General features: G+C 45.6%; 42 protein-coding genes (1 of these 42 cut by a window edge). 28 read left to right on the forward strand and 14 right to left on the reverse strand.

The genetic code is table 11. The features are described from left to right. Positions 1–48: 48 nt before the first annotated feature. The 3 genes from recC to recD all read left to right on the forward strand — a co-directional run bounded on the left by recC (position 49) and on the right by recD (position 9,591). A complete protein-coding gene (gene recC / locus APB76_RS19655) occupies positions 49–3,507 on the forward strand; it encodes an exodeoxyribonuclease V subunit gamma (RefSeq protein WP_054962369.1) in 3,459 nt (1,152 codons plus the stop codon). A gap of 307 nt (positions 3,508–3,814) precedes the next feature. Further along, complete coding sequence (recB, locus tag APB76_RS19660) at positions 3,815–7,447, forward strand: exodeoxyribonuclease V subunit beta (protein ID WP_054962368.1); 3,633 nt, start codon at positions 3,815–3,817, stop codon at positions 7,445–7,447. Between the two features lie 2 nt (positions 7,448–7,449). Further along, a complete protein-coding gene (gene recD, locus APB76_RS19665) occupies positions 7,450–9,591 on the forward strand; it encodes an exodeoxyribonuclease V subunit alpha (RefSeq protein ID WP_054962367.1) in 2,142 nt (713 codons plus the stop codon). A 26-nt stretch (positions 9,592–9,617) separates the two neighbouring features. On the opposite strand, the gene APB76_RS23170 is transcribed toward recD, so the two are convergent. Beyond that, the gene (locus tag APB76_RS23170; protein ID WP_004746266.1) at positions 9,618–9,794 is read right to left on the reverse strand and encodes a hypothetical protein; all 177 of its coding nucleotides are present in this window, start codon (positions 9,792–9,794) and stop codon (positions 9,618–9,620) included. Positions 9,795–10,000: 206 nt separating this feature from the next. Beyond that, positions 10,001–11,338 (reverse strand): amino-acid N-acetyltransferase, encoded by a 1,338-nt coding sequence (argA, locus tag APB76_RS19670; protein ID WP_054962366.1) that lies wholly within the window; start codon positions 11,336–11,338, stop codon positions 10,001–10,003. A gap of 235 nt (positions 11,339–11,573) precedes the next feature. Here argA and APB76_RS19675 point away from each other — a divergent pair, with 235 nt between their 5' ends. From APB76_RS19675 to APB76_RS19740, 14 genes are all read left to right on the forward strand, one after another. After that, complete coding sequence (locus APB76_RS19675) at positions 11,574–11,975, forward strand: DUF2850 domain-containing protein (protein WP_049846516.1); 402 nt, start codon at positions 11,574–11,576, stop codon at positions 11,973–11,975. A gap of 69 nt (positions 11,976–12,044) precedes the next feature. After that, entirely contained in the window at positions 12,045–13,148 is a 1,104-nt protein-coding gene (mltA, locus tag APB76_RS19680) for a murein transglycosylase A (protein ID WP_054962365.1), read from the forward strand. 72 nt (positions 13,149–13,220) lie between these two features. After that, complete coding sequence (gene tcdA / locus APB76_RS19685) at positions 13,221–14,030, forward strand: tRNA cyclic N6-threonylcarbamoyladenosine(37) synthase TcdA (RefSeq protein ID WP_054962364.1); 810 nt, start codon at positions 13,221–13,223, stop codon at positions 14,028–14,030. Between the two features lie 17 nt (positions 14,031–14,047). After that, complete coding sequence (gene csdE, locus APB76_RS19690) at positions 14,048–14,479, forward strand: cysteine desulfurase sulfur acceptor subunit CsdE (protein WP_054962363.1); 432 nt, start codon at positions 14,048–14,050, stop codon at positions 14,477–14,479. A gap of 271 nt (positions 14,480–14,750) precedes the next feature. Continuing rightward, positions 14,751–15,878, forward strand: coding sequence for a bifunctional tRNA (adenosine(37)-C2)-methyltransferase TrmG/ribosomal RNA large subunit methyltransferase RlmN (locus APB76_RS19695; RefSeq protein ID WP_054962362.1), 1,128 nt, complete (start codon positions 14,751–14,753; stop codon positions 15,876–15,878). Positions 15,879–16,202: 324 nt separating this feature from the next. Next, complete coding sequence (gene rodZ, locus APB76_RS19700; protein ID WP_049846520.1) at positions 16,203–17,186, forward strand: cytoskeleton protein RodZ; 984 nt, start codon at positions 16,203–16,205, stop codon at positions 17,184–17,186. An 8-nt stretch (positions 17,187–17,194) separates the two neighbouring features. Beyond that, the gene (gene ispG / locus APB76_RS19705; RefSeq protein ID WP_049846521.1) at positions 17,195–18,313 is read left to right on the forward strand and encodes a flavodoxin-dependent (E)-4-hydroxy-3-methylbut-2-enyl-diphosphate synthase; all 1,119 of its coding nucleotides are present in this window, start codon (positions 17,195–17,197) and stop codon (positions 18,311–18,313) included. A gap of 48 nt (positions 18,314–18,361) precedes the next feature. Continuing rightward, positions 18,362–19,630, forward strand: coding sequence for a histidine--tRNA ligase (gene hisS, locus APB76_RS19710; RefSeq protein ID WP_049846522.1), 1,269 nt, complete (start codon positions 18,362–18,364; stop codon positions 19,628–19,630). A gap of 58 nt (positions 19,631–19,688) precedes the next feature. Beyond that, positions 19,689–20,303: a YfgM family protein gene (locus APB76_RS19715; protein ID WP_049846994.1), complete on the forward strand. Its 615-nt coding sequence runs from the start codon at positions 19,689–19,691 to the stop codon at positions 20,301–20,303. A gap of 9 nt (positions 20,304–20,312) precedes the next feature. Then, on the forward strand, positions 20,313–21,473 hold the full coding sequence (gene bamB, locus APB76_RS19720) for an outer membrane protein assembly factor BamB (protein ID WP_054962361.1): 1,161 nt from the start codon (positions 20,313–20,315) through the stop codon (positions 21,471–21,473). 167 nt (positions 21,474–21,640) lie between these two features. Further along, entirely contained in the window at positions 21,641–23,128 is a 1,488-nt protein-coding gene (gene der, locus APB76_RS19725) for a ribosome biogenesis GTPase Der (RefSeq protein WP_049846524.1), read from the forward strand. Positions 23,129–23,214: 86 nt separating this feature from the next. After that, positions 23,215–24,081 carry an alanyl-tRNA editing protein gene (locus APB76_RS19730; protein WP_054962360.1) on the forward strand — a complete coding sequence of 289 codons (867 nt, stop codon included), beginning with the start codon at positions 23,215–23,217 and terminating at the stop codon, positions 24,079–24,081. A 316-nt stretch (positions 24,082–24,397) separates the two neighbouring features. Further along, positions 24,398–25,426, forward strand: coding sequence for a sensor domain-containing diguanylate cyclase (locus APB76_RS19735; protein WP_054962359.1), 1,029 nt, complete (start codon positions 24,398–24,400; stop codon positions 25,424–25,426). 37 nt (positions 25,427–25,463) lie between these two features. After that, positions 25,464–25,685, forward strand: a complete 222-nt coding sequence (locus APB76_RS19740) for a zinc ribbon domain-containing protein (RefSeq protein ID WP_049846527.1) — start codon at positions 25,464–25,466, stop codon at positions 25,683–25,685. Positions 25,686–25,689: 4 nt separating this feature from the next. Here the strand turns inward: APB76_RS19740 and xseA are convergent, their stop codons facing one another. Further along, positions 25,690–27,021 (reverse strand): exodeoxyribonuclease VII large subunit, encoded by a 1,332-nt coding sequence (gene xseA, locus APB76_RS19745; protein WP_054962358.1) that lies wholly within the window; start codon positions 27,019–27,021, stop codon positions 25,690–25,692. Positions 27,022–27,253: 232 nt separating this feature from the next. Between xseA and guaB the strand changes: the two genes are divergently transcribed. The 4 genes from guaB (at position 27,254) to APB76_RS19765 (ending at position 33,200) form a co-directional block, all read left to right on the forward strand. Next, on the forward strand, positions 27,254–28,717 hold the full coding sequence (guaB, locus tag APB76_RS19750; RefSeq protein ID WP_049846529.1) for an IMP dehydrogenase: 1,464 nt from the start codon (positions 27,254–27,256) through the stop codon (positions 28,715–28,717). Positions 28,718–28,833: 116 nt separating this feature from the next. Continuing rightward, positions 28,834–30,387 (forward strand): glutamine-hydrolyzing GMP synthase, encoded by a 1,554-nt coding sequence (gene guaA / locus APB76_RS19755; protein ID WP_049846530.1) that lies wholly within the window; start codon positions 28,834–28,836, stop codon positions 30,385–30,387. A 293-nt stretch (positions 30,388–30,680) separates the two neighbouring features. Beyond that, positions 30,681–32,363: a glycoside hydrolase family 19 protein gene (locus APB76_RS19760; protein WP_054962357.1), complete on the forward strand. Its 1,683-nt coding sequence runs from the start codon at positions 30,681–30,683 to the stop codon at positions 32,361–32,363. A 240-nt stretch (positions 32,364–32,603) separates the two neighbouring features. Further along, positions 32,604–33,200: an acetate uptake transporter gene (locus APB76_RS19765; RefSeq protein ID WP_054962356.1), complete on the forward strand. Its 597-nt coding sequence runs from the start codon at positions 32,604–32,606 to the stop codon at positions 33,198–33,200. A 159-nt stretch (positions 33,201–33,359) separates the two neighbouring features. Here APB76_RS19765 and APB76_RS19770 read toward each other — a convergent pair whose 3' ends face one another. Together APB76_RS19770 and APB76_RS19775 are read right to left on the reverse strand one after the other, a co-directional pair. Further along, positions 33,360–34,898 (reverse strand): alanine/glycine:cation symporter family protein, encoded by a 1,539-nt coding sequence (locus APB76_RS19770; RefSeq protein WP_054962355.1) that lies wholly within the window; start codon positions 34,896–34,898, stop codon positions 33,360–33,362. A 314-nt stretch (positions 34,899–35,212) separates the two neighbouring features. Next, positions 35,213–36,463 carry a D-amino acid dehydrogenase gene (locus APB76_RS19775; protein WP_054962354.1) on the reverse strand — a complete coding sequence of 417 codons (1,251 nt, stop codon included), beginning with the start codon at positions 36,461–36,463 and terminating at the stop codon, positions 35,213–35,215. A gap of 104 nt (positions 36,464–36,567) precedes the next feature. Between APB76_RS19775 and APB76_RS19780 the strand changes: the two genes are divergently transcribed. Both APB76_RS19780 and APB76_RS19785 read left to right on the forward strand, forming a co-directional pair. Then, the gene (locus APB76_RS19780) at positions 36,568–37,473 is read left to right on the forward strand and encodes a LysR substrate-binding domain-containing protein (protein ID WP_049846535.1); all 906 of its coding nucleotides are present in this window, start codon (positions 36,568–36,570) and stop codon (positions 37,471–37,473) included. A gap of 130 nt (positions 37,474–37,603) precedes the next feature. Next, positions 37,604–38,581 (forward strand): ion channel, encoded by a 978-nt coding sequence (locus APB76_RS19785; RefSeq protein ID WP_054962353.1) that lies wholly within the window; start codon positions 37,604–37,606, stop codon positions 38,579–38,581. Between the two features lie 9 nt (positions 38,582–38,590). Here APB76_RS19785 and APB76_RS19790 read toward each other — a convergent pair whose 3' ends face one another. Together APB76_RS19790 and APB76_RS19795 are read right to left on the reverse strand one after the other, a co-directional pair. Further along, positions 38,591–39,130, reverse strand: a complete 540-nt coding sequence (locus APB76_RS19790) for a hypothetical protein (protein WP_054962352.1) — start codon at positions 39,128–39,130, stop codon at positions 38,591–38,593. 148 nt (positions 39,131–39,278) lie between these two features. Beyond that, on the reverse strand, positions 39,279–40,004 hold the full coding sequence (locus tag APB76_RS19795; RefSeq protein WP_054962351.1) for a DUF3581 domain-containing protein: 726 nt from the start codon (positions 40,002–40,004) through the stop codon (positions 39,279–39,281). Positions 40,005–40,236: 232 nt separating this feature from the next. Here APB76_RS19795 and APB76_RS19800 point away from each other — a divergent pair, with 232 nt between their 5' ends. Next, a complete protein-coding gene (locus APB76_RS19800) occupies positions 40,237–41,505 on the forward strand; it encodes an O-acetylhomoserine aminocarboxypropyltransferase/cysteine synthase family protein (protein ID WP_054962350.1) in 1,269 nt (422 codons plus the stop codon). A gap of 147 nt (positions 41,506–41,652) precedes the next feature. Here the strand turns inward: APB76_RS19800 and APB76_RS19805 are convergent, their stop codons facing one another. The 4 genes from APB76_RS19805 to APB76_RS19820 all read right to left on the reverse strand — a co-directional run bounded on the left by APB76_RS19805 (position 41,653) and on the right by APB76_RS19820 (position 47,266). After that, positions 41,653–42,936 carry a hemolysin family protein gene (locus APB76_RS19805; RefSeq protein ID WP_054962349.1) on the reverse strand — a complete coding sequence of 428 codons (1,284 nt, stop codon included), beginning with the start codon at positions 42,934–42,936 and terminating at the stop codon, positions 41,653–41,655. Between the two features lie 111 nt (positions 42,937–43,047). Beyond that, positions 43,048–44,370 carry an MBL fold metallo-hydrolase RNA specificity domain-containing protein gene (locus APB76_RS19810; protein ID WP_054962348.1) on the reverse strand — a complete coding sequence of 441 codons (1,323 nt, stop codon included), beginning with the start codon at positions 44,368–44,370 and terminating at the stop codon, positions 43,048–43,050. Positions 44,371–44,505: 135 nt separating this feature from the next. Then, positions 44,506–45,276, reverse strand: coding sequence for a 1-acylglycerol-3-phosphate O-acyltransferase (locus APB76_RS19815; RefSeq protein ID WP_054962347.1), 771 nt, complete (start codon positions 45,274–45,276; stop codon positions 44,506–44,508). Between the two features lie 343 nt (positions 45,277–45,619). Beyond that, positions 45,620–47,266: a mechanosensitive ion channel family protein gene (locus tag APB76_RS19820; protein ID WP_054962432.1), complete on the reverse strand. Its 1,647-nt coding sequence runs from the start codon at positions 47,264–47,266 to the stop codon at positions 45,620–45,622. A gap of 448 nt (positions 47,267–47,714) precedes the next feature. On the opposite strand from APB76_RS19820, the gene APB76_RS19825 reads away from it, so the two are divergent. Both APB76_RS19825 and APB76_RS19830 read left to right on the forward strand, forming a co-directional pair. Continuing rightward, a complete protein-coding gene (locus APB76_RS19825) occupies positions 47,715–50,069 on the forward strand; it encodes a S8 family serine peptidase (RefSeq protein ID WP_054962346.1) in 2,355 nt (784 codons plus the stop codon). A gap of 9 nt (positions 50,070–50,078) precedes the next feature. Continuing rightward, complete coding sequence (locus APB76_RS19830; RefSeq protein WP_054962345.1) at positions 50,079–50,417, forward strand: hypothetical protein; 339 nt, start codon at positions 50,079–50,081, stop codon at positions 50,415–50,417. A 47-nt stretch (positions 50,418–50,464) separates the two neighbouring features. Here the strand turns inward: APB76_RS19830 and APB76_RS19835 are convergent, their stop codons facing one another. Further along, positions 50,465–51,424, reverse strand: a complete 960-nt coding sequence (locus APB76_RS19835) for an L-threonylcarbamoyladenylate synthase (RefSeq protein WP_054962344.1) — start codon at positions 51,422–51,424, stop codon at positions 50,465–50,467. A 198-nt stretch (positions 51,425–51,622) separates the two neighbouring features. Between APB76_RS19835 and lhgO the strand changes: the two genes are divergently transcribed. Both lhgO and APB76_RS19845 read left to right on the forward strand, forming a co-directional pair. Further along, a complete protein-coding gene (gene lhgO, locus APB76_RS19840) occupies positions 51,623–52,858 on the forward strand; it encodes an L-2-hydroxyglutarate oxidase (RefSeq protein ID WP_054962343.1) in 1,236 nt (411 codons plus the stop codon). A gap of 376 nt (positions 52,859–53,234) precedes the next feature. Then, the gene (locus APB76_RS19845; RefSeq protein ID WP_054962342.1) at positions 53,235–55,559 is read left to right on the forward strand and encodes a PKD domain-containing protein; all 2,325 of its coding nucleotides are present in this window, start codon (positions 53,235–53,237) and stop codon (positions 55,557–55,559) included. Positions 55,560–55,614: 55 nt separating this feature from the next. Here APB76_RS19845 and APB76_RS19850 read toward each other — a convergent pair whose 3' ends face one another. Next, positions 55,615–56,061, reverse strand: coding sequence for a VOC family protein (locus APB76_RS19850; RefSeq protein ID WP_054962341.1), 447 nt, complete (start codon positions 56,059–56,061; stop codon positions 55,615–55,617). 120 nt (positions 56,062–56,181) lie between these two features. Next, positions 56,182–57,671, reverse strand: the 3' portion of a protein-coding gene (locus tag APB76_RS19855; RefSeq protein ID WP_049846548.1) for a BCCT family transporter. 115 nt of this gene lie beyond the right edge of the window; only the last 1,490 of its 1,605 coding nucleotides appear in the window; its start codon lies beyond the right edge, outside the window; the stop codon is at positions 56,182–56,184.

Raw genomic sequence — 57,671 nt, forward strand, 5'->3', positions numbered from 1 at the left:
CTTATGCTAATCTGAGCGCAATAGCGGCAATATTAGTGTGAGTGCATTTTGTTTACTGTCTACCATTCCAACCAAGTCGATGTCTTAAAGTCACTTCTTGTTGAGCTCGTTCGTCTCAATCCATTAGAAAACCCTTTCGATAAAGAGCAGATCTTGGTGCAAAGCCCGGGGATGTCCCAGTGGTTGAAGATGGAGCTAGCTAAAGAGTTTGGTGTAGCGGCGAACATTGATTTTCCTCTGCCTGCGACATTTATCTGGAACATGTTTACAGAGGTGCTGCCAGATGTACCAAAACGCAGTGCCTTTAACAAAGAGTCGATGACATGGAAGCTGATGCACATCTTGCCTGGGCTTTTGAGTCAAGTTGAGTTCGAGCCACTTAAACGCTATCTAGAGCAAGACGAAGACGGTTCCAAGCTTTACCAACTCTCAGAGAAAATTGCCGACATCTTTGATGGTTATCTGGTTTATCGCCCAGAGTGGATTGCCAGTTGGGAAGCGGGGCAAACCGTGTTGGAGCTGGAAGATGAGCACCCTTGGCAGCCGATTTTATGGCAAGCGCTCTACGATCATACCATTGCCTTAGGTCAGTCACCTTATCATCGTGCTAACCTGTACGAACACTTTATCGATACCTTGGAAAACTTTCAGGGCAGTTTTGAACATTTGCCTCAGCGCTTGTTTGTGTTCGGAATTACCTCACTGCCGCCACGTTATATGGATGCGCTTAAAGCCATTGGTGAGCATATTGATGTCCACCTGATGTTTACCAACCCATGTCGTTACTACTGGGGCGAGGTACGAGACAGAAAGTTCTTAGCGCGTTTAGCAGCAAAACACCGTAAACATGTGGTGTGGAATCAAGACCACTCAGAGCAACAGGGCGAGAGTGAGCAACTTAAAGGCTCGATTGAAGACAACGTGCTTGATGAGCTGCATACCGATGCGGTGGGTAATAGCTTACTCGCTTCAATGGGTAAGCTGGGGCGCGACAACATGTATCTTCTCTCGCAGCTAGAGTCCCATGAGATTGAAGCCTTTGTTGATGTCGAGCGAGACTTATTGCTCCATCAACTTCAAGCAGACATTCTCAATCTTGAAGAGCATCAAGATGATCATCAGTTAGAAACCAGCTCGCATAAACAAGTGGTGCAACTAGGTGATAAATCACTCACGCTGCATGCATGCCATAGCCCAATGCGTGAAGTGGAAGTCTTACATGATCAGCTATTGGCGATGTTTGATGCGGATCCAAGCTTAAAGCCGCGTGATATCATTGTGATGGTGGCGGACATCAATGCCTACAGCCCCGCTATTCAAGCTGTGTTTGGCAACGCACCCGGTGAGCGATTTATCCCTTACTCCATTTCTGACCGTACCGCCGATCAAGAAAGCCCAATTCTTAATGCATTTATGCAACTGGTTAACCTGCCAAACACCCGTTGTTTAGCGTCTGAGTTACTCGAACTACTTGAAACTCCAGCGATCTTGGCTCGATTCGGCTTAACGGAAGATGAGTTTATTTTAGCCAAACAGTGGGTAGAGGAATCGGGTATTCGCTGGGGATTGAATGCGACCACAGGACAAGAGTTTGATTTACCTGAAACCGCACAAAATACTTGGCAGTTTGGTATTGAGCGTATGTTACTTGGTTACGCCATGCCAGAATCAGCAGGGTTGTTTGAATCAAGGTCAGGGGCGCTTTCACCTTACAATGAAGTGCAAGGAATGGGCGCGGAGTTAGCGGGCAAGCTGGCGCACTTTATTGAGGCGGTCAGCGATTACCGACATAAACTGGTACAAACTCAATCAATTGATAGTTGGCGCGAAATATTAACCTTGTTGCTAGATGATTTCTTTAGCGTCGAACTGGAAGGTGAGGCGGCGCTGAAGTCGATTCGTGACACCTTAGCCAATTTAAAAGAGCAACTGACTGACGCAGCCTTCGAGCAATCATTATCTCCGGCGATTATTACCACCTATTTGAACAACAAGCTGTCAGGGACGCGGATCAGCCAACGCTTCCTTGCTGGGCAAGTTAACTTCTGTACTTTGATGCCGATGCGTTCTATTCCATTCAGAACGGTTTGCTTACTGGGCATGAATGATGGTGTTTATCCACGTTCTATGCCGCCAGAGGGCTTCGATCTGATGAATGGGCGAACCAAACCAGGGGATCGCTCTCGCCGAGATGATGACAGGTACCTATTTCTAGAGGCCATGTTGTCTGCACAGCAAACGCTATACATCAGCTATGTTGGTCGCTCAATCCAAGACAATACTGAGCGTGTGCCATCGGTGCTGGTTTCTGAGCTAATGGAGTATTGTCACCAAAATTACTGCCTAGATGGAGATGAGGCGTTAGCGAGTGATGAGTCTGGAGAAAAGCTGTTAGCAGTACTCATTGCTCACCACTCTATGGTGCCGTTTAGCGCAGCAGCGTTTGTTGGTGAGCAGCCAAGTTATGCTAAAGAGTGGCTGCCTGCGGTGAATAGATTAGGCCAGGTAAGCGGTGAATTTAATCGACAACTGCAAGATTACTTACTCGATGCCACTTACCCATTAGAGCTGGATTTAGTTGAGCTGCAACGCTTCTGGCGTTTACCGGTGCAATACTTTTTTAATCGCCGCTTAAAAGTGATGTTTGAGCCACCGCTTCCGGTTATGGAAGATGACGAACCTTTTGTGCTTAATGGCTTAGAAAGCTATCAAATGCGCGACAGTTTATTGGATTGCTTACTCAAACAGCAGCTTTCTGGTGGTCAAGATAGCAAGGGTGTGATTGAAAGCTTTGTTAAGCAGCAACGTGCGCAAGGGAAATTACCGGTTGGCGCATTTGGGGATATTGAATTTGAAACTAACCGAGTTCAAGCGCAGGAGCTGGTGGAAAAGCTGACCTTCTTATGTGGCAGCGAAGATAATGACCTCGAAGTAAAACTGACATTTGATGTCTTAGGTGAGGATAAAAAGATCAACCTAACTGGCTGGCTGACACAGTATTATCAGTCGGGCTTGATTCGCTTTCGCAGCGGTAAGATTCGCTCACAAGACTATCTGTCCGCGTGGATAGACCACCTAGCTATGTCGGCGATGGGCATCAGTAAGCGCACCCATATGATTGGTTATGATCGCAAGGAAGGGGTTGTTCATCTTATCTACCCTGAAATTGCAGACCCTAGCTACGCTCATAGCTTGTTATCTGAGCTGATTCGTTTGTTCTACCAAGGCATGACCGAGCCGTTGTGCTATTTCCCGAGAACCGCATTAGCTGGTGTTGAAGCGGGATTCAGTCGTGGCAATTGGGCAGATGATGAAGAGAAATCACTCAAGAAAATGGCCGATACATTTAACGATAGCTTCATGGCCGCAGGTGAAGGCAATAACCCTTACATCTCGCGTATCTGGCCAAGTTGGAACGACAGTTTAGCAGCGCAGGCACGTACTATTACAGCATTGGTACTGCAAACCCCTCGACTTGAGGTAAAGACGAGTGAAGATGCGCAATAGATCAGCTTAGTGGAAGACAGGTTGAAGGAAAGTAGGTGGCCGCCAGTAAATCATTATAGTGTAGGGCGTTCGCTGTACGGCCACAGGTCAGAGGGACCATTATTCTGTCGGTTTGTTGCAACTTGGCAGCTTAGACAAGCTCAGAGTTGCTCAACACATGGCGCGCATAGTAGCGGTTAGGTAACGATCCTGCCGTGAGAAAGATCGCATAAAGTCTCAAGTTTTTAGGGATTTATATTAATAACAATCGTTTTTAAGTCTGGATCACATTTGGATCTCGGGTTTTCATACAAAGGGCAAATATTTTATGACAGCAACGTCAATGGTTACTCCGCTTAATGCCATGACTTTTCCCTTGCACGGTGCACGATTAATTGAGGCATCGGCGGGTACGGGGAAAACCTTTACCATCGCTGGCTTATACCTAAGATTGCTTCTCGGTCATGGTACATCCGAGACCAAGCATCAGGTGCCGTTGACGGTTGATCAGATTTTAGTGGTGACATTTACGGAAGCGGCAACAGCAGAACTTAGAGACCGAATCCGCGCTCGTATTCATGATGCTCGTCTTGCCTTTGCCCGAGGTAAAAGTAGCGATCCTGTGATTGAGCCTTTACTTGATGAGTTTAGTGACCACAAACAAGCCGCGGAGATCCTTTTGCAAGCGGAAAGGCAAATGGATGAAGCCGCAGTCTATACCATCCACGGCTTTTGCCAACGTATGTTGACTCAAAATGCATTTGAATCAGGCAGTCGCTTTAACAACGAATTTGTGACCGATGAGAGTCATCTTAAAGCGCAGATTGTTGCCGATTACTGGCGACGTAATTTCTATCCTTTGCCGCTTAATTTAGCAGGAGAAGTGCGCCGAATCTGGAATGCCCCCTCTGATTTACTGCGCGATGTGACTAACTATCTGACAGGTGCACCACTTAGCCTGTCTGTCGCGGCGATGAGTGGCAGTTTAGCGGACTTACACCAACAGAATCTAAAGCGTATCGATGAATTGAAATCGTTATGGCGAGAACATCAGGATGACTTTTTTGCCCTGATTAGCGACTCTGACGTCAACAAACGCAGTTACAGCAAAAAGTCTTTACCGACTTGGCTCGACGCGGTCAATGTGTGGGCATCAACGGAAACAACGGGTTATGACTATCCAGACAAACTGGAGAAGTTTGCGCAAAATACCTTGGTTGAGAAAACGCCGAAAGGCACCGCGCCGCAGCACCTTGTTTTTGAAGCAATTGATGCTTTCCTTGCTGCGCCAATTAGCCTCAAAGCACCAATGCTTGCCCATGCGATTGAACATTGTCGTGAGATGTTGGCAAAAGCCAAACAGCAGAAACAGTGGCTCTCTTTTGATGACTTGCTGACCAATCTTTCTGCCGCTATTGATGGTGATGAATCTGAGCTACTTGCAGAGCGGATTCGAACTCTCTATCCAGTAGCTATGATTGATGAGTTCCAAGATACCGATCCACTTCAATACAGCATTTTTAGCCGTATTTATTTGAACACTCCTGAATGTGGTTTGTTTATGATTGGCGATCCAAAGCAGGCGATTTACGGCTTCCGTGGCGCGGATATATTTACTTATATCAAAGCGCGTAATCAGGTTTCGTCGCACTTCACTCTAGGCACTAACTGGCGTTCTAGCGCGGATATGGTTAGTGCGGTAAACCAGATTTTTGACTTGCCTTCGAGCCCGTTTATTTACGATAAAGATATTCCATTCTTGCCTGTCGACTCTAGCCCCTACGCGGATAAACGTATTTGGACTATTGGTGGTCAAAAGCAACCCGCTCTCACTTACTGGCTGCAAGATGCGGAGGAAAAGCCTCTGCCTAAAGGCGAGTATCTTAAGGCAATGTCTAAGGCAACCGCAGATCAAATCCAAACGATTCTCACTGCTGCGCAAAATGAGCAAGCGTTCTTTATGGATGGTAAAGAAGCAGATGGCAAAGATGGTCATCCTATTCAGGCGGGTGATATTGCGGTATTGGTGCGAACCGGTAATGAAGGTCGTATGGTGAAAGAGGCACTAGCAAAGCAAGGTATTGCGAGTGTTTACCTATCAAACCGAGACAGCGTGTTTACCTCGCTTGTCGCCCAAGATATTCAGCGTCTATTGCAAGCGGTGCTGACACCTGAAAATGATCGTGCCTTACGAGCAAGCTTGGCTTCTGAGATGTTTGCTCTCGATGCGGGCGGTTTAGACAAGCTCAACAACGATGAAAATGAGTGGGAAAACGCAATCAATGAGTTTAAAGAGTATCGTAAACTCTGGACTCAGCGAGGTGTGCTACCCATGTTGCGCAGTGTTATGAGCAAGAGACATATTGCGGAGCGTTTACTAGAGGAAGAAGGTGGAGAGCGTGCACTGACCGATTTGATGCATATCGGTGAGCTGCTACAGCAAGCAAGTCAAGAGCTAGACAGTGACCATGGTTTACTGCGTTGGTTGGCTCAAGCAATCAGTGATGCGCAAAACGGCTTAGGTGGCAGCGAAGACCAAATCCAGCGCTTAGAATCAGAGCGTAATTTGGTGCAAATCGTAACGATCCACAAATCAAAAGGTCTGGAATATGATCTGGTGTTGTTGCCTTTCGTTCTCAGCTATCGCGAGGCTAGCGAAGCAAAATACTATGATGAGCAACAAGACAAAACCATTTTAGATATTACTGGGCAAGATGCTTCTTTGGCGCAAGCTGATAAAGAGCGTCTTGCTGAAGATTTACGTCTAATCTACGTAGCGCTCACCCGCGCCGTTTATGGCTGTTTTGTCGGGGCTGCGCCACTGAGAAACGGTCGCTCTACTAAAGAGCCAACCGGTGTTCATCATAGTGCGATGGGATATTTGCTACAAGATGGTAAAGAAGGGGGGATCAATGATCTCACTCAGGCAATCCAACAGCATGTGGATGGACTTGAAAGTGTGCGATTAAGTGACCTACCAGAGCTACAACAAGAGGTCTTCGTGGCCCAAAGTTCGCAGCAACAAGATTTAACGGCAAGCGAGCTGAAAAGTGTTATTGATCGAGATTGGCGAATCACTAGTTACTCTGGATTGGTAAAACAAGGCTCTCATCATAGCTCAGATGCCTTTACCGACTTAATGCATCTCGATATTGATTCTTCTGATGAGCATGATGAAGAGGAGTTAGTTGAACCAGAGCAAACCATCTTCACCTTCCCGCGCGGCGCTAGACCCGGTACTTTCCTGCATACGATATTCGAAGAAGTCGAATTTACCGAGCCAAGTACTAGCGAAGCGAATAGTGAGGTTATCACTCATCTTCTCGATAGTGAGCAGTTAGACGCAAGTTGGCTACCGATATTACAACAGTTGATTGACACCGTACTAGCCACACCACTGGATGGAAAATCTCTGCTGCTCAACCAGAAAGGTCCAAGCCAACGTTTAGTTGAGATGGAGTTCTTACTACCAATTGAGGTACTGGCGGCGCCCGCATTAAATCGTGTAATCCAACGTCATGATCCTTTATCCGCTAAGGCTGGCGACCTAGGATTCTATACCGTTCAAGGTATGTTGAAAGGCTTTATCGACTTAGTGTTTGAGCATCAAGGCAAATACTATGTCCTTGACTGGAAATCGAATCATCTTGGTGACGAAGTCAGTTTCTATCACGGAGAAGCGCTAAAATCTGCCATGGCAGATCATCGTTATGACCTGCAATATCAAATCTATGCCATAGCGCTACATCGTTTCTTACGCAGTCGAATCGTAGATTATGACTACGATCAGCACTTTGGCGGTGTCTACTACCTATTCCTTAGGGGGATGGACGGAGAAAGCGAGCATGGCATTTTCTCTGCCAAACCAAGCCTAGAGTTTCTTACCGATATGGACAGACTTATCGATGGGCAAAGTGTCGACGGGAAAACGAATCAAGCTGGCCAGATGGAGTTACTTTAATCATGACCACACTTATTTCTGTGCTTAAACAACTGGCAAATAAATCCAGCATCAGACAACTTGATTATCAGTTTGCCCGCTTTATCGCTAGCCAGTCTCAGGATGATCAGATCGCTTTTATTGCAGGTGTGGTTAGCCACGAACTTGGCAAAGGCCATATTTGCTTACCTCTGTTTGACGCAGAAGGGCAGCCTACCGATCTCGCTGCGAAGCTGGGTTTGTTTGGCGAAGCAGCATTAGAGTTGAATCAAACGCTGGTTGCGATTGACTGGGTATCCTTGCTCCATGGCTCTTGTTTGGTGGCTAAAAACTTGGCTGAAGAGGGCGAAGCTCTACCGCTGATATTTGATGGTGAGCGACTCTATTTACACCGCTATTGGTACTATGAAGTGACGTTAGCTGAGCGTTTGAATAGCTTTGGGTCACCCATGATCCTAAAGCCTACTGAAATCCAAAAACTATCAAAGCTTCTTGATCATCTTTTTGCTCGCAACTATCGATATCTATTTGAAGTAATTAATAAATCTCAGCAGCAAGGTGATTCTACACCTGTGATGCGACAGCGTATGGTTTGTGACCATCTAGACGTCGTGGCAGAGGATAAGTTGGATTGGCCTACCATAGACCAAAAGCTCTTAGCAGCAAAAAACATTGACCAGCTCACTGTGCTCGATCAGCTAGTGCCATTGGCCGCTTGTGTAAACTGGCAGAAAGTCGCAGCGGCGGTTGCATTGAGTAAAAGGTTTGCTGTGATCTCTGGTGGTCCGGGAACCGGTAAAACGACTACTGTAACCAAATTGCTCGCCGCCTTGATCGAACAAGCACAAAGTTCGGATGCGCAAAGTGGCAAAGGTGAGCCACCAACGATCAAACTAGTGGCTCCCACCGGCAAAGCCGCCGCTCGATTAACGGAATCTATTGGCAAAGCCGTGGCAGAGTTACCTGTAGCGCCTGAACTAAAACAAGCCATACCAACCGATACCAGTACATTACATCGATTGCTCGGTGCATTGCCTAACAGCTCAGAGTTCCGACACAACAGAGATAACCCACTCCACTTAGATATGCTGGTGGTCGATGAAGCCTCAATGGTCGATTTACCAATGATGTACAAATTGATCGATGCGTTACCTAAGCATGCCAGATTGATTCTACTGGGTGATAAAGATCAGTTGGCATCAGTAGAAGCGGGGGCGGTACTGGGGGACATTTGTTCTTTCAGCCAGCTAGGTTTTAGTCATGGTCAAGCGGCTCAAATTGCTCGCTTAACCGGTTTTGAAACACTGGCTCATACGACGAATACGCAGCCCTCTATTGCTGATAGCTTGTGTATGCTGAAGAAGAGCTATCGATTTGATGCCCGCTCTGGTATCGGTCAACTGGCGCAAGCGATCAATCTTGGTTCAGCTCAGAAGGTCGATTGGGTATGGCAAAAAGATTTCGCGGATATTGCTCAGTTTCCAATTGATAGCCAGCACTACAATCAAATGATCCAGATGTTAGTTGCCGAATATAGCCACTATCTTAAACGTATTGATACACCGCAATTAGACTCAGTAACAGGCGAAGTTGAAACCATGCCGCAACGAGCCAAAGCGGTATTAGATCATTTTGCTCGCTGCCGCTTGCTATGTGCTATTCGTGAAGGTGACTTCGGTGTTGCTGGACTCAATCAGCGTATCGAAAGGGCGCTGGCAGCGAGAAAGCTTATTCAGACCCAAGATGAGCTTTGGTATCACGGTAGACCAGTGATGGTCGCGAGAAATGATTATGCATTAGGTTTGTATAACGGCGATATTGGCATTTGTATGCTTGATGACTCAGAAAGCCAGCCAAGATTAAAGGTCTTTTTTGAGTTACCGGATGGCAGTGTTAAATCTGTTTTGCCGAGCAGAGTGCCTGAGCATGAAACTGCATACGCGATGACTATTCATAAATCTCAAGGCAGTGAATTCGAGCACACACTAATGGTCTTACCGCCTGATTATACACCTATACTGACCCGAGAGCTGATCTACACAGGAATTACACGCGCGAAGAAGCGCTTGAGCTTATATATTGATCAACGGGTAATGAAGCGCGGAATCAAGGTTCGCACTCAGAGAGCTAGTGGATTGGTACAAAGGCTGCAGCGAAAGGGATAACCATCCGTGGCTACCGTGTTAAACGATTAAAGTGCTTTCGAGAAAGAAATACTGCGGATGCGGTACTTCTTTTGATAGTTCAAGATGAACGCTTTTAAGCCTTCTGTTACTGGGAAGACACAATGAACGTCTAGATCTTCTAGTAGTTCATTGTCTGCCATGTCCCAAAAACTCTGTACAGAGTTACAGATAATTTTCTTCATCGATAGTTTGCTCTTAGTGACGTAGTCAGTAACCTCAAGCAATCCTTGCGACTCAACTTAGGTAAAAGTTAAGTAGAGAAGTGAATCCTATCTAGCTCCCCACAGAGGGTGGGGAGCCGAAATATTAACCAATTAAAAATATGAAATAAAGCTAATAATGTAAGAAAAATTAGCAACAAAGTAGCAAGTATAAGAATTACAGTCAGTTAGAGAGTTAACGACAAAATCTTCGATTTTCTTTGATAGTTGTATAAGTTTTGTTTCTGCGAAGGTAAGAAGTCGACGTTCATCTCATGAAAACCTTGTTCCCTAAACCAGTGCAGGCTGTGGGTAGTCAAAACAAAAATATGTTCAATGCCCTGTGCCTTAGATTGCAGGCGCATATGATTAAGCAACAGTAATCCTCTGTCACCATCTCGGTATTCGGGGTGAATTGCCACACAAGCCATCTCTGCCATTTTCTCTTCTGGGTATGGGTAAAGAGCTGCGCAGCCAATTATCAGTCCATCTTTCTCAATGATGGTGAACTGATGTAGCTCTTGCTCTAGTTGTTCGCGCGAGCGTCTGACCAGAACTCCTTGCTCCTCTAGCGGTTGAATTAAATCTAGAATACCGCCGATATCATCAATGTTGGCAACGCGAACCTGCTCCGCACTTGCTTTCACCACTTGAGTTCCTATACCATCAAGTGAAAACAGCTCTTGAATTAGAGCGCCATCCACCTTGTAACTGACTAGATGGCTACGGGGAACACCAGCTCGACATGCTGCTGTCGCGGCACGTAAAAACCTTAGAGTGCCAGAGGAATTATCAACGCCTTCTACGCGGTCGGTTTCTAGTCGAGATAAGATTCTTTCTGCATCTTTAGGGAACAGTTCAGCGACGACTTCACCGTTCTCGTCAATGATGCCCTGTTCGGAACAAAAACCTATCAACTTGTCGGCATTCAATTTGATCGCGACTTGAGTAGCGACCTCTTCAGAGAGTAAGTTAAATGACTCTCCAGTCACTGAGCTTGCAATGGGACCTAGAAGAACAATTGATCCTTGATCCAACATGCGATTAATCCCCTCTACATCAATGCGTCGAATCCTGCCGCTGTGGCAATAGTCGATACCATCATCAACGCCAAGAGGTTGAGAAGTAATAAAGTTGCCACTGACAACATTAAGTTGAGTACCGGCCATCGGCGTATTACTCAGGCTCATTGAGAGCTGAGCAGTGATGGTTAACTGTAGCTGACCAGCTGCTTGCATGACATAATTGAGCAAAATCTCATCAGTAACTCGAATTCCTTTATGGTATGGGCTATCATGCTGATTTTGCTGAAGAAGGTGGTTAATTTGGGGGCGAGCTCCATGAACAAGAACAATTTTAACCCCTAAGCTATGCAACAGTGCAAGATCACTGATAATATTCGAAAAATTGCCGTCAGCCACGGCTTCTCCGCCAAGCATGACGACCATGGTCTTATCCCGGTGAGCATTGACGTAAGGGGCGGACTGTCTGAACCCTTTTACTAAAGCAGTGCTTCGAATCTTCACAATATCTTCCGTGAATTGAATTTATATACACTGATATTGCAATTTTATTCTGTGCGCGGCAAGGGTTTTTTCTGTGTGATTTGTGGGTTTCATTTAGTTGCTGGTTTGGTGAGTTCATTTTGCATATGAGATTTATGCGTCGCTATACATTTCTAAATGAGTTTGGAACTCGCAGTTAACACAATTTTGGTTAACACTTAATAGTAAAATTGTTATTACATTGGTGACAAAGAAAGTGAATGGTGTGAGCGGTAAGAAAAAAATATTTGAGCGGGTGATAGTGTTGGGGGCGCTCATTGCTGCAGTTATGGCCATCATGATGGCGAGCAGCCTGTATCAGCTTTACTTAGAGAAAACCTACCCCAAATCGAATGTGTATGGCACTTGGGTTGAGCAAAACGTTGCCTCTTATGCGGCAGAGGAGTTTGTGCTTAGTCCGTCTGGTGTGGCGATTAATGGTGGTATTGTTGATACTCAGTACAGCTGGGATGGATCTCACCTTAAGTACCGCCTTGGTAATAAGGTGCGTAAGTTTAAGGCTCTTAACGAAGAGTTCACCGAGCTTCAGTTAGTTTCTGAGCCTAATTATCAACCTGTCTATCGTTTGTCAGAAAAAGTTAAAAATAACATTCATTAACGATGACTCGATTGCGAATTCCTATCAAGTTTGTCATGCTCATGGCATCGCTTGAAAGGGATCAAATCAGTGTTCAAAAAATATCTTCCTCTTGCAGCCGTCAGCTTACTGTTCGGCTGTGCTCAACCTACTGACCGTGCTCAGCAATATGTCGATGATGAATTCAATGCCATTTTGAATAAAACTGCAGTTGTAGAGTCGAATAAGCCACGAGACTTTACCGAGTTTCACCGTCAGGCTGATCAAGTCGTGGTCAACTCGCCTTCGATGGCAAAGATTTATCAGCCGTTGTATGACCAGTTGAATGAATGGGTGCTGCAAAGTGGAGAGCCTACTGATTTAGCTAATTTCGGCATTCAAGCTGCTCAATTGGGTGGTGGTGATAAGCAAGGCAATGTGCTTTTTACGGGTTACTTTTCTCCGGTGATGGAACTGCGTCACGAATCGAACGAGAAGTTTAAGTATCCAGTATATGCAAAACCACAGTGTGAGAGTGATTGTCCCACTCGAGCGCAAATCTATGCTGGTGCATTAGAAGGTCAAGGACTAGAGCTGGGTTATGCAGCCAATAGGATTGATCCATTTTTGATGGAAGTGCAGGGTAGCGGTTTTGTTCATTTTGAAGATGATGACACCTTGGAGTATTTTGCCTACGGTGGTAAGAACAACAAAGCTTATGTCAGCATAGGTAAGGTTTTAATTGAAAGAGATTTAGTGTCGCGTGCCAAAATGTCGATGAAAGCCATCAAGCAGTGGGTGATGGAAAATGACGAAGCAACGGTGCGCGAGTTGCTTGAACAGAACCCTTCTTTTGTCTTCTTTGAGCCTCGCGCAGATGCACCAGTCACTGGCTCAGCAGGTATTCCGTTACTACCTATGGCTTCTGTCGCTGGTGATCGCGCTATCTTGCCAATGGGCACCCCGATCTTAGCTGAGGTGCCATTACTTAATCCTGACGGCTCTTGGAGTGGAGCTCATCAACTGCGCTTGTTAATCGTGTTAGATACCGGTGGTGCGGTGAAACAAAATCATCTCGATCTTTACCATGGTATGGGGCCGCGCGCAGGCACAGAAGCGGGCCACTACAAACACTTTGGTCGAGTGTGGAAGCTTGGTCTTGAAGGAAGCGCAACACAAGCACCTTGGGCATTACCGCCAGAAAAGCTACAATAGCTTCATCTAGACTTTTTAATTAAGAGTGCGTATAAATCGCACTCTTTGTTTTTGTACCCAGCGGAAAACCATATGCGTGAACTCGACACTCCAGCTTCTGATAATTACAACCAACGTTTTGGTGGCACACGCCGTCTTTACGGTAATAGTGAAGTTGAGATTTTGCGCGCTGCGCATGTGTGTGTGATTGGTATTGGTGGTGTTGGCTCGTGGGCTGCCGAAGCCTTAGCAAGAACCGGGGTTGGTGAGCTAACGTTGATCGATATGGATGACGTGTGTGTGACCAACATTAACCGTCAGATTCATGCAATGAGTGGAACGGTTGGTCAAAGCAAGATCGAAGTGATGGCGGAAAGGGTTAAGCTCATTAACCCAGAGTGTAAAGTTAATCTGATTGATGATTTTATTACGCCGGATAACCAACACGAGTACTTAACTAAAGAGTGCGACTACGTGCTGGATGCCATTGATAGTGTCAAAGCAAAAGCGTCATTGCTTGCTTACTGTCGCAGCAACAAAATCAAAGTCATTACGACGGGTGGTGCTGGTGGACAGGTTGATCCAACACAAATTAAAGTGGCGGATTTAACCAAAACAATCCAAGATCCATTGGCAAAAAAAATCAAAGATACATTGCGTCGTCATCATAACTTTCCAACTAACCCTGCACGCAAGTTCGGTATAGAGTGTGTATTCTCTACAGAGCAGCTGAAATACCCACAACCAGATGGAAGCGTATGTGGTGTCAAATCGACAGCCGAAGGGCCAAAACGCATGGACTGTGCTAGTGGCTTTGGTGCCGCGACGGTGGTAACGGCTACATTTGGTTTTGTCGCAGTATCGCGCATCGTAGAAAAATTAATTCAAAAATACAGTAAGTAAATTAGGTTAGAGAAAGAATGTCACCGTATCCTCAATCGCCGTTCGGCACTGAAATTACAGCCGATGATATCGCCCAAACCATGCAAGACTTTAAAAGCTGGGAAGATCGCTACCGTCAGGTGATTCAGTGGGGCAAGAAGCTTCCTGCCATGCCAGAAGAATTTAAGTCTGAGCAGGTAACCGTGTCTGGCTGTGAAAGCACGGTGTGGCTTGTGAGCAAGAACTTGGATGGCAAATGGTACTTTTGCGCAGATTCTGATGCACGTATCGTCCGCGGCCTAATTGCTTTGGTACTGGCGGCATTTGACGGTAAATCTTCGCAGGAAATCCAATCGTTCGACATTGATGCTTATTTTGCACAGCTCGGTCTTGTTAAACATCTGAGTCCTTCCCGAGGCAATGGTTTGAATGCCATTGTCGAACAGATTAAGCAAATCACAACTAACTAATTTAACCATCTCCAACTCGGTGGTTCCTTTCTATCAGAAGTGACGATTTGTATCTTGGCTAGCGTGTATATCCAGTCACTCCCGATAGCAAAGAACGTCCGTAACCGGCAATCTATTCAGCGTTTATATCGCTTATGTTTGTGTTGTTTAATAAATAACCGCTTTGATATTAACGCCATAGTAAATACAGGGCTTTACAGGTCTTGTTGTCACTGCGTAAAGGCTGTACAATTCGCGCCCTTAATTAATGTTCCGTCGCTTGAGAGGCCACATGACCACTGAAAAAATCAATCTACTCGACTTTGATCGTCAAGGTTTGCGTAAATTTTTTGCCGATGAACTAGGTGAAAAAGCATTCCGTGCAGATCAGGTAATGAAGTGGATCTATCATTTCGGTGTCGATAACTTCGATAATATGACCAACATTAATAAGAAGTTACGTGAAAAATTACAGCATCGCTGCGAAATCAAAGCTCCTACAGTCGCTGAAGCTCAGCACTCGTCGGACGGTACGATTAAGTGGGCTATGAAGGTTGGTGACCAAGACGTTGAAACGGTATACATCCCAGAAGATGACCGTGCTACCTTGTGTGTATCTTCGCAAGTTGGTTGTGCGCTTGAGTGCAAATTTTGCTCAACCGCTCAACAGGGTTTCAACCGCAATCTGAAAGTGTCTGAAATTATTGGTCAGGTATGGCGTGCCGCGCGCGAAATTGGCTTAGAAAAAGAAACAGGTCGTCGCCCTATTACCAACGTCGTAATGATGGGTATGGGTGAACCACTGCTCAACATGAAGAACCTCATCCCTGCACTTGAGTTAATGCTTGATGATTTAGGCTTTGGTTTATCTAAGCGTCGAGTAACGGTATCAACATCTGGTGTTGTTTCTGGTCTTGATCAAATGACAGGTAAGATTGATGTGGCACTGGCTATTTCGCTACATGCTCCGAATGATAAGCTGCGTAGTGAAATTATGCCGATCAACGATCGTTGGGATATCGAAGATTTCTTAGCCTCTGTACGTCGTTACATTCAGTCTTCCAATGCTAACCGCGGTAAAGTAACGGTCGAGTATGTTCTACTAGACCATGTGAACGATGATATGGACCACGCTCGCGAACTGGCTGAGCTCATGAAAGACACACCTTGTAAGATTAACTTGATTCCGTTTAACCCGTATCCAGGTTCGCCGTATAAAAAACCAAGTAATTCACGTATCGATCGTTTCCAAAAAACCTTAATGCAATACGAACACACAGTGACGGTTCGTAAAACACGTGGTGACGATATCGACGCAGCATGTGGTCAGCTAGTCGGCGATGTTATCGATCGCACAAAACGAACTGCGACAATAAAAGCTGCCAAAGGTGAAACAATCCAAGTTAAAGCTGTTTCATAAAGAGAGCTATTTTCACCAAAGCCAGAGCCCAGCTCTGGCTTTTTTGTTACATCTGGTAGCGATCTCATGGTCAAAATAACGAAAAACCTTGAGCTGCTTGTAAATTATGCGTTTTGTTTGTGTTGTTTCATCTATGATATCTATTAGAATTGAAGGTTAACGCTTTCGAGGTATTTTTCCTCTGTTTATTGAGTGGAGCGTTAAATTAGATTAATTGAGGGTCATCCTCGACAAATTCAGAGTTTGGTTATTTTTCACGCAACAAAAATAAATAAATAAGCGATGAAGTGACGAAGCTTTAACAAGAAGAGAATTTTTACAATCATGACAGATGAACAACAACACCTAGCGAGTGACGAAAACGTAGAAAAAGTACAAGCAGGGACTTTGCTTAAGAACAAACGTGAATCGCTTGGTCTGAGCCAAAAGCAAATCGCCGACCGTTTGCGCTTGCGCCTTTCAATCATCGAGAACATTGAAAGCAACAATTTTGCCTCTGATCAAGTTGCTACTTTTACCCGAGGTTATTTACGCTCTTATGCAAGAGCTGTAGGGCTTGCTGAGTCAGAAGTGTTGTGTGCGATTGATGGTTGTGAAGAAACTCAACCCGAAGAGCAAGAAATGAAAAGTTTTTCGCGTAAAACTAAGCGCGAAGCTCATGATAGTCGCATCATGACCTTAACTTGGGGAATTATCATTGTTGTATTGGGGATTTCATCAGTTTGGTGGTGGCAGAACCAAGAAAAAAGCATGGAATCACTAACTTCTGACGCGGAACTTGAGCAACAGTTAGAGCAACAAGCTGAAAATCAACCGCTTGACTTTACGACACTTTCTGAGACCGACGTCGAACCTATGGCGAGAGAAGACGAAACTCAAAGCCTAGATTCAACCACGATGCCTACAACTGAAAACGTAGCGGTTCCTGACGCAGTAGAGACAGAAATCGTCGTCGAACCTCAACAAGCACCAGAGAGTAAGCCAGAACCTCAACCGCAAAGCACAAGTGAAGATAAAGCGGAACAGACTCCTGTCGTTGATGAACCTAAAACTGAACAATCTACCGCCGCCGCGAATTTGTTGTCTATGTCATTTGATGATGATTGTTGGATTCAAGTTAAAGATGCGACGGGTAAAACCTTATCTACCGGGGTTAAGAAAGCAGGTCAAAGCCTGAATTTAAGTGGCGATTTACCTTACAGTGTCATTTTAGGTGCTCCTGAAAACGTTTCAATGACATTAGCGAGTGAACCTGTCGACCTTTCTGGGTATACTTCAGGCAAAGTAGCACGATTCAACTTACCTTAAATACTATTATGCAATACGAATCTCCTATCAAACGTCGCCCATCGACTCGTATCTATGTGGGCGATGTACCTATTGGTGACGGTGCACCGATTGCTGTGCAGTCGATGACCAACACCAGAACAACAGACGTAGAAGCGACTGTTGCACAAATTAAATCACTGGAAAATGTCGGTGCTGATATTGTTCGCGTATCGGTTCCCACTATGGATGCTGCGGAAGCATTCAAGCAAATCAAGCAACAAGTGAATGTTCCTCTCGTAGCGGATATTCACTTCGACTATCGTATCGCATTAAAAGTTGCGGAGTACGGCGTTGACTGTTTGCGTATCAATCCAGGTAACATCGGTAACGAAGAGCGTATTCGTTCGGTAGTTGATTGTGCGCGTGACAAAAACATACCGATTCGCATTGGTGTGAATGGCGGCTCATTAGAAAAAGACATTCAAATGAAGTACGGCGAACCAACCCCTGCGGCGCTGGTTGAGTCTGCGATGCGCCATGTGGATATTCTGGATCGCCTTAATTTTGACCAGTTCAAAGTGAGTGTCAAAGCTTCGGATGTATTCCTCGCGGTTGATTCATACCGATTGCTGGCACAAAAGATCGATCAGCCACTTCACTTAGGTATTACAGAAGCGGGTGGTGCTCGCGCTGGTGCAGTGAAATCGTCGGTGGGTCTTGGGATGCTTCTCGCAGAAGGTATTGGTGATACGCTGCGTATCTCTCTTGCTGCCGATCCGATAGAAGAGATAAAAGTCGGTTTTGATATTCTAAAATCTCTGCGTATTCGCTCACGTGGTATTAACTTTATTGCTTGTCCAAGTTGCTCTCGTCAAGAGTTCGATGTGATTGGTACGGTGAACGCGCTTGAGCAGCGTCTAGAAGACGTGATTACGCCAATGGATGTTTCTATCATCGGCTGTGTGGTAAACGGTCCGGGTGAGGCCGAAGTATCTCACTTAGGTCTGGCGGGGAGTAACAAGAAGAGTGCATTCTATGAAGACGGCAAACGTCAGAAAGAGCGCTTCGACAACAACGACCTCGTTGACCAGCTAGAAGCTAAGATTCGTGCCAAAGCTTCAACACTAGATGAAGCCAACCGCATCGACGTTAAAGTACAAGATTAATCTCAACGTAACCCAAATTACGGTAACCATTTTTACGGTAAAAAAACTGTGGCAAAGAAAATCCAAGCAATTCGAGGCATGAACGACTGCCTTCCAACTCAATCACCACTGTGGCAGAAACTTGAAAACACAGTGAAGAACGTAATCAGCGCCTACGGTTACAACGAAGTGCGCATGCCAATCGTTGAGATGACTCATCTGTTCAGCCGTGCTATCGGTGAAGTGACCGATGTGGTTGAAAAAGAGATGTACACATTTGAAGACCGTAACGGCGATAGCCTAACGCTACGCCCTGAAGGTACGGCAGGCTGTGTACGTTCTTGTATTGAGAATAGTCTCATTGATCGTTCTGAACAGCGCCTATGGTATATGGGCCCGATGTTCCGTCACGAGCGTCCGCAAAAAGGTCGTTACCGTCAATTCCACCAATGTGGTGTGGAAGTGTTTGGTCTAAATGGTCCAGACGTTGACGCTGAGCTAATTATGATGACGGCGCGTCTATGGCGTGAACTAGGCATCGACAAGCATGTGCGCCTAGAGTTGAACTCCATCGGCTCTCTTGACGATCGTGCTAACTACCGTACCGCCCTCATTGCTTATCTTGAACGACACATTGATGTACTTGATGACGACTGTAAGCGTCGCATGCACACTAACCCGTTGCGTGTTCTGGATACTAAGAACCCAGATGTACAAGCTATTCTTGGTGATGCTCCGCGTCTATCTGATTATCTTGGGGAAGAGTCAAAACAACATTTTGCTGGTCTTTGTGAACTTCTTGACGCTGCAGGTATCGAATACACAGTTAACGAGCGTTTAGTTCGTGGTCTGGATTACTATAATCGTACGGTATTTGAGTGGATTACCGAAAGCTTAGGAGCTCAGGGCACTGTATGTGGTGGTGGTCGTTACGATGGTCTGGTTGAACAGCTAGGCGGTAAGGCAACACCAGCTGTAGGCTTTGCAATGGGCCTCGAGCGTCTAGTTCTTATGCTAGAAACGCTAGAGCTAACAGAAGTACGTCGCAGCGTTGATGTTTACATGGTCACAGCAGGCGAAGGTACAATGATGGCTGGTATGAAGCTAGCAGAATCACTGCGCGAGCAAGTATCAGGTCTACGTGTTATGAGCCACTTCGGTGGAGGCAACTTCAAGAAGCAGTTCAAACGTGCAGATAAAGTGGGCGCGGCTGTTGCGCTAGTGCTTGGTGAAAATGAAGTCGCTGACAACACAGTCGTATTGAAAGATCTGATTGGAGGCACTCAAGAAACCTTGAGCCAAGCAGATGTTATTACTAAGCTAGCAGAACTCGTTTAATATTAATGATTTATGAGTGGCAGTCTCGGCTGCCATTTTTGATGTAAGAGGACAGGAAGTGGAACTCTACGATACTGAAGAACAACAAGTAGAAGCGATCAAAGATTGGTGGAAAGAGAACGGCAAAGCAGTGATTTTAGGTGCTGTCGTTGGTCTAGGCGGCCTGTTTGGCTGGCGTTATTACCAAGATTCAGTAACAGCGGCTCAAGAAGCTGCGTCAGAAAGCTATACCAAAGCAGTTCAAGCTTTGGCTGAACAAGGTGCTTCAGCTGAAGGTGATATTCAAGCTTTCATCGATGCAAACAAAGAAACGGAATACTCAGTTTTAGCTGCGTTGCAACTGGCAAAAGTTCAAGTTGAAGCGGGTAATCTTGATGAAGCGCTAGCTCAACTTGAGTGGGCTAAGTCTGCGACTAAAGATGCGGCAGTTGCTGCGGTACTTGATTACCGTTTGGCTCGTGTTAAAACCGAGCAAGGTGAGTTTGATGCGGCTATCGCGCAATTGGCTAATATCAGTGACGAAAGCTGGGCTGGTCGTGTGGCAGAGCTGAAAGGTGACATCTTGCTACGTAAAGGTGATGCACAAGCGGCTTACGCTGCATACACTGAAGCACAGCAGTCAGGCGATGCGAGCCAGACGCTACAGATGAAACTGGATGATCTAGCCAAGTAAGGGCGTCGCATGAAGAATATGCTGAAAAAAGCACTCACAACAGCGATGTTTGTTGGCGTTCTGGCTGGCTGTGCTGGTGAAGAAGACACCATCATTATGTCACCAGTGCCTCAAGTCGACAGTGAATTTACCCCCTCTAGTCAATGGAGTACTTCTGTTGGTAACGGCGTTGATCAGTATTACTCAAAGCTGACGCCAGAGTATGCTTACGGCAAAATCTTTGTCGCTAGTCGCGATGGTGTGGTTAAAGCCCTTGATCCTGAAAACGGCAAAACCTTATGGGAAACAGAGATTGAAGCCGATGTTTCAGCGCGTTTATCCGGTGGGATTACAGCTGGCTACAGTCAAATCTTTATTGGTAGCGAAAACGGCCAAGTACTGGCATTCGATGAAGAAACGGGTGAAGTAAACTGGCAAGTTGAGGTGGATGGCGAAGTGTTAACGGCGCCAGCAACCGACAACAACTTTGTGATCGTTCATACCAATAGCGGTATGTTAGTCGCGCTCAATCAAGAAACGGGCGAAACTAAGTGGACCATCAGTACTGAAGTGCCGAACTTGACTCTGCGTGGTAACAGTACTCCAGTGACCGCATCTGGCGGTGTTTTCTGGGGAACAGCGAATGGTCGCTTGGCGGCGGCAATTGTTGAACGTGGTCAGCTAATTTGGCAACAGCCAATCGGTATGCCACAAGGAGCGACAGAAATCGATCGTTTGGTTGATGTCGATGCTGCGCCACTGATTTTGGGTAGCTCTTTATACATCGTTGGTTACAACGGACAGCTAACAGCAATTGACCTGCGTTCTGGCAAACCAGCGTGGAAACGCAGCTACTCTTCAGCAACCGATCTTGCTAGCGACGGCAGTCGCCTCTATCTCGTTACTGACAAAGATCATCTGGTCGCTGTTGATGCACGTAGCGGTACTGAACTGTGGACTAATGACCAGTTGGAGCATCGACTTTTAACTGCTCCGACTATGATCGATGACTATGTTGTTGTCGGTGATAGTGAAGGCTTTTTGTACTGGATTGATCGCAGCAGCGGTGAATTTGTATCAATGCAGGAAGTGAACAGTGCTGGATTTGCGGTTGCACCCATAGCTGTATCGGGTGGTTATGTCCTAGTGACGCGCAATGGCGATGTAAAGAAACTTACGATCAACGAGTAATCGTGTGATATAATTCACATTCGGCTCCTAGCTGGTAACAGTTGGGAGCCGTTTGTTTGTTTTAGAACCCATAGTTGTGTGTGGTTATAGGTAAAGTGCTCATAGTGTGAACTCTGCGGAGTTGTTACCTATAACTACATAAAGAAAAGAATATTGTAGAGGTTATTATGGTACCTGTTGTTGCTCTGGTAGGGCGTCCAAACGTTGGTAAATCGACGTTGTTTAACCGACTGACTCGTACTCGCGACGCATTGGTTGCGGATTTCCCTGGCTTAACTCGTGACCGTAAATATGGCCAAGCTAAGCTTGGTGAACATGAATTTATCGTGATTGATACCGGCGGTATCGATGGCACGGAAGAAGGTGTAGAAACCAAGATGGCAGAGCAGTCGCTAGCGGCGATTGATGAAGCCGATGTGGTATTATTTATGGTCGATGGCCGAGCAGGTCTGACACCATCTGACATTGCCATTTCTAACCACTTGCGCAAAATTGAAAAGCCTTCAATGCTTGTAGTAAACAAGGTTGATGGTATTGATGCCGACGCAGCGTCAGCTGATTTTTGGCAGTTAGGTGTGGAAAACATGTACCAGATTGCTGCTGCTCATGGCCGCGGCGTTGGTGCGCTTATCGACCGTGCACTTAACCCATTTGCAGAAAAAATGGCTGAAGAAGCGCTAGGTGAAATCGAAGACTTAACTGAATTCGTTGACGAAGAAGAAGAGAAACTAGACTACACCGAAGAAGAAGCGGAAGAAGAGTTCAAGCGTCTACAAGATCAGCCAATCAAACTGGCGATTATTGGTCGTCCTAACGTAGGTAAATCAACCCTGACTAACCGTATTCTCGGTGAAGAGCGCGTGGTGGTTTACGATATGCCTGGCACGACTCGTGACTCTATCTACATTCCTATGGAACGTGATGGTCGCGAATATGTTCTTATTGATACTGCGGGTGTACGTCGTCGTAAGCGTATCAACGAAACCGTTGAGAAGTTCTCAGTGGTTAAAACATTGAAAGCAGTTGAAGATGCTAACGTTGTTCTGCTGGTTATCGACGCTCGTGAAAACATCTCAGACCAAGATCTAAGCCTACTTGGCTTTGCGCTTAACGCTGGCCGCTCAATTGTGCTTGCAGTGAACAAGTGGGATGGTCTGGATATGGACGTGAAAGAGCACGTTAAGAAAGAACTTGATCGTCGCTTAGGTTTTGTTGATTTTGCTCGAATTCACTTTATCTCTGCGCTTCACGGTACAGGCGTTGGCCATTTGTTCGAATCTGTGCAAGAGGCATACAAGTCAGCGACAACTCGTGTAGGGACTTCTGTGCTGACGCGTATCATGAAAATGGCAACGGACGATCACCAGCCACCATTGGTACGAGGCCGTCGTGTTAAACTCAAATACGCGCATGCAGGTGGCTACAACCCACCAATCGTTGTGATTCACGGTAACCAAGTCAACGAATTGCCAGATTCGTATAAACGTTATCTGATGAACTACTACCGTAAATCATTGGAAATCATGGGTACACCAATTCGTATCCAATTCCAAAGCAGCGATAACCCATTTGAGGGTAAATCGAACAAGATGACGATGTCTCAGGAGCGTAAACGTAAACGCTTGATGAGCATGATGAAAAATCGTAAGAAGTAATCTGCCTAACATCAAATAGGAAAGATCGATTTCGATAAAAGCGCCTAGTTCTCTTGGCGCTTTTTTTATATTGGAAGAATAAATAGATGCAAATTACACCAACCATTACCCAATTTTGTCACCAAACTTGGCAGTTAGAAGCCAGTATTCAACTAATCAAGCAGGGGGAAGGGCATCTGTATGTGGTGACAGATGTTAGTCCTTTTCATCCCGTAAGCCATATTTGGCCAGATCATCCGGCGGACAAAGGCCGTATTAACGATATCCCTGTGCTGGATTGCCAAGTCGGCGCGGTTGAGCTGAACAGTGGCGAACTATACGTTGGCAAAGCTATTCCTGTGAAACGTGATGAGCCTGGTTGGGCATTTGTGGTTGTTCACTGCATTGCAGCGGCTGGTTCTGACTTCAAAGTAGGGCAAAGCGTGCATTTAACTGTTGATAAAGAGTTTCAGTTAGCACTAAGTCGAGGACATAGTGCAGGTCATTTGGCCTATCTTGCCCTTAATAAGGTCCTGACTGAACAAGGCTATTGGCGTAAAGATGCTGATCGCAAAGACCCTCACGGAAACTATGATTTTAACAGTTATGCGCAAATGACCAGTTTTGTCACCCCAGATAAGTGCTTAGATACTTATCGTTTAGGGAAAACACTGCGCAAACGAGGTTTAAATAGCGCTGATGTGCTTGCAGATTTAAGTCATATTGAGCAGCTAGTTAACATGCAGATGATCAAGTGGTTAGAGTTGAAATCTGATATCAAAGTTGAGTGTCATGGTGATGCTTTGACAGATTCTCGCTATTGGCAATGTGACTTAGAAGAGGCGCAAACCGCAGTAATTCCATGTGGTGGCACGCATGCGAGTTCGTTAAGCGATTACCGTACTATTGAAGTGCTTTTGCGGCTTGTAGATGAACAAAATATTGAAATGCATACTGATGTAATATCAATATAGTGAATCCTGATCTTTTTATTAAATTCTGAATATTGTTTTTTTAAGTCGAATATTGAAATTTTGCTCTGGTATAAATCCAAATGCAGCATATGTAACTTATGCTTTCGGTGTGTGGTTATATAAATGTTCTTTTTATGGCAGATCGCTGATCAAATTGGATTTTGCCGACGATCAGACTTGGATCTTTTATCATGTTAACGGTTTTTATTGGGTATATTAATCAACCGCAGCTATTAATGAGGTTACGATCGGGTTAAAAGCAATTTCTTTATGCTACTTTGTGAAGTGCAAATAAAACAAATAAAGAATCAGCCTTATGAGTCACCTTGAACTTCTCAATGCTCACAGAGAAGTAAATAAGTTGCTTGCTAAATTAGCTTTGGGAATGGGTAAAGAAGAACTAAACAGAAGAGTAGTTAACCTATCTGAGACCTGGTTTGGTGAGCGCAGAACTTCTATTCTTCGCTTAGAGCCGAAAACAAAAACGCTATATTTGGAGTACGCACCAAGCTTACCTCAGGTATATAACGATGCGGTAGAAGGCATCGAGATTGGTCCAAATGTAGGATCTTGTGGCGCGGCCGCTTTTCATAAGAAAACGGTTGTTGTAGAGGATATTAATCAGCATTCTAACTGGTTGCCTTTCACCGACTTAGCGCATCAAGCAAACCTACGTGCTTGTTGGTCTGTCCCTATTTTGTCAAGCGAACAGACTGCAATGGGAACCTTTGCTATTTATAGCTCGGAACCTTCTGCTCCCGCCGAGCATGAGCTGGAAGTGTTAGAAATGCTTGCAGCCCTATATGCTGTTGCTTGGGAAAAGTACCAACTAGAAGATAAGCTCTACTACCAGGCACGTTATGATCCATTGACCAAGTGCTTAAATCGTTTTGCCCTACTGCAGCAAGCTCAAGACTGTCTAAATACTGACTTGAAGTACATTTCTTGCTTTTTCGCGGATATCGATCAATTTAAGTTGATCAATGATCGTTATGGACATGAAGTAGGAGACAAGGTTCTATCGGCTGTAGGTGATCTGCTTAACCGAACTTTCAAAGGTTGTAGTTTAAAAGGGCGCTACGGTGGAGACGAGTTTGTCGTCTTTTCTTTCTCTGATAGTAAAGAAGTTTTCGCCAAACTCGAGGAGACGTTTAATCGACAGTTGAAAAGTCTTTCTCTATTTGAAGGTTTAACAATTAGTGTCAGTGTTGGTAGATCAGTCTGCGAGGTGAACCGACTTACCTCATTGCAGATTTTGATTAAACAAGCGGATCAGCAGATGTATCGAGTAAAACACAGTCGTAGGCATGATAGAGATCAAGGCAAGCTGATAGCAGAATATTAGAGTGACGGTTAGCGCTTAACTACTATCGAGTACCTTTATGAAAGAAAATGTCTGCCCAGTGTGTGAGGATGAACTAGAGTGGATGGGTAAGTATCATTGCCCGGCTTGTGATGAGAACTACATCAAAGTTGGATTTTGCCCAGACTGTGAAGCTGAGTTAGAAAAGCTACAAGCGTGCGGTGCGGCGAACTACTTTTGTAATAACTGCAATGAGCTAAAATCCAAGTCTCGCATCCGGTTTGAGTTTCAGCCGAGCTAATTATCTAATTGGCTATCGAGCGAATCTCACCATCAGATAAACGGGTGACCAAAGTGTCGCCCGATTTTATTTGTGACGTTTGAGTCACGACGTTGCCTTGCGCTGTTTGAGTGATCGAATAGCCACGCTTGAGTGTCGCTAGCGGGCTAACGGTATCGAGTTTTTCTGCAGCGATGGCCAACTGATGACGGACGTTGAGCAGTTTTCTATCCATAGCATCCAGCAACTTCTGTTCAACTCTTTGCAAAGAGCCTTTCTGCTCTGCGAGTCGCTTGGTGGGAGAATTGAGCTGAATTTTGTGCTGTTGACGTTCAACCTTCTGATTACGCACCGCAATATATTGCCCCATAGCGCGATGTAGTCTAGCTTCGAGTTCATCGAGCTGCTGACTTTGGCGCTGAAGCTGATAGCTAGGGTGTTGCCGCTCTAGACGGTGAAGCAAAGAAGCGGTGGTTTTTTTCTGCTCAGCCAAAAAGTAACGCATAGAGCTGCTTAGTTTGTGTTGGCGTGCTAGAAGCGCTTGGTCTTTATGGCTATTGTCTCTACTAACCAGTTCGGCTGCAGCCGACGGAGTAGGGGCACGCATATCCGCCACAAAATCGGCGATAGTGACATCGACTTCATGACCAACCGCGCTGATAATAGGAATCTGACTAGAAGCAATAGTGCGCGCAAGGATCTCGTTGTTAAAACACCACAAATCTTCCAGTGAGCCACCGCCACGGCCAACAATCAAAACATCACATTCATTGCGGCTATTGGCACATCCAATCGCTTGTGCAATTTGAATCGCAGCTTGTTCACCCTGGACCATAGTTGGGTAGATAACCACAGGAAGAGAAGGATCACGACGTTTGAGGACATCGAGAATGTCGAAAAGAGCCGCCCCGGTTTTAGAGGTGATAACCCCCACACATTTTGGATGCTCAGGTAATGGTTTTTTGCTGGTTTGGGCAAATAACCCTTCACCAGCCAATTTCATCTTTAGTTCTTCAAATTGCTGTTGAAGTCTGCCGTCACCCTCTGGCTGCATGCTTTCAATTATTAGTTGATAGTCGCCACGAGGTTCATAAAGCGATAAACGAGCTTTAACCAAAACTTGATTGCCGTTTTGTGGCTTGAAAGTAACGCGACGATTGTTACCACGGAACATGGCACACTTTACTTGAGCGCGTGAGTCTTTAAGGGTGAGATACCAGTGACCTGAAACAGGCTCAGAAAAGTTAGAGATTTCTCCCACTAACCAAACAATGCCCATTTCATTTTCTAACAACAAGCGGACTTCAGCATTAAGACGAGATACGGTGAAGATGTTTTGATTGGTCAGAGAAGACACAGCTAATTCCGTAGGCGTGGGTATGGAAGTTAGCGGCAATATAATACATAGCAAGGGGGTAAATGCAAGAAAAAAATTAAAAAAACTAGTGGTCAAGCGATTGCGTTAGCCGTATAATCCGTCCGCAATATCTAATCCAAATGCAGCCTAGCATCTCTGCTTACTGCCCTCATTATGCGAAACGATGAGATTGGATTGTTCTTTTTACTCCTCTAATTGTGAGATATTGCAAATGCTAAGAATTGCCAAAGAAGCGCTGACATTCGATGACGTACTACTTGTGCCAGCACACTCCACTGTTCTCCCAAACACAGCTGATCTTCGCACTCAGCTAACTAAGAACATCACCCTAAACATCCCAATGATTTCGGCGTCTATGGACACCGTTACTGAAGCGCGCCTAGCAATTGCACTAGCGCAAGAGGGTGGCATTGGCTTTATCCACAAGAACATGTCGATTGAGCAGCAAGCAGAAATGGTTCATCAGGTTAAGATTTACGAAGCAGGTGTGGTTTCTCACCCTGTGACAGTTAGCCCTGATGCCACAATTGCTGATGTGGTTGCTCTTACTGAAAAGCATGGTTTTGCAGGTTTCCCTGTAGTGACAGATAACAACGAACTGGTTGGTATCATCACTGGTCGTGACGTTCGTTTCGTAACGGACCTTTCTAAGAAAGTAGAAGTTGTGATGACGCCTAAAGAGCGTCTAGCGGCTGTTAAAGAAGGTGCAACTCGTGAAGAAGTTCAAGAGAAAATGCACGAAGCGCGCGTAGAGAAAGTACTGGTTGTGAATGATGAGTTCCAACTAACCGGTATGATCACAGCAAAAGACTTCCATAAAGCAGAGCGTAAACCAAACGCATGTAAAGACGAGCAAGGTCGCCTACGTGTAGGTGCAGCCGTTGGCGCAGGCGCGGGTAACGAAGAACGCGTTAAAGCTCTAGTAGAAGCAGGCGTAGACGTTCTACTTATCGACTCTTCACACGGTCACTCTGAAGGTGTTCTAAACCGTATTCGCGAAACTCGCGCGGCATACCCAGATCTAGACATCATTGGCGGTAACGTAGCAACAGGTGCAGGCGCGAAGGCTCTGATCGAAGCTGGCGTAAGCGCAGTGAAAGTGGGTATTGGCCCTGGTTCTATCTGTACAACTCGTATCGTTACTGGTGTTGGTGTACCTCAAGTTACCGCTATTGCAGACGCAGCAGAAGTTGCTGGCGAGTACGGCATTCCTGTTATCGCTGACGGCGGTATTCGTTTCTCTGGTGATATCTGTAAAGCAATTGTAGCGGGCGCATCTGTTGTGATGGTTGGTTCAATGTTCGCGGGTACTGAAGAAGCTCCGGGTGAAGTGATTCTATACAACGGTCGTTCATACAAAGCATACCGTGGTATGGGTTCACTAGGCGCTATGTCTCAAGGCTCTTCTGACCGTTACTTCCAGTCAGATAACGCAGCAGACAAGCTAGTACCAGAAGGTATCGAAGGTCGTATCGCATACAAAGGCCGCCTAAAAGAGATCGTTCACCAACAGATGGGTGGTCTACGTTCAAGCATGGGTCTTACAGGCAGTGCAACGGTTGAAGATATGCGTACTAAAGCTGAATTCGTACGTATTTCAGGCGCTGGCATGAAAGAGTCTCATGTACACGACGTTCAAATTACGAAAGAGGCTCCAAACTACCGTCTAGGCTAATCCTAATTCGATTAGTATAAACCTGACGGAAACGTTTGCTTTTTTCCTTGAAGCATTAATAAGAGGCGAGTAAACTCGCCTCCGTTTTAATAACCTAGCTTATAAGACTGCTCAAAATGACTAAAAATATCCATGACCAACGTATTCTGATCTTGGACTTCGGTTCTCAGTACACTCAACTTGTCGCGCGCCGCGTCCGTGAAATCGGCGTTTACTGTGAACTTTGGAGCTGGGATGTAGAAGAAGCGGATATTCGTGAATTCAACCCAGATGGCATCATCCTATCTGGTGGCCCTGAAAGTGTTACCGAGGACAACTCTCCTCGCGCTCCTCAATATGTATTTGACTCAGGTGTTCCAGTATTTGGTGTATGTTACGGCATGCAAACAATGGCTGAGCAGCTAGGTGGCAAAGTTGCCGGCTCTACTGAGCGTGAGTTTGGATACGCTCAAGTTAAAGTTTCTGGTGAATCGGCACTATTTAAAGATCTTGAAGCGACTCAAGACGTTTGGATGAGCCACGGTGACAAAGTAGTAGAAATTCCAGCAGATTTTGTCAAAGTTGGTGAGACCGAGACTTGTCCTTACGCTGCAATGGCGAATGAAGAAAAGAAATACTACGGTGTTCAGTTTCACCCAGAAGTAACGCACACTAAACAAGGACTGCAGATGCTAGAGAACTTTGTTCTTGGCGTATGTGGCTGTGAGCGTCTATGGACTTCTGAATCAATCATCGAAGATGCGGTTGCACGTATCAAAGAGCAGGTTGGTGATGATGAAGTTATCCTAGGTCTATCTGGCGGTGTTGATTCATCAGTAGTAGCGATGCTAGTTCACCGTGCAATCGGTGACAGATTAACCTGTGTATTTGTTGATAATGGTCTACTTCGCCTTAACGAAGGTCAGCAAGTTATGGATATGTTTGGTGATCAGTTTGGTCTTAACATTATCAAAGTTGACGCTGAAGAACGTTTCTTAGCTGCGCTTGAAGGCAAGTCTGATCCAGAAGAGAAGCGTAAGACTATCGGTCACGTATTTGTTGACGTATTCGACGAAGAGTCTAAGAAGCTTAAGAACGCTAAATGGTTAGCGCAGGGTACTATCTACCCAGACGTAATCGAATCTGCAGCATCTAAGACGGGTAAAGCGCACGTAATCAAATCACACCACAATGTGGGCGGTCTTCCAGATGATATGGAAATGGGCCTTGTTGAGCCATTACGTGAGCTGTTTAAAGACGAAGTACGTAAGATTGGCCTAGAGCTTGGCTTACCTTACAATATGCTTTACCGCCACCCGTTCCCTGGCCCTGGTCTTGGTGTTCGCGTACTTGGCGAAATCAAGAAAGAATACTGTGACTTACTACGCCGTGCTGATGCTATCTTTATTGAAGAGTTACATACTGCTGACCTATACAACAAAGTATCTCAAGCGTTCACGGTATTCCTACCTGTACGCTCTGTAGGTGTAATGGGCGATGGCCGCAAGTACGACTGGGTTGTATCGCTACGTGCGGTAGAAACTATCGACTTTATGACGGCGCATTGGGCACACTTACCATATGACTTCCTAGGCAAGGTTTCTAACCGCATTATCAACGAAGTAGATGGCATTTCTCGCGTGGTATACGACATTTCAGGTAAACCACCAGCAACAATTGAGTGGGAATAATTTTCCTGTTTGAATAGATTAACTAAGCCAGTCATCGGACTGGCTTTTTTTATACCACAAGATAATTAACGTTATTTTCTGTGTTTTTACCAAACGATGTTTCTATTAATTAAGACGTTTCTAGAACATTCGTTTTTTGAACCTACTAGACAGTTTTTATTAGTACGATAGTTTCAGATTCCGTTGCAACTTAAGAGTGACTCGCAACTTGACCTTAACGCAACATACTAGCCGTGAAGTTAGTGGCTGAGTTTTCTAGTCTTTGTTCAGAAATTCACTTAAGGACTTGTCTGATGAAGAAAACAAGCTACCTCGCAGCACTAGCCATGCTATCTGCGGCACCTACATCTTGGGCGACGATGAACATCCAGCCCGATCCTCAAAACCCTACTGGTTATGTCGTTTCACGTGCTGATATCCAAGCAGCAGAGAGTCAGCAGACGGCGGATCCTATGTATCACATATGGTCTCAAGCGTTACGAACGGCGCCAAACGCAGTGGTTGAAGCGATTGATTCGGGGTTAGCAACCAACCCAGGTAACGTAAAAAGAGCAGAGCGAGTATTTCCAAGAGCAGAGTGGGACTTTCTTACCCATATGGCTGCTCCAGAATACACCTATACGCGTTTCTTACGTGCTATTGGTAAGTTCCCGGCATTTTGTGCAGAGTACACCGATGGGCGTGATTCTGATGCCATCTGTAAACGTTCGATCGTGACCGCTTTTGCTCATTTTGCTCAAGAAACTGGTGGGCATATAGCGAAAGATAATCTCTCTGACAACCCACTAGCTTTAGAAGAGTGGCAACAAGCACTAGTGCATGTACGCGAAATGGGCTGGTCTGAAGGTCAGGAAGGCTATACCACAGGTTGTGGGCAGAATGATTGGCAAAACAAAAAGTGGCCTTGTGCTACTGGGCAGGGCTATTTTGGCCGAGGTGCCAAGCAGCTTTCTTACCACTTTAACTATGGCGCATTCTCTGAAGCCATGTTTGATGGTGATGCGTCAGTGCTGCTCAACAATCCAGGTTTAGTGGCAGACTCTTGGTTAAACCTAGCTTCTGCTATTTGGTTCTTCCTCACACCACAAGCACCCAAGCCGGCAATGCTGCATGTCATTGATAAAACATGGTCGCCTTCTCAGCGTGAAGTTGACGCAGGAATTGGTTACGGTTTTGGTACCACGATTAACATCATCAACGGTGGGATTGAATGTGGTGAGCAAAACAAAAACAAAGGGCAGCCAGTTAACCGTATTCGCTACTGGGAAGGTTTGTCGGCTCACTATCAGCTTCCTATTGAAGCCGATGAAAAGAACACCTGCTGGCAGCAAACGCCTTACGGCAGCCTGAATCTTAATGGCGCAACGGATGTGCTTTACACCAACTGGGATGGGAACTGGAAATACTATGCAGACAGACCGGGGGGGTACTCCTTCGAGTGTGAGCTGGTTGGCTTCCAAACCGCTTATTCAGCACTTGTTTCGGGTGATTACGAGAAGTGTGTAACCAATCTCTACGGCTCACACGCTAGTTGGCCTGAAGTCCGTGTGGTTGAGAAGTTAGACCCCGTCGATCCTAATCCAGACAATGGAACAGGCTGGAGCGCAACGAAGGTGTACAACGCTGGTGATCAAGTTACCTATAAAGGGGCCACTTACAAAGCGAAATGGTGGACGCAAGGTGATGATCCAAGCTTAGGTGGTCCATGGGAGTTAGTGGCTGGTACACCAGAGCCGACGCCTGATCCTACTCCAGACCCAACCCCAACGCCTGATCCGCAGCCGACACCAACTCCAGACCCACAACCAACACCGGATCCAAATACGTTTATTCAGTGGCAACCGGGTGTTTCTCAGGTCGCGAATGGCGATAAAGTGACCTACAACGGTAAGTGTTTTATTGCCAAAAATGGTCCAGGAACGTGGGATACACCAACTCAAGCAAACTGGTTCTGGGACGAAATTTCTTGCCAGTAAGTCTTTAAAACAAGATAAATCGATTGAATAGGCCCTGAATTTATTTCAGGGCCTATTTTTTCTTACTCGATGTTGTACGGATTTCACGTGTTTTGCATCCCTTATCGGCTCAAATACGGTCAAAGTTCTCATTTAATGATTTGCGCAACCTTAGATTGCGATTCCGAACACTATCTTTTTTATTGAACGTCACTAAAATTTGCGCGTAAATTTTATTAACTTTTTTTAAAGGTGCGCAAAATGTCAACAAAACTGGCGAACCCGGCTCCATTGGGCCTAATGGGTTTCGGTATGACAACCATCCTGCTAAACATCCACAATGCAGGTTTTTTCCCTATTGATTCAATGATCCTAGCAATGGGTATTTTCTATGGTGGTCTGAGCCAAGTTTTTGTCGGCATGATGTGTTTCAAGCGTGGTGATACTTTTGGTACTACGGCGTTTACTTCTTACGGCCTGTTCTGGCTAACATTGGTTGGAATTCTTGTTATGCCATACATGGGGCTACCAGCAAGCCCAGCAAGCTTTATGGGTTGGTACTTAGCGTTATGGGGTATTTTCACAGGCTTTATGTTTATTGGCTCACTATGCTACCCAGTAGCAAAGCAAGTAGTATTTGGCTCACTAACAATCCTATTCTTCTTACTAGCAGCGCGTGATTTCACAGGTAGTCAGTTCATCGGTACTATTGCGGGTATTGAAGGTATCTTCTGCGGCGCGAGCGCGATCTACTTCGCTATGGCACAAGTACTGAACAACGAATATGGCCGTACTATCTTGCCAATTGGTGAGAAAAAGCCAGCAGTAGAAATGCCTCTAGAGCAGGTAGCGGCATAATTAAAAGAATTTAGTTGATGATGTGCCTGAAGCAACATTGACTAAACCTAAGTTATCTAACTTAGTAAATTTTTGGGAACAATAAGATGAAAGGGGTTAGCCATTGGCTAACCCCTTTTTTTACCACTGCATTTTCTTATTTTTTATAGCGTGTCGCTATTAGGTTGAAGGTTGTTCAACCGGTTTGGACTCTGGTTCAGCCGTTGGCTGCTTGCCAGTTTTACGGCGGTACTTGTCTTCCCAGTAATCAGCACCTTTGATGCCTAGTTTTACTGGGTTGAACGTGTACTCTGTAACACCTTGTTTTTGTTGCTCTTCATAATCATTCAGAGCTTTCAAAGCAGGCTTAGACATGAAGAAGATGATCAAGATACCAACGATGTTTAGCCACGCCATTAGACCTACACCTACGTCACCCATTGCCCATGCAAGGTTTGCTGTCTTAACTGTACCGTAGAACACGACTGCGATTAGTGCCACTTTTAGTAGGAACATCAGTCCATTAACTTTGATGTGGCGACGGATGTAAGCCACGTTAGTTTCTGCGATGTAGTAGTAAGCAAGAATCGTAGTAAACGCGAAGAAGAACAGTGCGATTGCGATGAATGGTTTACCAATGCCTGGTAGTGCACTTTCAATTGCCATCTGAGTGAATACCGGGCCGTTTGCAGCAATATCAGCAGCAACGTTCTGTACTAGGAAGCCTTCAGCGCCATGAACGTTGTATGCACCAGTGATGATGATCATAAATGCAGTTGCAGAACATACTAGTAGTGTATCGATGTAGATAGAGAACGATTGTACTAGACCTTGTTGCGCAGGGTGATCAACGCTCGCTGCTGCCGCTGCGTGAGGACCAGTACCTTGGCCTGCTTCGTTTGAGTAAACACCACGTTTAACACCCCAACCGATAGCTGCACCAACACCTGCCATAGGTGTGAATGCATCGCCAATGATCATAGAGAATACGCGTGGTACTTCACCGATGTTGAGAAGGATGATGATGAAGGCTGTCACAATGTAAGCAAGCGCCATGAAAGGAACAACAATCTGCGTGAAGTTAGCAATACGTTTAACGCCACCGAAGATGATAAACGCTAGGATGACTGAAATCAGCGTACCTGTGAAGATCTTCGCAAAGCTGAATGTACCGATAGCTGTTTCAATCATTTCACCAGAACCGAATGCTGCTTCAACCGCATTACCGATACTGTTTGACTGAACGCCAGGTAGTAGGAAACCACAAGCAAAGATAGTCGCGATTGCGAAGATCCATGCGTACCAAGTTTGACCCATTGCTTTTTCAATGTAGTAAGCCGGACCACCACGGAACTGGCCTTCGTCTTCTTCCTTGTAGATCTGTGCCAGTGTTGACTCTGCGTACGCTGTTGCTGCGCCAAAGAAGGCCACAACCCACATCCAGAATACTGCACCTGGACCACCAAAACCGATAGCCGCCGCAACACCTGCAATGTTACCTGTACCCACACGACCAGATAGCGAAACCGCTAGTGCTTGGAATGATGAGATACCCTTAGTAGAACTTTTCCCTGAAAGAAGTAAACGCCACATTTCACTAAAGTGACGAACTTGAACAAATCGAGTCATGATCGAATAGAACAAACCAGCGCCAAGGCAAAGGTAAATCAATACCGGGCTCCAGATAATTCCATTCAGAAAATCAACTAATGACTGCATAAGTATTTTCCCTGTTTTGTTTTATAGTGGTTGTTTTCTGAACAGGATATTACCCTTTCTGTAATGTAATTGTTAATTTATTTATTTGTTAGTGTTAATTAGCGTGACCCAAAACACAAAGTGCTAAAAAATTGTTAAATAGTAGCGATTGATTACTTACTGAGCTTCAATTGGAACGCTATATGGTCGATTGGGGAGGTTTGGTGGTGGATTATACGTACGACAAATAACCCAAATACGTTGCTATATATTTTGTTAATAGAACGTAAATGAGTTAATTGTGTTGATGTGAAGAGTACGGTTTAGCTTAGCTTTTAGGCATACCTCTCCATACTGAGCTCTGAAAGAGGCTTCTGACCGTTTGATGCCATCAACTCGGCTAAGATATCGGCTGAACCACACGCCATCGTCCAGCCCAATGTTCCATGCCCAGTGTTGGTGAACAAATTGCTGAACTTTGTTTGGCCTATGATTGGCGTTCCATCCGGTGTCATGGGGCGAAACCCTGTCCAGTATTCAGCCTGAGAGAAATCAACGCCTTGTGGGAACAAGTCACTGACGACGTGGTTTAGTGTTGCGAGACGCTTGTCGGGTAAAGCAGGATCAAACCCGGCCAACTCTGCGGTGCCTGCGACACGGATCCTTTGGTCAAAGCGGGTGAGTGCCACTTTATAGGTTTCATCCATAATGGTGGACGAAGGGGCTTGCCGTTCGTTAGTGACTGGCAGGGTCAATGAGTAGCCCTTAACCGGATAAACCGGAATATCGATACCGATCGGGTTAAGTAGAGCTTTCGAGTAACTGCCTAATGCGACCACAAAGTAATCAGCACTTAACGTCCCTAGAGAGGTTTTAACACCCACCACCTTAGTGCCTTCCGTCAGCAGAGCCTCAACATCTGTGTTAAACATAAACTCAACCCCAGCTTGCTCTGCCATCTTATGCAGCTGTTGGCAAAACAGATAGCAATCTCCGGTTTCGTCATCAGGCAGGTAAAGCCCGCCAACCAACTCACCTTGCATATTGGCCAGCCCTGGTTCTTGATTGAGACATTGCTTGGCATCGAGTAATTTGAACTGGGTGCCACTCTCTTCTAGCAGCGCCATATCTTTTTCTACGGCTTTAAGCTGGGCAGAAGTGCGGAATATTTGCAGCGTGCCTTGAGTACGTCCTTGGTAATCGAGCTCAAACTGTTGGTTTAATGCGGCTAAACACTCACGGCTACGATTGGCGATGGTAAGCATACGAGATTTGTTGACACGGTACTTATCCAACTGGCAATTGCCGAGCATTTGACTCGCCCAGTGGAGCAAATCAGGGCTGAGGGAGGGCTTAATTTTCAGCGGGGCATGTTGTTCAAATAGCCACTTAATGGCTTTAGTGGGAATGCCAGGCGCAGCCCAAGGCGAAGAGTAGCCATATGAGATTTGGCCTGCATTGGCAAAGCTAGTTTCTTCTCCCGCTTTAGCTTGTCTGTCTATCACAGTGACATCGAATCCAGCTTGATTTAAGTACCAAGCACTGGTTAATCCGATGACCCCACTCCCTAAAACAATCACCTTCACGAACGTTACTCACAGTTTGAAATTTTGCTAAGGATGAATAATTTACATCTGCTTAACAATCGATAAGAATTGATATTGGGTTTTAGTTTTTCTAAAGGCTTAATATGAAATCGACCTTGCTGCATGGGGTGAATTTGATCTGCATTGTTGCTCGGCACCAGAGCTTAACGAGCGCAGCTAAAGAGCTGAACCTTACACTCGGGGCTGTCAGCCAACAACTTCAGCAAATTGAACAACGGTTAGGGTTTAGTGTATTTGAACGTCATGCTCGTGGAATACGTCTAACAGATCAGGGTAAGAAACTGGTTGATGCTACGAGTCACCACTTTGCTGCTATTGAAGAGAACGTTTTTCAATTAACACAAGTTTCTGAGCGCAAGCAGATTCGCCTCAAACTAACGCCTTCTTTTGCCTTTAAATGGCTGGTTCCAAGGCTAGAAAACTTCCACAAACTATATCCTGATATACAGATCCACACTTTTGCCGAGGGAGCCTTGGTCGATAGTGATAAGCGTAATTTCGATATTGCAATTGATTACGGGTCTTTGCCTTATAAGCACTCAGAAGCCGAGTTATTAATGGAAGAAATGCTCATCCCCGTGATGAGCCGAGAATATTTTTCTGTCCACTCCAAGCTGGTGGAAGGTAGCAGCGCATGGGAAGGAGTGACTTTACTCCATGACGTAATGCCTTGGCAGGGAGCCGAGAAAGACTATGAGTGGTTGTATTGGGCTTCACAACAGCAACTCGATTTCGCAACCAACCGAGGACACTTTTTTAACCGTACCGATATGGCAATGTCGGCTGCAGAGGCCGGAGTTGGAATCGCCCTCGCAAGAGTTGCTTTACTGGGAGATGAGATCGAGCAGGGAAAGTTGGTTGCGCCTTTTACTGCAATTGAAGCCAATGCGGGTTATTTTGTTCTCACTCATATCGATGATCCATACACCAGATTGTTCAAACAATGGTTAAGAGAGCAGGTGAAGGGTAACAAAAACTTTCCCAGCTAACTCAGCGACTAAGAAATAGTCATATTAATTAAATTATAAATAACAATGGCGAGCCCATATGCACCCACTACACTTAATATTGTGTCTAGCTTGGCCTTTGCCGAGATAGATAATGTTAGGGGCAGCGCATATGGAATCTCACCAAGGCCAATGCAGCTATCAAAATCCAGATGGCTGGTGCTGTGATCAACCGTGTGGGGAGTCAGGATTGTGTTACTGGCATGACCCAAAAGTCGATAAAAGCAAAGACAATATAAAAGACAAGGTTGAACAATGGGCCGCAGCAGGTAAACCTTTAGACGGATTTCAGTTGGCAAGAACAAACCTCGAAGACCTTGATTTAGTAAACCGAGGCTGTAAAGAAGGTTATCAATGTCGAGATGTGGATTTTTATCGAGCAAATTTAACGGAGGCTCATTTTTTTGGCTTAGATTTACGTGGCTCATCTTTGATGAAGGCTAAGTTAATTGGTGCAAATCTACACTGCGCCAAACTAGACAACTGTAACTTACTCGGTGCTGAACTTTCTCGTGCCAAGCTTGAAAATATCGAGTGGGGAGGGTGTCTTAAGCAAGAGTTGGAAGCGAAAAAAGCGCTGAGGCAGCGTGATCGTAAGAAATCAGTCATGCTATGCCAAGAGGCTGAAGAGGTGTGCCGCAATATTCGTAAGCAGTGTGAGAAGCAAGGGCTGTTTGAAATGGCGGGAGACTTCTTTAAGCGCGAGATGCGTTATCGGCGTTATCAAATGCCACTTCTGAGTGTAAAAAGGATGATCTCCAAGTTGGTAGATGTCTTTTGTGGCTACGGAGAAGATCCAATTCGCGTAGTAGGCTTTTCTATCTTTTTGATTTTGGTCTGTGCATTGGCTTACTTCTTTTTGGATACCACCGGAGCCCACCCTATTTACGAGGGAGTCACTGGGTGGAAGTTCTATGTACTTGAGTTCTTCAACTCGCTTTATTTTAGCGTAGTGACATTTACTACATTGGGGTACGGCGATATATCGCCCGTCGGCTTGGCACGCTTTATAGCGGCCTGCGAAGCTTTCTTAGGCAGCTTTACCATGGCGCTGTTTGTGGTGGTGTTCGTTAAGAAGATGACTCGTTAATGCAAAGCGCTATTCTGCCTTGATGTCACTTTTTAACCAGTCACTGAGGATGATTTGATCGTCTTTGTACTGGTTAGAAAAGTGCTCAATCAGAGCAGCAAGGTGCTCGCCCGTGTCACACATGGTGTCGGCAACTAAATCTTCAGAGACGGTAATCGCGCTGCCTTGAGGGCTAGCATTTGTCGCTATCTGAACAGGGACAATAAACTTCGACTTACTTTCAAAATGACACTTTTTTAGTCGCCTAGCTTGCTGGTGGATATTGGCTTTTAACTCTTCGGTGTAGTCTTGGTCAACAAGGTCAATGTCGACTGGGAACACCAAACCACGATAAAGAATAACAACCTCGATATCCAAATTAGAATCTGCTTGCGACAAACCCAAAACAATATCGCCCGCCAAATGTGGTAGTTGATTAAATTGCTGTTTAAGTAGGTCAATTTTTGTCTTCCAGTCTGAAGTCGGTTGAGAAAGCTGCGTGCAGATGTCTGAGTTTTCAGATTGGACAAAATCAAGAATTGAAGCGAAATATTGGGCGTGTATAGTCATCTTGGTTTATTGGCAAATAAGCGAAAAGCAGAGGCTAACCAAGATAGTAGAGTGAGGCTAGCGAGTTATCTGAATTGTTTGAACTTAGTGTCGCGGAAAACAAAAAGGGTCACCAGATGGTAACCCTTTATGCTGAAACTCTTGCTGATTAAGCGGCGTTGGCAAACTCGGCTAAGAAGCAATCTTTACGCGCGTTAAAGCGCTCTACTAGGTCGTCAACCGCTTCTTGATTATAAGGTTTTAAGCCGCTTGCCACCATGCGCTTAATGCCTTTGCCAACCACTTCGCCATCTTCTTTAAAGCTGAAGTTTAGTGTGACAACACCGCGCTTGCCTTCAACGTCAAAGGTCGCACCAGCGAATTCAACTTCAGGATGAGTCAGGTCAAGGCGATCAAATTCAACTTCCATACTTTCATAAATTACCAATGGACGCTGGCAGTTGATCATCATCTGTGCTTCTTCCATCAGTGGAACCATGATGTGCGGGAAATTCATGCCAGAGAACTGAACATAGCTCGTAACTACGTGCTCGATAAATGCAGCATCGCGGCTTACTTCACCTTCGTGAGACATGTGTAAGTATTCCTTCGCATTGTCATCGACTAGCGCACTTTCTTTCTCACATTTGTTCTCAATCGATAGCGAAATCCCATCGTTAACCATACCTGAGAAATCAAAGCGCATTTTCTGGCTAATGCCTTCTTTGCTTAGCAATACAGCAAATAGCAGATCGCCAGGTACACAGAAGCGTTTGTTATCTTCGTCGTGGATAGGGTTAAAGTCGCCCGCTACCTTTTTAGCAAAGTGGCTTGCTTGCTGGCGAGTGAACTGGAACTGATTGTTATCTTGTGAAAAATACGGTGACAGAAACATACTTTTATTCATGTGGCTATAACTGCCGCGCAGTATACATGAAGCTATGCAATTAAATGGTCTATCCAGATGATCTTGACCAAAGCTTAACCTTAGCACACAAGGCAATATTGAAAGTAAGGCGACTCTGAGTGTGAATGAATCCACATATTTGCGTAAATAATGAACAAGTTAATGCTAATTACTGATATGACAATACACAAAATTTACGTTAATCACGCAAGGAAGGCACATGAAAGACGAAACGCTCTCGATCCACTTTGGTTATGAAACCGACCCAACCACAAAATCAGTTGCGACACCAATCTATCAAACGGTCGCTTATGAGTTTGACAATGCTCAGCATGGCGCCGATTTGTTTAACTTAGAAGTCCCGGGCAATATTTATACGCGCATCATGAACCCAACTAATGACGTGTTGGAAAAACGCATGGCAGCTTTGGAAGGCGGGATTGCCGGTCTTGTTGTGAGTGCGGGTAGCGCGGCAATCAACTATGCGATCCTGACACTGGCTCAGGCTGGCGATAATATCGTTTCGACGCCTCAGCTATACGGTGGCACCTATACCTTGTTTGCGCACATGTTGCCAAGCCAAGGGATTAACGTGAAATTCGCTAAAGATGATAAGCCCGAGAGCCTTGCCGAGTTGATCGATGAAAATACCAAAGCAGTGTACTGCGAAAGTATTGGTAACCCAGCTGGTAACATCATTGATTTGGAGCGTGTGGCCGAGCTTGCTCATGCTCAAGGTGTTCCGGTTATTGTTGATAATACCGTTGCAACACCTGCGCTTTGTAAGCCCATTGAGTTTGGTGCCGATATTGTGCTGCACTCGCTAACCAAATACGTTGGCGGTCATGGTACCACGTTAGGCGGTATTATTATCGACTCTGGCAAATTTCCGTGGGCACAGCATAAAGACCGTTTTCCTGTGTTTAATCAACCGGAGCCGTCGTACCACGGTGTAGTTTATACAGAAGCTTTCGGTGAAGCAGCGTTTATTGGTCGTGCGCGTACTGTGCCACTGCGTAATACGGGTTCAGCCTTATCTCCAATGAATGCCTTCATGCTAATGCAAGGGCTAGAGACATTATCTCTGCGAATGGAGCGTCATACTGAGAACGCAATGAAAGTCGCCGAGTACTTACAGCAGCACGACAAAGTCAGTTGGGTGAGCTACGCAGGTTTACCAAGCTCTGAGTTTTACCCGCTGGCAGAAAAGTACATGAAGGGTAAACCATCTGCGATTTTGTCTTTCGGTCTAAAAGAGGGTTACAACGCAGGTGTTCGTTTCTATGATGCGCTGCAGATCTTTAAACGTTTGGTCAACATTGGTGATGCGAAATCACTGGCTTGTCACCCAGCCTCGACCACACACCGCCAGTTAAGTGAAGCGGAGCAGAAACAAGCAGGAGTATCACCTGAGATGATTCGTTTGTCCGTAGGTATCGAACATATCGATGATATTCTTGCTGACTTGGAGCAGGCGCTTAGGGCCTAGAGAGAACGGGCTTCGCCCTGCGAGAAACGAGAACGGACTGCGTCCTATAGAACGCTACGCTCCGAGATGAAAGCACTAAAGGTTGACGTTGTACGCCAGCCTATAGAATTGTTTCGTTTCTCGTTTCTCGTTTCTCGTTTCTCGTTTCTAATCTCTTTCCGTTCTTAAACTCACCCGAACCTGCAATATTCGGTTGTTCTGTACTTTTAGAATCTCAAACTGCCATTCTTGATAAGCAATCACTTCACTTTCTGCAGGGACTCGGCCGATTAGCCAGGTTAGAAAGCCATTGAGGGTTTGGAAGCCTTCACTTGTTTCCCCCTCAATGACGCTGATATTTAAACGGCGTTTTAGCTCACTTAGTGGGATCAGAGCGTCCATCCACCAGCTACCATCTTGATGTTGTCTCGCCCAAGTGTGCTGTGGGGCCAAGCCTAACTCTCCGGCGACAGATTCTAGAATATCGTAGTGCGTCACCAATCCTTGGATGTCTCCATATTCATCGACGATAAAAGCCATCTCACAGTTGTATTGCTGCATTTGATTGAGCAAAGGTAAGCCTTTCATTGACTCAGGGAAGTAAAGTGGCTTTCTGACCAAGCGAGCGATTTTTCCAATCGAAAGTGACTCATATTGGTCGAGCAGCACCTTAGATGAAATTGTGCCGATGATATTGTCTAAGCTTCCATGACAGACTGGCCAAACCGAATGCTGAGTATGACGTATTTGCATTAGGCATGACTCTATCGGCTGCTCGATGTCGAGGTAATCCATATCGCAGCGCGGGGTCATCAAAGAGGTCACTAGGCGATCATTCAAATGCAGAATATTACGGATCATCTGCTGCTCTTGAGGCTCAATCGCCCCCGATTCTGAACCTTCACTCACTACCGCAAAGATATCTTCCTCTGTGACTTGCTCGCTATCATCACCTTGTTGGCGAAACAGTTTGAGAAGTGCATCGGTTGATGTGCTCAGCAATAACACAAAGGGTGTGGTCACTATTGCCAGCCAATGAATAGGATAGGCGACAATAATGGCAATTCTCTCGGCATTACGCTGAGCAAAACGTTTAGGCACCAGCTCACCAACCACAATCGCGAAGTAAGTGATTAACACAACGACGCTTGCGGTTGCGACGATAGAAGCCAATTCGGCATCAAGTCCTTGTCGTGTAAGCCACAGAGCAAAAGGTGTAGAGAGGGTTGCTTCACCGAAAATACCACTCAAAATACCAATCGCGGTAATACCAATTTGGATGGTTGATAAAAAGCGGGTTGGGTTGTTTTTTAGCTCAAGAGCGAGCTGCGCTGAAGACTGAGTTTGAGCGAGCGCTTTTAATCGGCTCGACTTCGCAGCCACAAGCGCCAGTTCTGACATGGCGAACAGGCCATTAAGGGTGATAAGCCCCACCAGTATGAATATGTCCATAGAGAATTCCAGCGATAAACACTTGTTCAGAATAGCGTCTCTTTAACTGAAAAGATATGAGCGCAGTGGCGAATAGTATTTGTGGTTTCGATTACGATTATTGATGTCAAACTATTGGTTAACGTGATAACCAAGATCGTGAAGCTCACGAGCAAACTTGTCCTGAGTTTCGGGCTCGCCATGAATTAAGTGAACCTGTTTCGGTTTGTCGGCAATGCCATTGATAAAGCGCAGAAGATCGTGTTTATCAGCATGGGCAGAGTAGCCCGACATGGTATGAACTTGCGCTTTAACCTCTATCTCTTCACCATCAATTTCTACTTCCATTGCGCCTGTTTGTATTTCTTGACCCAATGTCCCTTGCGCTTGGTAACCTGCCAAAAGTACATCGGTGTTCTCTAGCGGCAGCAGCGCTTTGAGGTAGTCCATAATACGCCCCCCCTGACACATACCAGAAGCGGCGACCACTATTGCGGGCTCTTGGGTCGATTGCAGACGATTGACCAAACGCTGGTGGGTCCGATGATCTTCGACCGTAATGCATTGCTCAAAAGCCAATGGGTGACGGTGCAGTTCTAATCGTTGTTTGGCTTCTTGCCCCCACAACTGTTTGAAATGGCGATAGGAACGAGTGACACGCTGAGCCATTGGCGAGTCGAGAATTATAGGGATAGAAACATCTATTTGTTGGTGGTGGATGAGCTGCTCAATATCGAACAATAATTCCTGAGTGCGCCCAACACTAAACGCAGGAATCAAGATCGCTCCTCCATCTTCAAGAGAGCGTTCTATGATGGCTTTCAATCTTTCTGCTCGAGTTTTTATATCGTCGTGATTCTTATCACCATAGGTGGTTTCAATCAACAGATAGTCGGCACGTTCGGGTGATCTCGGATCGGGCAGAAGAGGGGTATTGCTTGGGCCTAAATCGCCAGAAAAGACCACCACCTCTTGATTGGCTAAGCGCACTTCGACAAAGGCAGAGCCGAGTATATGCCCCGCTGGTTGAAAACGTATCGTCATCGAACCAAGGGGGTTAATCTTGTCGAGGCAATGCCAACAATTGTAGTCCAATGGCTTAATCAGGCGACGTACCTTGTTTAACACTCGCTCGGTTTGTTTACGGTCTAAACCGAGTTGCAGCTTTAGGCTATCTTCGAGCATTAATGGGATCAGCTCGGCTGTTGCGGTGGTGCAGTAAATAGGTTGGTTGTAGCCAGTTGCGAGTAACCATGGCAGTCGACCTATGTGGTCAATATGGGCATGGGTAATGACAATCGCGGTCAAGTGAGAGGTTTCAAATTCAATATCCAAAGGCCGAGCATCGGCGCCTTGAAACAGCCCGCAGTCGATAAGAATTGCTTGAGCCTCTGATCTGAGCTCATGGCAAGAGCCAGTAATGGTTTGTTTGCCGCCATGGTGAATGATTTTCATGTTAATTCCTCGCAACCTTTCAAGCTGACTGTGCCGACAAAGCTATTTTACGACAACTAACCCACTCAAATTTGCGAGGATTGAACACCTTTGGCAGTAAGCTATAGAGTACTCAGTGGTTTATCTGCGACTGAGTTACTCTTTGATCGTATTATCTTGCGTGTTTACGCTAAAGCTATGCTGCGCTTCGAGAGCCGCCACTTCTTTATCCAGCTCAGCGATTTTAGCTTCCATTAACTGATGACAATGCTCTGCAAGAGCGCGGGCATCACTCAGGCTGTAATTGGTGGTATCAATTGGCTCAAGCATTTCAGTGATTACCACACCATTGTTGCGGCGGTTAAGGTCAATCTTGTTATGCGTGGTGCTCACCACCATAGGTGTGATTAGTACGCCGGCTTCAATTGCCATACGAAAGGCACCGGTTTTGAACGGTAGCAGTCCTCTCCCTTTGCTGCGGGTACCTTCCGGGTAAGCCCAAACGGACAGATCGCGTTGGTGGATGGCTTCCGCAACTTGCTTAATCGTATCGCGAGCTTTGGACTTATCTTGGCGGTTAATCAAAATATTGCCAGTGATCCAATACAGTTGACCAAAAAACGGTACCCAAAGCAGTTCTTTTTTACCTAATGAAACGGTACGTGGTCTTAGCATTCCCGGTGAGGTAACAAAGTCATACACGCTTTGGTGGTTAGATATATAGACACTGTTTTTCTGCGTAGGCGCTCGCTCTAGACCGCGTTGAATCAACTTTAAACCAACCAATTTGTGTAGCTGGTTAAACCAACGGCAAAAGAAATACACGTGCCTTGGGTTCCTTGGGCTAAACAGGCAATAAACCATAGCGAAGAGGGTCATAAACACAATATAAATAGCAGCCAATACAAGGCGAAGAATACTTAACAAAACGCGCTCCTTCCGTTATCCAATCCACAGGTATGTGGTCAATCTGGTTTACACAGTTAGAGTTTTAATTCTATTTAACTAAATTGCAACAAGTTTTACTGGCTCTTGGGGGGGAATCAATTATAAAGCCAATTACTATGCAGTAAGTTCCACTTCGGTAGCAAAGCTATGTCTTCAAGTTATTCTTTTTACAAGCAAAATGCGGAACAACTGTGCGCTCAATATAACAGCATTTCTGATGATTATGAGCATTGTTCATGGCAGCCTTACTGGTCTTTGCCAAATAATAAAGTACTTGATGTAGGTACTGGTAGCGGGTGAGTAGTGAGATCATTATCAGGTCTCATGAAACTGAATAATTATCTAACTTCTCTGCATTAATCGACTCTTGCTTGCCACTCGCCATTTGCAAAATCGTAGCTTGGATTGGGATGGCGAACTCGGCGTTGTTTTGTTTGATGATACGCTCGATGCTAAACAGAAGTTCTTGTTGCAGCTCCAGGAAACGCTCGCGGTTGGTGGTATCTAGGTGAGCGAGAATCTCTAAGTTGATGCGATAGTTATCGAATGTTGAGAAATGGACCCGAACGGGGGAATCCAGAGTGTCTGGATGAGCGACAAGCATGGCTTCAATCTCGTGTGTAATATTTGTTACGACGGTGATTGGGGTACCAAAGCGCAGCGCGATTTCTGCTTTAAATGGATATCGGTCACGGCGACTGTAGTTAATGATCTCCATTTTGACTAAATCACCATTGGCTATAGTGATTTGAGTTCTGTCTTTGGCGCGAATGCGGGTAGAGCGCACACCAATCCGTTCCACCACTCCTGACACTTTACCCATTTGGCAGTAGTCACCCACCGAGAGTGACTTGTCTAAGAACAGAATCACACCACCAATTAGGTTTTCCATTGTTGGCCGAATAGCGAGCGCAATTGCCATACCGCCTAAACTCAGGCCAGTGACAATGCCATAGACAGGTACGCCGATCCGGCTCAGTCCGTAACCGAAAATGCTTACCGCTAGCGCAGAGCCAACAAGTGTCCCGATAATCTGAGTAATGCTCTGGCGCAGGTTAGAGGCGTCTGTGGTTTTAGCCATAGCAGAACATGTTTTGTAGCCAAGTAAGTAGGCAGCTTGTGCGATTAGCAGCCAGATAACCAACTCACCACATATCGACACGACAGACATTAATTGCCCGGTGAGATTAAGCTGGTGGTTGCTGATAGCGATAAACAAGCCTAAACCGACTGCCATTAACAAAGGGCGTAAAAGCGTTAGCCTGTTAGAGCGGTAAACCCAAACGCTATACATACAGAGCAAGATTGATAACGTTACTAATCCTAACCACTGCCACACGGCCTGTTCAGCCAGTTCTAGCATAAACACGGGGGGCAGGTCTTCAATCCATGCAAACCAAGCGGGAGGGACTAACTTACCTGCAGAAAGGGAGAAATAGCGATAGAAGTCTTTTTCTGTGCCATCCCGATTAGGCAGATGTTTAATTAGCTGATAGTTGCTATGTAAGCTGTCGACCGTTTGAGCAGAAAAAAGAAATTGACCGTTGGGCTGTTTTGTAATGACAAGTTGAGTATTGGGCACAGTCCATTGTTGTACCTGATTAGAGTCGGGAATGATGGAGGGATCGAAAGCAGGAATACGATCGAGAATCTCTTTCATTAACATCACTGATTCAAGTGAGATTCTAGAGTATTCAGATTTTGGTTGTTGCGAAAAATCAAAGCACTGTACCGCTTTATTGAACAAGGCATAGACAGATTGCTTGGTCGCTTCGCGTTGTTCTGTTGGTAACTCTGGTAATTGAGATAGTTGGTGGTTAGCAGTAGAGACCAAACGATTAAAACTATCGAATGTGGCTTTAGGTGTGCTGGTATCAGGGGGTGATAATGGAAATACCTCCTCTGCACTGGTGGCAAAGGCCATGAACAGCAAAAGAGTTGAGACAATTATGTGAGTGATTATTTTCATTGTTTTGTACACCGAGTCGATCCCTGACGTTACTAAGCTAATTCATATCTCTTTAATTGCATACCCAAGTCTTGTTATCTCAACTTGTTTCACTGATATATGAGGTTTTAGTCAAGTGCCTGTTATCTAGTGCTTTAGTTTATAAACCTGAGAGGCTTTGAAGTGGGGTGAGGCTACCCATTGGGCTAGGGGTTATGACCTGTTAAATATGAGAATTTGCATGCGGCGTGTTATTAAGTGATTGCTTTATAAGGAAATAAATAATCTATTGAATGTTCACCTTTTAGATGTATTTGGTGAGCTTGAGCGTAAAATAGAGCATTAACTTTATAAATTGTTGGCGGTTTTATAATCATCCTTTAATGCTAGGTTGCTTGTGAGTTATCACTAAGAATGATGATTCATGAGTAAAAAGTGAATAAAAATAGCTCAATAAGGAATAGAGCAGATGCACAACATAACAAGTAAAACCAAAGGGTTATTCGCCCTTTCAACTATCGCAGTGGCTATGGCCGGAATCTCAGTGGCGAACGCTTCGCCATCAATGGGGTTCAACGAGGCTGATTTACCAACTAAATACATTGTTAAATTTAAGCAAGATGCACCTATGCCGTTTACTCGAGCTGGCGAACCAGTGATGGCGCCAAGTGAAGTTCGTGAGTCGGTGCTACAGCAAGTAAAAGCTCGCAAGGTTGAAAAGCTAGGTTCTGAGCCTATCTACAGTGTTGAGATGGATGATAACGAGCTTTCTTCTTTGCGTACTAATTCACAAGTAGAATACGTAGAGGTCGATCCGCCGCGCTACCTGCTAAGTGAAACTACTCCGTGGGGCTTTAATGCGGTGAATGCGCAGCTTCTTAGCGACTCAAATGCAGGCAATCGCACGGTATGTATTATCGACTCTGGTTACGACATTAATCACAATGATCTAAGTGGTAACCGTGTGAATGGTACTAATGATAGCGGTACGGGCTCTTGGAGTTCACCGGGTAACAACAATGCTCACGGTACACACGTTGCTGGTACGATCGCGGCTATTGCCAACACCGAAGGTGTTAAAGGTGTTATGCCGAACCAGAATGTAAACTTGCACATCGTGAAGGTGTTTAACGAATCTGGTTGGGGTTATTCATCAAGCTTAGTGAAAGCGATTCAAACCTGTGCGGATAATGGCGCTAACGTCGTCAATATGAGCCTAGGTGGTAGCCGTTCAAGTGTTACCGAACAAAATGCAATGCAAGATCTGTATGATAAAGGTGTACTACTTATCGCAGCCGCAGGTAACTCTGGCAACACAGCGCACAGCTACCCGGCGTCTTATGATGCGGTAATGTCTGTAGCGGCGGTCGATACTAACAGTGACCACGCAGCGTTCTCTCAAGCAACGGATCAAGTCGATATCGCAGCACCAGGTGTAGCGGTACTTTCAACTGTGACTGTGGGTGAGGGTGTTCTGTCTGATATCACTATTAATGGTACGAGCAGCTTTGATCGTGGCGTTGTTCCGCACAACCGTAAAATCAAAACTTCAGGCAGTTACGAGTCAGCGCCTGTGGCTGGATCGTTCACCGCACCTCTTGCGGCGTGTGACATCTCTTCTGGCAGCTACAACTGTGGCGATATGACAGACAAGATCTGTCTGACTGAGCGTATTGAAAACCAAAGAACGGGTGTTCGCCCTGAAGTCAACGCGGTGAAAGCGTGTTCTGATGCGGGTGCTAAAGCCGCGGTTGTATACAGTAATCAAGATTTACCTGGTTTGCAGAACCCATTTGTGCTCGATGATAACGACAGCTACCGCATGGTTTCTGTTACGGTTGACCGAGCATTTGGTTTAGAGTTAGCGGGTAAAGTAGGCGATACCGTCACTGTGTCAACGGAAACGGGTAAAGACTACGAGTACTACAACGGTACATCAATGGCAACGCCACACGTAGCAGGTGTTGCAGGTTTAGTGTGGAGTTACCACCCAACCTGTACAGCAGCGCAAGTACGTAAAGCACTAAACGCAAGTGCGACAGATATCGATGCCGCAGGACGCGACGATCGTACTGGTCATGGTTTGATCAATGCTGATGCCGCGAAAACATACCTAGATGTAGGCTGTAATGGCCCTATTGACACCAGCACGGTTCTAGAAAATGGTGTGGCGAAAGGTGCGCTATCTGGAGCGAGCAAGTCGGGTACGGTTTACACATTTGAAGTTCCTGCCAGTGCAACAAAAGCGACATTCAAGCTGACTGGTGGTAGCGGTGATGCAGATATGTACGTGCGATTTGATGGTACGCCAACAAACAAAACTTACGACTGTCGTTCTTGGGAAAGCGGTAACAACGAATCTTGCACTTTGGATGTAACCCAAGCGGGAACATACCAAGTATTGATTGACGGTTACTCTGCTTATTCGGGGGCTTCTCTAACTGCTACGCATAATGGTTCTGATAATGGTGGTCAAACGCCTTCGAGCTACAGCAACACTAATGCTATCGCCATTCCAGACAACAGTACATTAGGCGCAACAAGCGAGATTGATGTACTGCGCAGCGGCGATTCTGGTACAGTAACGGTTGCGGTTGATATCAGCCATAGCTATGTAGGTGACCTGAAAGTAACCTTGACTTCACCAACTGGTGGCCAAGTGGTATTGCATGAAAATACGGGTGGTTCCGCGAATGACATTCGTACTAGCTTCCAAGGGAACTTCACTGGCTTTGAGTCAAAAGGTAACTGGAAACTGAAAGCAGTAGATAGTGCGCGCCAAGACACAGGTACGATCAATAGCTGGTCACTGACATTTCAGTAAGGGATGAATATGAAGAAGCAAGTGTATTATAGTTGCGCTCTAGCGGCGGTACTAACGAGTGCGGTGACGACATGGAGCTATGCTGATAACCCAGCGTTTCCACCTGTTGACGAAAGGCAGGCAGAAGCAGAGGCTCAAGCCCCCCGGTTCTTTGTTAAGTATCACAAAGGCGCAGAGCAGCAGACTCGCGAGCTTCTTCAATCCTATCAGCTGGAAGTGGTTGATACCTTAGACAGCCAGCATGTGCTGGTGGTGTCGGGCAGTCAGGATCAAGTCGATAAGCTTACTTCCAGTAAATTTATCGACTATGTCGAACCAGAACCGATTCGAAGTTTATATTCTCAATAACAAAACACCCCATCTCACGATGGGGTGTTTTCTGTTTAGGCCTGCGCTTAAAGCTTTGACTGTGCTCGACTTAATCGATCATGAACAGCCAACCACTCGTCTGAGATAGGTGGACGTTCAACCCAGATCTCTTCACAGCCCCATTTATCTGCTTCATCTAACGCGCGATAAAGGTCGTGAGAATAGTCAGCCACATCTGATGGCATTTGCTTCGACTTAAAGCTTTGGTTTTCAATCGCCGAAATATGTAGGCAGGCAATGTTACTCCCTTCAGCATTTTCAATCTCAGCAAGGTCAACCAAACGTACTCTGGTATTAGGTTGGTAGTGGCTAGTCACATTCCCCGGGACGGCAACAGTGTGTGCCTTCGGTGACAGGACTTCTTCGCCCAGCGTTTCTGATAGCTGCGCTGCTGTCACTGGACCGCTGCGCAAAATACTGAAAGGCTTTTGGGTTAGGTCAATGATGGTTGACTCTAAACCATGAGCACAGTTACCGCCGTCGAGTACAGCCGCAATTCTGCCCCCTAAAGAGTTGAGCACGTGCTCGGCTGACGTTGGGCTAAGCTTTTTATATGGATTTGCTGAAGGCGCTGCAACAGCCATACCTGAAGATTTTAGCAAAGTAGCAAACACTTCATGAGCGGGCATGCGAATGCCTATGGTGTCCAAACCACCGGTTACCACTGGTGTCGCTCGGTCAGCTTTATTGAGCAGTAAAGTCACAGGCCCAGGCCAGTACGCTTTGGCAATGGTGTACGCTTGTTGAGGAATGTCTTTTGCCCACTCAGACAGTTGCTCGACCTCTCCAATATGAACGATCAGTGGATGATTCGCTGGTCTACCTTTGGCAGCAAAGATCTTTTTCACCGCTTCTGGGTTTGATGCATCTGCAGCAAGGCCATAAACGGTTTCAGTCGGAATCGCAACAAGCTCGCCAGATGCGAGAATGTCTTTAGCTTGTTCGATATCTTTGCTGTCACTTGCCAAAAGGTGTTGCGTGTTCAATGTCTCTTCCTCAAACAACCAATAGGGTTAGAAAATCTAAGCGGGCTATTTTAACCATGTTTCACAAAGTTTCGACGTTTAATTGAGTATGAATTGTATCTATCGATAAGTTTTTTCTATATCAGTCGATCTTTCAATCGCTTAACGCCACGATTAATATTGGTGACTAGGGTTAGTTTGGCGGCAAGGAGCAATAGAGTGGATCAGAGTTACGATTACATTGTGATAGGTGGTGGGATAGTCGGTGTATCGACGGCTTGGCAACTACAGAATCGCTATCCAGACAAGTCTATTCTCTTGCTAGAAAAAGAGCAGCAACTCTCATCCCATCAAACCGGGCACAATAGTGGTGTGATTCACGCTGGTGTCTACTATGCGCCGGGAAGTTTGAAAGCGGAGTTTTGTAAGGCCGGAGTTGCCGCTACTATCGACTTCTGCAACAAACATGATATTAAGGTCGAGAATTGTGGCAAATTGCTGGTTGCAACAAGCCCAATTGAAGTCGAGCGTATGCAAGCGTTGTATACCCGTTGTCAGCAAAATGGCATAGAGGTTGAGCTGATTGATCAGCAAGAGCTTAAAAGGCGCGAACCTAACATTGTTGGGGTGGGGGCTATTGCCGTTTTAGCCACCAGTATTGTGGATTATCGCCAAGTTACTGAGGCGATGGCACAAGAGTTCCGCCAAGCGGGTGGACAGGTGTGCCTTGGAACACCTGTGGTGAACTTACAAGAGTACTCAGATAGGGTAGAGGTCTCGGTTGTCAGTGACGGCCGGGCGCAATTACTTCGAGGTCAGTTTTTGGTCGTCTGTTCGGGGTTAATGGCCGATCGCATGACCAAGATGATGGGGCTACAAACGGATTTTCAGATCATTCCTTATCGCGGTGAATATTACCGCCTTGCGCCTAAGTACAACCAGATCGTCAACCATCTAATTTACCCAATTCCTGATCCCGATTTACCTTTTCTTGGCGTTCATCTCACTCGTATGATTGATGGCAGTGTCACTGTTGGACCGAATGCGGTGCAAGGATGGAAAAGGGAAGGTTACGCTCGCATTAACTTTAGTTTTCGTGACGTGTGCGAAATGCTCTCGTTCAGTGGTTTCTGGAAAGTGACGGCTAAGCACCTAAAAACGGGGTTAATTGAGACGAAAAACTCTTGGTGGAAAGCAGGCTATTTGAAATTGGTGAATAAATACTGCCCAAAAATTCGAGTTGAAGATCTTGAACCCTATCCAGCGGGGATTAGAGCTCAAGCTGTGCTAAAAGATGGCACGCTAGTACACGATTTTCTGTTTGCACAAAGCCCACGTAGCTTGCATGTGTGCAATGCCCCTTCACCCGCAGCGACCTCTTCTATCCCAATAGGTAGCTATATTTGCGACAAGATTGAGCAGCAACAATCTGCGACATCAGAGCCATCAATATAGCTAAACGCTAGAGTTAAACAACGCTTTGTTCCATGTGGTTATTAAACTGTCATGAAAAGTTCATATTTATCCAGCTGAGAAGTTTTTCGTCAGCTTTTATTTTGTAAACCCATGATAAATGGCGTTTAAGAACAGGTGTGCGCGAGTACCTCTAAACTTTTTGCTTAGATTGAGTCTAATCGACTAGATTCTTCTCTCTTCACTGTATCGCGGATTTATCTCTCTGATTTCATTTAGCTTATAAAAAAGCTCAGCTGGTTAGATGAGAAATCAGGGGAACATTGAAATTGGACTGACGTTTGTCGGGAATTTTACATACCAATACTTATTGACCAAACTGTTATTAATGGCCAGTTGGATGCATTGGAGGGGCGTTATGCGTCGAGTGAAATTCATGGACTTGCAATTAAATCAGTTGCTTATTGTGTTGGTTTTTTTGTTCGCATCGCCTAGCTTTGCGCAAATCAACGATACCGAACCACTAAGACCTGGCACAGTAATTTATAAAATTAGTGCCAATGCATCACCGAGTGACCTAAAAGGCCTCAATGCTTTGCTGAAAAGTAACGGCTTGGTCTCAGAGCGGACATTAGAAGGCAGTCAAATTGTGATTGCGACGTTTGAGCATCACGGCCGCGAAAAAGCCATAGCTAAGATTTTAGATAAAAGTGGCTATGTAGAGTTTGCCGAACCCGATTATGCAATGGAACCGACGCTACAACCCAACGACCCACTGTTTGGTAATCAGTGGCATCACACTAACGTAAATAGCCGCCAAGCGTGGGATCTCACCACGGGTAATAGCTCAGTGTTGGTCGGAGTCTGTGATACGGGCTTTGATGTGAATCATCCTGATTTAGGCCCAAATCTACGTACCGATTTAGCTTTCAACGCCTATGATGGGTCCAACTATATTTTTGATGCCAACGGACATGGTACCGGGAGTGCTGGTACGTTAGGCGCTGTGGGTAACAATGGGGTTGGGGTAGCGGGCGCCAATTGGGACGTTGATATTATTCCTGTTCGAATTGCGATCAGTGATCAAAACAGCTCGGCCTATATCTCGACTATGGCAACCTGTATTGAGTATGCTGCTGACAATAATGCTCGTGTGGTCAACCTCAGCTATGGTGGTATTCAGTACTCAACGATCGATGCTGCGGCGCAGTACTTGAGAGCTAGAAATGGCCTATTGTTTATGTCGGCGGGTAATAGTGGTCAAGAGCACCCAACATACCCTGATTACACTAGCTTAGTTGGTGTCGGCGCAACGGATCGCAATGATAACAGAGCAAGCTTTTCCAGTTGGGGGGCTTACGTTGATATTACGGCTCCTGGGGTAGAGATCGCTACTACTTACCCTAATAATCAATACGTTTACTATAGCGGTACGTCCTTTTCGTCGCCTCTGACTGCAGGTATTGCGGCATTAATGGTTGCGGCTAACCCGGCGATTACACCAGATGAAATCGAAAATGGTCTGTTCTCTACTGCGGTCGATATAGGCGCAGCGGGAGATGATAACGTGTTTGGCCATGGTTTGGTTGACGCTTTTGCTGCCGTAACTTTCGCGCAGAATTTGGGTAATACTCAATCTCCTGTAGCGGTCATTGTTGCGAGTGACAATTCCGTGCCTTTTGGTACCTCGGTTAACTTTGATGGTACCAATTCAAGTGATCCTGACGGGACTATCGTTTCATATCAATGGGACTTTGGCGATGGGACAACGTCGAACAGTGCGATTGTCGACCATACCTATCAGCAAGCGGGGAGTTTTCAAGTCAGCTTGACGGTAACAGATAATGATGGATTGTCTGACGCAGAAGTAACCTCGATTCAGGTTACCAATGAATTGCCGACTCCCGTTATCGAGATCACCAATCCTCAATCAAGTTATGATATTGGTGAAAGCATTTTCTTCGTCGGATCAAATTCATCGGACTCTGATGGCTCGATCGTCAGTTACGCTTGGGATTTCGACAATGGCAACTCTAGTTCATCGGCCAATGTTGAATATGCTTATGCTTCAGCAGGTAACTACACAGTCACCTTGACGGTTACTGATAATGCAGGAGCACCAAATAGCACCAATGTTACCGTATCAGTGGTTGATTCATCAGTGCTTGTTGCCCCAAGTAATCTATCAGCGACGGTCGATGGATTGGATGTCTCACTGACTTGGCAAGACAACAGCCTAAGCGAGACGGGGTATTACGTTGAGCGAGGGGTTAAGCGTCGAGGCAGAATAAGCTTTGAGCGTGTAGCAACCCTTGGACCAGACTCGACGGGGTATGTAGATACCGTGCCAGACACAGGCGATTACAGATACCGTGTTACGGTTGAAAACGCTGTCGACCAAGCCACCTCAGAGACAATTAGAGTAACGGTCGATTCTTCCTCGGAACCAGAACCTGGCACTTTGCCAGCACCGAGTAACTTGCAAGTCTCGGGCGGAGGTAATAGCACAAGCTTAAGTTGGGTGGATAATGCTAACGCTGACAGCTTTGTTATTGAGCGAGGGTTGAAACGTAAAGGACAGTTCAATTTTGTTGTGATCGAGTCTAATCACACCGGAACCACCTCATTTACAGATACTGAGTTTGGCAGCTTACCGAATGGCAATTATGGCTACCGTGTCAAAGCGATCAAAGGATCAGAGGTTTCTGGCTACAGTAACATCGCGGAGATCCGTAAAAAGTAGTCTCCGTATCAATTTAAGAGTCTAAGAGCTAGCAAAGGTGCTAGCTCTTTTTATATTAAGCTCTATCTTGGCGGACAAAATCAGGGTTTTCATTGTACGGTTTCAGCTCTACCGTATTCCCCTCCGGATCTTGGATATAGAGCGAGCGCCCGTAACCTTGCGCGCCATATCGCTCCGTGAAGTTTGGTGTCTGTATCCCATTTTGGCTTAAGTATTCAATGAGTTCATTTTCGTTAAAGGCTGATACCTGAAGACAGAAATGGTCAATGTTTCTACCATTTTGCTGTGGCGCTTTGCCCCCCATTCGACCCAGTTCACTATCGACTGTCACGATGTCAATTAATGCGCTCCCCGCTCTGAGTTGGGTAAGCCCAATATCGAGCTTTTCTCGTTCAATCACGCAGCCAAGAATGTCTTGATAAAAGCGCAGCATATTATTGAACTGGCTAGTTCGCAGCACAATATGATCGAGTGCGATGATATTGATAGGCCGTTTACTCATTGATTGCTGCCTCCTCTAAAACAATAAATTTAGTATACGCAGTAGTGGAAGAGGTGATCGATTGAGAAACATAAAAAAGGGCGCTAGAAATAGCGCCCATTGAGTTTGTCTCGCTTAGAGTTAGGCAGTTACTTGTCGAGTCGAGGACTGATAAGCCGGTAGCTCTGAGCGCAAGCCTTTGATCAGGCTGACACACATTACGAGTAGGACAAGAGTGAAAGGAAGACCTGTTGCAACAACCCCAGATTGAAGCGCTTGCAATGCCTCTTTACCACCAATCCAAAGCATAACCGCTGCAATCGAGCCTTCGATACATGCCCAGAAGATACGTTGTGGGACAGGTGCATCAATTTTGCCACCAGCGGTGATACTGTCGATGACTAGGGAGCCAGAATCCGATGAAGTAATAAAAAATACCAAGATCAATACAATAGAAAGTACTGAAATAATCGAGCTGTATGGTAGTGCATCATAGACATGGAACAACGTCAGTGAGATATCAGTTAAGCCGTTTGCGCCAAGCTCACCAACATTATTGACGACTTGGTCTAACGCAATACCACCAAATACCGACATCCAGACAAGAGTCACAACGGTTGGAATAATGATCACAGCAAACAGGAATTCACGCACCGTTCGGCCTTTCGACACTCGCGCGATAAACATGCCTACAAATGGCGACCAAGATACCCACCAAGCCCAGTAGAATACAGTCCAGCCGTGCATCCAGTCGATGTCTTCTCGACCATGAGGGGTACTTAGCGGAATGATGTTTTGCGCATAAGCGAGTGTGGTATCCCACAGTGATAGCATTGCGGTATCAAAGCTAATGAAAATCACAAATGCCAATAGAGCAAATGCGATCAGCATATTTATGTTACTCAGCAGCTTGACGCCACCATCAATACCGCGAACAACTGATAGCACCGCGATAAAGGTCACGAAGGTGATAACAATCATCTGCATGCCAATACCGCCATTAAGACCAAATACATGATTGATGCCGCTGGTTGCTTGTTGTGCACCTAAGCCTAAAGAGGTCGCTAAACCAAATAGGGTTGAAAGAACAGCTAGAATATCAATGACATGGCCTAACCAGCCCCACGCTCTATCACCAAATAGTGGGTAGAAAGCAGAGCGTAGAGAAAGCGGTAGTCCTTTGTTAAAGGCGAAGAAGGCTAAAGATAAAGCTACTATCGCATAAATAGCCCAGCCATGAATGCCCCAGTGAAACATGGTAGCACCCATCGCAAGAGACTTTGCTTGTTCGCTATAAGCCTCGGCGTTTAGCGGCATACCATACCAGTCGGTAAAGTAGGCGGTTGGCTCAGCAACGCTCCAGAAAAGTAGCCCAATTCCCATACCTGCGGCAAACAGCATGGATAACCATGAAACGGTCGAATGTTCAGCTTTAGCGCTTTTACCACCAATACGAATCTTGCCTAATGGTGAGAGCAAAAGTGCTATAGCAAACAGAATAAAGAAGTTAGTGGACCACATAAAGAAGGAATCAAATTGAGCGATGATGCCGTTTCTTAAACCGTTCAGTGCATCGCGTGCAGTCGCAGGTTCAACAATAAGAAGAGAAAGAAGGCATAGGATCACAAGAC

Source organism: Vibrio bivalvicida (genome assembly GCF_001399455.2).
In the GTDB taxonomy this organism is placed as follows: Bacteria; Pseudomonadota; Gammaproteobacteria; order Enterobacterales; family Vibrionaceae; genus Vibrio; species Vibrio bivalvicida.

Coding starts and splice junctions, on each gene's coding strand:
- recB (WP_054962368.1), top strand. CDS start 3,815: ATGACAGCAACGTCAATGGTTACTCCGCTTAATGCCATGACTTTTCCC.
- recD (WP_054962367.1), top strand. CDS start 7,450: ATGACCACACTTATTTCTGTGCTTAAACAACTGGCAAATAAATCCAGC.
- APB76_RS23170 (WP_004746266.1), bottom strand. CDS start 9,794: ATGAAGAAAATTATCTGTAACTCTGTACAGAGTTTTTGGGACATGGCA.
- tcdA (WP_054962364.1), top strand. CDS start 13,221: ATGCGTGAACTCGACACTCCAGCTTCTGATAATTACAACCAACGTTTT.
- csdE (WP_054962363.1), top strand. CDS start 14,048: ATGTCACCGTATCCTCAATCGCCGTTCGGCACTGAAATTACAGCCGAT.
- APB76_RS19695 (WP_054962362.1), top strand. CDS start 14,751: ATGACCACTGAAAAAATCAATCTACTCGACTTTGATCGTCAAGGTTTG.
- rodZ (WP_049846520.1), top strand. CDS start 16,203: ATGACAGATGAACAACAACACCTAGCGAGTGACGAAAACGTAGAAAAA.
- ispG (WP_049846521.1), top strand. CDS start 17,195: ATGCAATACGAATCTCCTATCAAACGTCGCCCATCGACTCGTATCTAT.
- bamB (WP_054962361.1), top strand. CDS start 20,313: ATGAAGAATATGCTGAAAAAAGCACTCACAACAGCGATGTTTGTTGGC.
- der (WP_049846524.1), top strand. CDS start 21,641: ATGGTACCTGTTGTTGCTCTGGTAGGGCGTCCAAACGTTGGTAAATCG.
- APB76_RS19730 (WP_054962360.1), top strand. CDS start 23,215: ATGCAAATTACACCAACCATTACCCAATTTTGTCACCAAACTTGGCAG.
- APB76_RS19735 (WP_054962359.1), top strand. CDS start 24,398: ATGAGTCACCTTGAACTTCTCAATGCTCACAGAGAAGTAAATAAGTTG.
- APB76_RS19740 (WP_049846527.1), top strand. CDS start 25,464: ATGAAAGAAAATGTCTGCCCAGTGTGTGAGGATGAACTAGAGTGGATG.
- guaB (WP_049846529.1), top strand. CDS start 27,254: ATGCTAAGAATTGCCAAAGAAGCGCTGACATTCGATGACGTACTACTT.
- guaA (WP_049846530.1), top strand. CDS start 28,834: ATGACTAAAAATATCCATGACCAACGTATTCTGATCTTGGACTTCGGT.
- APB76_RS19760 (WP_054962357.1), top strand. CDS start 30,681: ATGAAGAAAACAAGCTACCTCGCAGCACTAGCCATGCTATCTGCGGCA.
- APB76_RS19765 (WP_054962356.1), top strand. CDS start 32,604: ATGTCAACAAAACTGGCGAACCCGGCTCCATTGGGCCTAATGGGTTTC.
- APB76_RS19770 (WP_054962355.1), bottom strand. CDS start 34,898: ATGCAGTCATTAGTTGATTTTCTGAATGGAATTATCTGGAGCCCGGTA.
- APB76_RS19780 (WP_049846535.1), top strand. CDS start 36,568: ATGAAATCGACCTTGCTGCATGGGGTGAATTTGATCTGCATTGTTGCT.
- APB76_RS19785 (WP_054962353.1), top strand. CDS start 37,604: ATGGAATCTCACCAAGGCCAATGCAGCTATCAAAATCCAGATGGCTGG.
- APB76_RS19790 (WP_054962352.1), bottom strand. CDS start 39,130: ATGACTATACACGCCCAATATTTCGCTTCAATTCTTGATTTTGTCCAA.
- APB76_RS19795 (WP_054962351.1), bottom strand. CDS start 40,004: ATGTTTCTGTCACCGTATTTTTCACAAGATAACAATCAGTTCCAGTTC.
- APB76_RS19800 (WP_054962350.1), top strand. CDS start 40,237: ATGAAAGACGAAACGCTCTCGATCCACTTTGGTTATGAAACCGACCCA.
- APB76_RS19805 (WP_054962349.1), bottom strand. CDS start 42,936: ATGGACATATTCATACTGGTGGGGCTTATCACCCTTAATGGCCTGTTC.
- APB76_RS19810 (WP_054962348.1), bottom strand. CDS start 44,370: ATGAAAATCATTCACCATGGCGGCAAACAAACCATTACTGGCTCTTGC.
- APB76_RS19820 (WP_054962432.1), bottom strand. CDS start 47,266: ATGAAAATAATCACTCACATAATTGTCTCAACTCTTTTGCTGTTCATG.
- APB76_RS19825 (WP_054962346.1), top strand. CDS start 47,715: ATGCACAACATAACAAGTAAAACCAAAGGGTTATTCGCCCTTTCAACT.
- APB76_RS19830 (WP_054962345.1), top strand. CDS start 50,079: ATGAAGAAGCAAGTGTATTATAGTTGCGCTCTAGCGGCGGTACTAACG.
- APB76_RS19845 (WP_054962342.1), top strand. CDS start 53,235: ATGCGTCGAGTGAAATTCATGGACTTGCAATTAAATCAGTTGCTTATT.
- APB76_RS19850 (WP_054962341.1), bottom strand. CDS start 56,061: ATGAGTAAACGGCCTATCAATATCATCGCACTCGATCATATTGTGCTG.